This is a genomic window from Anabaena sp. UHCC 0451 (assembly GCF_034931405.1).
GTDB lineage: Bacteria > Cyanobacteriota > Cyanobacteriia > Cyanobacteriales > Nostocaceae > RDYJ01.
On the sequence record NZ_JAYGHA010000035.1, the window covers coordinates 1 to 57,671 of the forward strand.

The 57,671-nt window shown below is 38.3% G+C and carries 59 protein-coding genes and 2 pseudogenes; 34 read left to right on the plus strand and 27 right to left on the minus strand.

Annotation, left to right across the window (positions count from 1 at the left end; genetic code table 11):
- A partial coding sequence (locus VB694_RS21030; protein WP_323362285.1) for a hypothetical protein occupies window positions 1-194 on the plus strand: 194 nt, incomplete at its 5' end.
- A 28-nt stretch (window positions 195-222) separates the two neighbouring features.
- Here the strand turns inward: VB694_RS21030 and VB694_RS21035 are convergent.
- The 10 genes and pseudogenes from VB694_RS21035 to VB694_RS21080 all read right to left on the minus strand — a co-directional run bounded on the left by VB694_RS21035 (window position 223) and on the right by VB694_RS21080 (window position 9,545).
- Window positions 223-978: a glycosyltransferase family 2 protein gene (locus VB694_RS21035; RefSeq protein WP_323362286.1), complete on the minus strand. Its 756-nt coding sequence runs from the start codon at window positions 976-978 to the stop codon at window positions 223-225.
- A 54-nt stretch (window positions 979-1,032) separates the two neighbouring features.
- On the minus strand, window positions 1,033-1,734 hold the full coding sequence (locus tag VB694_RS21040) for an FkbM family methyltransferase (protein WP_323362287.1): 702 nt from the start codon (window positions 1,732-1,734) through the stop codon (window positions 1,033-1,035).
- 19 nt (window positions 1,735-1,753) lie between these two features.
- The gene (locus tag VB694_RS21045; RefSeq protein ID WP_323362288.1) at window positions 1,754-2,671 is read right to left on the minus strand and encodes an SMP-30/gluconolactonase/LRE family protein; all 918 of its coding nucleotides are present in this window, start codon (window positions 2,669-2,671) and stop codon (window positions 1,754-1,756) included.
- Between the two features lie 32 nt (window positions 2,672-2,703).
- A pseudogene (locus VB694_RS21050) lies at window positions 2,704-3,621 on the minus strand (SDR family NAD(P)-dependent oxidoreductase).
- A 74-nt stretch (window positions 3,622-3,695) separates the two neighbouring features.
- Window positions 3,696-4,541, minus strand: a complete 846-nt coding sequence (locus tag VB694_RS21055) for a sulfotransferase (RefSeq protein WP_323362289.1) — start codon at window positions 4,539-4,541, stop codon at window positions 3,696-3,698.
- A 34-nt stretch (window positions 4,542-4,575) separates the two neighbouring features.
- Window positions 4,576-5,700: a serine kinase gene (locus tag VB694_RS21060; protein ID WP_323362290.1), complete on the minus strand. Its 1,125-nt coding sequence runs from the start codon at window positions 5,698-5,700 to the stop codon at window positions 4,576-4,578.
- A gap of 83 nt (window positions 5,701-5,783) precedes the next feature.
- Entirely contained in the window at window positions 5,784-6,527 is a 744-nt protein-coding gene (locus tag VB694_RS21065) for an ABC transporter ATP-binding protein (protein WP_323362291.1), read from the minus strand.
- The gene (locus VB694_RS21070) at window positions 6,528-7,364 is read right to left on the minus strand and encodes an ABC transporter permease (protein WP_323362292.1); all 837 of its coding nucleotides are present in this window, start codon (window positions 7,362-7,364) and stop codon (window positions 6,528-6,530) included.
- Window positions 7,328-8,407: a nucleotidyltransferase family protein gene (locus tag VB694_RS21075; RefSeq protein WP_323362293.1), complete on the minus strand. Its 1,080-nt coding sequence runs from the start codon at window positions 8,405-8,407 to the stop codon at window positions 7,328-7,330. The genes VB694_RS21070 and VB694_RS21075 overlap by 37 nt, the downstream gene beginning before the upstream one ends.
- A gap of 7 nt (window positions 8,408-8,414) precedes the next feature.
- Window positions 8,415-9,545, minus strand: coding sequence for a nucleotidyltransferase family protein (locus VB694_RS21080; protein WP_323362294.1), 1,131 nt, complete (start codon window positions 9,543-9,545; stop codon window positions 8,415-8,417).
- Between the two features lie 64 nt (window positions 9,546-9,609).
- On the opposite strand from VB694_RS21080, the gene VB694_RS21085 reads away from it, so the two are divergent.
- A complete protein-coding gene (locus tag VB694_RS21085) occupies window positions 9,610-10,326 on the plus strand; it encodes a glycosyltransferase family A protein (protein ID WP_323362295.1) in 717 nt (238 codons plus the stop codon).
- Here VB694_RS21085 and VB694_RS21090 read toward each other — a convergent pair.
- Both VB694_RS21090 and VB694_RS21095 read right to left on the minus strand, forming a co-directional pair.
- Entirely contained in the window at window positions 10,301-11,806 is a 1,506-nt protein-coding gene (locus tag VB694_RS21090; protein WP_323362296.1) for a glycosyltransferase family 2 protein, read from the minus strand. The two genes, VB694_RS21085 and VB694_RS21090, sit on opposite strands and share 26 nt — an antisense overlap.
- A gap of 6 nt (window positions 11,807-11,812) precedes the next feature.
- Window positions 11,813-12,001: a hypothetical protein gene (locus tag VB694_RS21095; RefSeq protein WP_323362297.1), complete on the minus strand. Its 189-nt coding sequence runs from the start codon at window positions 11,999-12,001 to the stop codon at window positions 11,813-11,815.
- A 47-nt stretch (window positions 12,002-12,048) separates the two neighbouring features.
- Between VB694_RS21095 and VB694_RS21100 the strand changes: the two genes are divergently transcribed.
- Together VB694_RS21100 and cobA (VB694_RS21105) are read left to right on the plus strand one after the other, a co-directional pair.
- The gene (locus tag VB694_RS21100) at window positions 12,049-12,780 is read left to right on the plus strand and encodes a sirohydrochlorin chelatase (protein WP_323362344.1); all 732 of its coding nucleotides are present in this window, start codon (window positions 12,049-12,051) and stop codon (window positions 12,778-12,780) included.
- Window positions 12,773-13,519, plus strand: a complete 747-nt coding sequence (cobA, locus tag VB694_RS21105; RefSeq protein ID WP_323362298.1) for a uroporphyrinogen-III C-methyltransferase — start codon at window positions 12,773-12,775, stop codon at window positions 13,517-13,519. Before VB694_RS21100 ends, cobA (VB694_RS21105) begins: the two co-directional genes overlap by 8 nt.
- 30 nt (window positions 13,520-13,549) lie before the next feature.
- Here the strand turns inward: cobA (VB694_RS21105) and VB694_RS21110 are convergent, their stop codons facing one another.
- Window positions 13,550-14,629, minus strand: a complete 1,080-nt coding sequence (locus VB694_RS21110) for a response regulator (protein ID WP_323362299.1) — start codon at window positions 14,627-14,629, stop codon at window positions 13,550-13,552.
- Between the two features lie 884 nt (window positions 14,630-15,513).
- Here VB694_RS21110 and VB694_RS21115 point away from each other — a divergent pair.
- The 14 genes from VB694_RS21115 (at window position 15,514) to VB694_RS21180 (ending at window position 29,145) form a co-directional block, all read left to right on the plus strand.
- A complete protein-coding gene (locus tag VB694_RS21115) occupies window positions 15,514-16,434 on the plus strand; it encodes an RluA family pseudouridine synthase (protein ID WP_323362300.1) in 921 nt (306 codons plus the stop codon).
- A 619-nt stretch (window positions 16,435-17,053) separates the two neighbouring features.
- Complete coding sequence (locus VB694_RS21120) at window positions 17,054-17,575, plus strand: phycocyanin subunit beta (RefSeq protein ID WP_323362301.1); 522 nt, start codon at window positions 17,054-17,056, stop codon at window positions 17,573-17,575.
- 75 nt (window positions 17,576-17,650) lie between these two features.
- Window positions 17,651-18,142 carry a phycocyanin subunit alpha gene (gene cpcA, locus VB694_RS21125; RefSeq protein ID WP_323362345.1) on the plus strand — a complete coding sequence of 164 codons (492 nt, stop codon included), beginning with the start codon at window positions 17,651-17,653 and terminating at the stop codon, window positions 18,140-18,142.
- A 344-nt stretch (window positions 18,143-18,486) separates the two neighbouring features.
- Window positions 18,487-19,347 carry a phycobilisome linker polypeptide gene (locus VB694_RS21130; RefSeq protein ID WP_323362302.1) on the plus strand — a complete coding sequence of 287 codons (861 nt, stop codon included), beginning with the start codon at window positions 18,487-18,489 and terminating at the stop codon, window positions 19,345-19,347.
- A 52-nt stretch (window positions 19,348-19,399) separates the two neighbouring features.
- A complete protein-coding gene (locus VB694_RS21135; RefSeq protein ID WP_323362346.1) occupies window positions 19,400-19,645 on the plus strand; it encodes a phycobilisome linker polypeptide in 246 nt (81 codons plus the stop codon).
- Between the two features lie 13 nt (window positions 19,646-19,658).
- Window positions 19,659-20,489 (plus strand): HEAT repeat domain-containing protein, encoded by an 831-nt coding sequence (locus VB694_RS21140; RefSeq protein ID WP_323362347.1) that lies wholly within the window; start codon window positions 19,659-19,661, stop codon window positions 20,487-20,489.
- A 107-nt stretch (window positions 20,490-20,596) separates the two neighbouring features.
- On the plus strand, window positions 20,597-21,208 hold the full coding sequence (locus VB694_RS21145) for a HEAT repeat domain-containing protein (RefSeq protein WP_323362303.1): 612 nt from the start codon (window positions 20,597-20,599) through the stop codon (window positions 21,206-21,208).
- A 187-nt stretch (window positions 21,209-21,395) separates the two neighbouring features.
- The gene (locus tag VB694_RS21150; RefSeq protein WP_323362304.1) at window positions 21,396-22,235 is read left to right on the plus strand and encodes a phycobilisome rod-core linker polypeptide; all 840 of its coding nucleotides are present in this window, start codon (window positions 21,396-21,398) and stop codon (window positions 22,233-22,235) included.
- A 136-nt stretch (window positions 22,236-22,371) separates the two neighbouring features.
- Window positions 22,372-23,115 carry a phycobilisome rod-core linker polypeptide gene (locus VB694_RS21155; protein ID WP_323362305.1) on the plus strand — a complete coding sequence of 248 codons (744 nt, stop codon included), beginning with the start codon at window positions 22,372-22,374 and terminating at the stop codon, window positions 23,113-23,115.
- Between the two features lie 120 nt (window positions 23,116-23,235).
- Window positions 23,236-23,997, plus strand: a complete 762-nt coding sequence (locus VB694_RS21160) for a phycobilisome rod-core linker polypeptide (RefSeq protein ID WP_323362306.1) — start codon at window positions 23,236-23,238, stop codon at window positions 23,995-23,997.
- 187 nt (window positions 23,998-24,184) lie between these two features.
- Entirely contained in the window at window positions 24,185-24,802 is a 618-nt protein-coding gene (locus VB694_RS21165; RefSeq protein ID WP_323362307.1) for a DUF3859 domain-containing protein, read from the plus strand.
- 2 nt (window positions 24,803-24,804) lie between these two features.
- Entirely contained in the window at window positions 24,805-26,514 is a 1,710-nt protein-coding gene (locus VB694_RS21170) for an asparagine synthetase B family protein (RefSeq protein WP_323362308.1), read from the plus strand.
- The gene (locus VB694_RS21175; RefSeq protein WP_323362309.1) at window positions 26,481-27,683 is read left to right on the plus strand and encodes a decarboxylase; all 1,203 of its coding nucleotides are present in this window, start codon (window positions 26,481-26,483) and stop codon (window positions 27,681-27,683) included. Before VB694_RS21170 ends, VB694_RS21175 begins: the two co-directional genes overlap by 34 nt.
- A 40-nt stretch (window positions 27,684-27,723) precedes the next feature.
- A complete protein-coding gene (locus VB694_RS21180) occupies window positions 27,724-29,145 on the plus strand; it encodes a hypothetical protein (protein ID WP_323362310.1) in 1,422 nt (473 codons plus the stop codon).
- Window positions 29,146-29,158: 13 nt separating this feature from the next.
- Here VB694_RS21180 and VB694_RS21185 read toward each other — a convergent pair whose 3' ends face one another.
- Genes VB694_RS21185 through VB694_RS21195 form a run of 3 tightly spaced genes read right to left on the minus strand, consistent with a single transcriptional unit; the run spans window position 29,159 to window position 32,719 of the window.
- Window positions 29,159-29,734 carry a hypothetical protein gene (locus VB694_RS21185; protein ID WP_323362311.1) on the minus strand — a complete coding sequence of 192 codons (576 nt, stop codon included), beginning with the start codon at window positions 29,732-29,734 and terminating at the stop codon, window positions 29,159-29,161.
- A 5-nt stretch (window positions 29,735-29,739) separates the two neighbouring features.
- Complete coding sequence (locus VB694_RS21190) at window positions 29,740-30,984, minus strand: ATP-binding protein (protein ID WP_323362312.1); 1,245 nt, start codon at window positions 30,982-30,984, stop codon at window positions 29,740-29,742.
- Between the two features lie 4 nt (window positions 30,985-30,988).
- Window positions 30,989-32,719 (minus strand): asparagine synthetase B family protein, encoded by a 1,731-nt coding sequence (locus VB694_RS21195; RefSeq protein WP_323362313.1) that lies wholly within the window; start codon window positions 32,717-32,719, stop codon window positions 30,989-30,991.
- Between the two features lie 95 nt (window positions 32,720-32,814).
- On the opposite strand from VB694_RS21195, the gene VB694_RS21200 reads away from it, so the two are divergent.
- Window positions 32,815-33,522, plus strand: coding sequence for a phosphorylase (locus tag VB694_RS21200; protein ID WP_323362314.1), 708 nt, complete (start codon window positions 32,815-32,817; stop codon window positions 33,520-33,522).
- Between the two features lie 175 nt (window positions 33,523-33,697).
- Here VB694_RS21200 and VB694_RS21205 read toward each other — a convergent pair whose 3' ends face one another.
- The gene (locus VB694_RS21205; RefSeq protein ID WP_323362315.1) at window positions 33,698-33,934 is read right to left on the minus strand and encodes a hypothetical protein; all 237 of its coding nucleotides are present in this window, start codon (window positions 33,932-33,934) and stop codon (window positions 33,698-33,700) included.
- Between the two features lie 362 nt (window positions 33,935-34,296).
- Between VB694_RS21205 and VB694_RS21210 the strand changes: the two genes are divergently transcribed.
- On the plus strand, window positions 34,297-35,283 hold the full coding sequence (locus VB694_RS21210; RefSeq protein WP_323362316.1) for a cyanophycin synthetase: 987 nt from the start codon (window positions 34,297-34,299) through the stop codon (window positions 35,281-35,283).
- 216 nt (window positions 35,284-35,499) lie between these two features.
- On the opposite strand, the gene VB694_RS21215 is transcribed toward VB694_RS21210, so the two are convergent.
- The 3 genes from VB694_RS21215 to VB694_RS21225 form a co-directional block, all read right to left on the minus strand.
- Window positions 35,500-35,850, minus strand: a complete 351-nt coding sequence (locus tag VB694_RS21215) for a hypothetical protein (RefSeq protein WP_323362317.1) — start codon at window positions 35,848-35,850, stop codon at window positions 35,500-35,502.
- A 242-nt stretch (window positions 35,851-36,092) separates the two neighbouring features.
- Window positions 36,093-37,499 (minus strand): adenylate/guanylate cyclase domain-containing protein, encoded by a 1,407-nt coding sequence (locus VB694_RS21220; RefSeq protein WP_323362318.1) that lies wholly within the window; start codon window positions 37,497-37,499, stop codon window positions 36,093-36,095.
- A gap of 124 nt (window positions 37,500-37,623) precedes the next feature.
- Window positions 37,624-38,127 carry a pentapeptide repeat-containing protein gene (locus VB694_RS21225; protein ID WP_323362319.1) on the minus strand — a complete coding sequence of 168 codons (504 nt, stop codon included), beginning with the start codon at window positions 38,125-38,127 and terminating at the stop codon, window positions 37,624-37,626.
- A gap of 98 nt (window positions 38,128-38,225) precedes the next feature.
- Between VB694_RS21225 and VB694_RS21230 the strand changes: the two genes are divergently transcribed.
- On the plus strand, window positions 38,226-38,720 hold the full coding sequence (locus tag VB694_RS21230; protein ID WP_323362320.1) for a YraN family protein: 495 nt from the start codon (window positions 38,226-38,228) through the stop codon (window positions 38,718-38,720).
- 55 nt (window positions 38,721-38,775) lie between these two features.
- On the opposite strand, the gene VB694_RS21235 is transcribed toward VB694_RS21230, so the two are convergent.
- A complete protein-coding gene (locus VB694_RS21235; protein ID WP_323362321.1) occupies window positions 38,776-39,165 on the minus strand; it encodes a hypothetical protein in 390 nt (129 codons plus the stop codon).
- Window positions 39,166-39,591: 426 nt separating this feature from the next.
- On the opposite strand from VB694_RS21235, the gene VB694_RS21240 reads away from it, so the two are divergent.
- From VB694_RS21240 to VB694_RS21250, 3 genes are all read left to right on the plus strand, one after another.
- Window positions 39,592-40,110 (plus strand): hypothetical protein, encoded by a 519-nt coding sequence (locus VB694_RS21240; RefSeq protein ID WP_323362322.1) that lies wholly within the window; start codon window positions 39,592-39,594, stop codon window positions 40,108-40,110.
- A gap of 508 nt (window positions 40,111-40,618) precedes the next feature.
- A complete protein-coding gene (gene queA / locus VB694_RS21245; RefSeq protein ID WP_323362323.1) occupies window positions 40,619-41,767 on the plus strand; it encodes a tRNA preQ1(34) S-adenosylmethionine ribosyltransferase-isomerase QueA in 1,149 nt (382 codons plus the stop codon).
- Between the two features lie 91 nt (window positions 41,768-41,858).
- Window positions 41,859-42,962: a tetratricopeptide repeat protein gene (locus VB694_RS21250; RefSeq protein ID WP_323362324.1), complete on the plus strand. Its 1,104-nt coding sequence runs from the start codon at window positions 41,859-41,861 to the stop codon at window positions 42,960-42,962.
- A 152-nt stretch (window positions 42,963-43,114) separates the two neighbouring features.
- Here the strand turns inward: VB694_RS21250 and VB694_RS21255 are convergent, their stop codons facing one another.
- Both VB694_RS21255 and VB694_RS21260 read right to left on the minus strand, forming a co-directional pair.
- Window positions 43,115-43,810: a TrkA family potassium uptake protein gene (locus tag VB694_RS21255; protein WP_323362325.1), complete on the minus strand. Its 696-nt coding sequence runs from the start codon at window positions 43,808-43,810 to the stop codon at window positions 43,115-43,117.
- Window positions 43,811-43,946: 136 nt separating this feature from the next.
- Window positions 43,947-45,281 (minus strand): TrkH family potassium uptake protein, encoded by a 1,335-nt coding sequence (locus VB694_RS21260; RefSeq protein WP_323362326.1) that lies wholly within the window; start codon window positions 45,279-45,281, stop codon window positions 43,947-43,949.
- Between the two features lie 114 nt (window positions 45,282-45,395).
- Between VB694_RS21260 and VB694_RS21265 the strand changes: the two genes are divergently transcribed.
- The 5 genes and pseudogenes from VB694_RS21265 to coaE all read left to right on the plus strand — a co-directional run bounded on the left by VB694_RS21265 (window position 45,396) and on the right by coaE (window position 50,157).
- Window positions 45,396-46,238: a methyltransferase domain-containing protein gene (locus VB694_RS21265; protein ID WP_323362327.1), complete on the plus strand. Its 843-nt coding sequence runs from the start codon at window positions 45,396-45,398 to the stop codon at window positions 46,236-46,238.
- Window positions 46,239-46,330: 92 nt separating this feature from the next.
- Entirely contained in the window at window positions 46,331-47,272 is a 942-nt protein-coding gene (locus VB694_RS21270) for a homogentisate phytyltransferase (RefSeq protein ID WP_323362328.1), read from the plus strand.
- Window positions 47,273-47,276: 4 nt separating this feature from the next.
- On the plus strand, window positions 47,277-47,738 hold the full coding sequence (locus VB694_RS21275) for a tetratricopeptide repeat protein (protein WP_323362329.1): 462 nt from the start codon (window positions 47,277-47,279) through the stop codon (window positions 47,736-47,738).
- 99 nt (window positions 47,739-47,837) lie between these two features.
- A pseudogene (cobA, locus tag VB694_RS25355) lies at window positions 47,838-49,419 on the plus strand (uroporphyrinogen-III C-methyltransferase).
- Window positions 49,420-49,566: 147 nt separating this feature from the next.
- The gene (coaE, locus tag VB694_RS21290) at window positions 49,567-50,157 is read left to right on the plus strand and encodes a dephospho-CoA kinase (protein WP_323362332.1); all 591 of its coding nucleotides are present in this window, start codon (window positions 49,567-49,569) and stop codon (window positions 50,155-50,157) included.
- A 77-nt stretch (window positions 50,158-50,234) separates the two neighbouring features.
- On the opposite strand, the gene VB694_RS21295 is transcribed toward coaE, so the two are convergent.
- A complete protein-coding gene (locus tag VB694_RS21295; RefSeq protein ID WP_323362333.1) occupies window positions 50,235-51,629 on the minus strand; it encodes a TldD/PmbA family protein in 1,395 nt (464 codons plus the stop codon).
- A 385-nt stretch (window positions 51,630-52,014) separates the two neighbouring features.
- Between VB694_RS21295 and VB694_RS21300 the strand changes: the two genes are divergently transcribed.
- Entirely contained in the window at window positions 52,015-52,335 is a 321-nt protein-coding gene (locus VB694_RS21300; protein ID WP_323362334.1) for a hypothetical protein, read from the plus strand.
- 186 nt (window positions 52,336-52,521) lie between these two features.
- On the opposite strand, the gene VB694_RS21305 is transcribed toward VB694_RS21300, so the two are convergent.
- Both VB694_RS21305 and VB694_RS21310 read right to left on the minus strand, forming a co-directional pair.
- The gene (locus VB694_RS21305; RefSeq protein ID WP_323362335.1) at window positions 52,522-52,938 is read right to left on the minus strand and encodes a hypothetical protein; all 417 of its coding nucleotides are present in this window, start codon (window positions 52,936-52,938) and stop codon (window positions 52,522-52,524) included.
- A gap of 186 nt (window positions 52,939-53,124) precedes the next feature.
- A complete protein-coding gene (locus tag VB694_RS21310) occupies window positions 53,125-53,934 on the minus strand; it encodes a DUF1194 domain-containing protein (protein ID WP_323362336.1) in 810 nt (269 codons plus the stop codon).
- Window positions 53,935-54,561: 627 nt separating this feature from the next.
- Between VB694_RS21310 and VB694_RS21315 the strand changes: the two genes are divergently transcribed.
- Both VB694_RS21315 and VB694_RS21320 read left to right on the plus strand, forming a co-directional pair.
- On the plus strand, window positions 54,562-55,383 hold the full coding sequence (locus VB694_RS21315; protein ID WP_323362337.1) for a SirB1 family protein: 822 nt from the start codon (window positions 54,562-54,564) through the stop codon (window positions 55,381-55,383).
- Between the two features lie 119 nt (window positions 55,384-55,502).
- Window positions 55,503-55,796: a hypothetical protein gene (locus VB694_RS21320; protein WP_323362338.1), complete on the plus strand. Its 294-nt coding sequence runs from the start codon at window positions 55,503-55,505 to the stop codon at window positions 55,794-55,796.
- 80 nt (window positions 55,797-55,876) lie between these two features.
- On the opposite strand, the gene VB694_RS21325 is transcribed toward VB694_RS21320, so the two are convergent.
- Entirely contained in the window at window positions 55,877-56,464 is a 588-nt protein-coding gene (locus tag VB694_RS21325) for a cytochrome b (RefSeq protein WP_323362339.1), read from the minus strand.
- 137 nt (window positions 56,465-56,601) lie between these two features.
- Between VB694_RS21325 and VB694_RS21330 the strand changes: the two genes are divergently transcribed.
- Both VB694_RS21330 and VB694_RS21335 read left to right on the plus strand, forming a co-directional pair.
- Window positions 56,602-57,225 carry a hypothetical protein gene (locus VB694_RS21330; protein WP_323362340.1) on the plus strand — a complete coding sequence of 208 codons (624 nt, stop codon included), beginning with the start codon at window positions 56,602-56,604 and terminating at the stop codon, window positions 57,223-57,225.
- Window positions 57,203-57,613, plus strand: a complete 411-nt coding sequence (locus VB694_RS21335; RefSeq protein WP_323362341.1) for a type II toxin-antitoxin system death-on-curing family toxin — start codon at window positions 57,203-57,205, stop codon at window positions 57,611-57,613. The genes VB694_RS21330 and VB694_RS21335 overlap by 23 nt, the downstream gene beginning before the upstream one ends.
- Window positions 57,614-57,671 lie beyond the last annotated feature (58 nt).

Below are 57,671 nucleotides of genomic sequence, written 5' to 3' on the forward strand. Positions count from 1 at the left end.
ATCCAAATGTCGATCCGACAGCGACAGTTCAGGAGATTGTGGAAACAATTCAGGAATGGGCAATTAATACCGATTTGCGTCGGTTTGTCGGTCATAACTGCCAAGAACGAGCGATCGCAATGTTTCGAGAAGAACGGATGTTAGATAGTTATATCAAGTTGATTAAATCGGTTATTAGATCCCCGATTTCTTGAAAAAGTCGGGGATCTGGGTATTGGAAATTCACGCTGGTGGCTGACCGCAATAGCTAGTCCAGGAGACAGAAGGAGAATGTTTTTCATTCCCCTGCGATCGTAGGCGATCAATATGGCGCTTATAGATTTTGAGCATTCCAAAATGAACTAAATCTTTTTGTTGCAGGGTCATATTGCAATCATGTTTTCGGTAATACAACATGATTCTAGGAATAACGACTTTACAAATATTGTTTTCCCAAGCACGGATAAACCAATCCGTATCTTCGTTATCCTGTAGTTTGGGGTCAAATAAACCCACTTGATCAAACACCGAACGACGATAGAGGGCGCTTCCCAAATTAATAAACTGATAGGGTTGAAAAATGGGTTGGAACTGATAAAAATCATTATCCAGGGAAACGGTTTCCATTTGCATTTGCTGGATTAATCCTTGCACAATTCCTACTTGGGGATGAGCTACTAAATAATTGGCAAATTCGGTTAATACTCCCTCGTCCCATAAATCATCTACATCAAGAAAGGCGATCGCTTCTCCCCTTGCGTTTTTAATCCCATGATTGCGAGCGGCGGAAGGTCCTTGATTGGTTTGATAGATATAATGAATTTTGTCCTGAAATTTCTGGGCGATTTCGGCAGTGCGATCAGTAGAACCATCATCAACAACAATAATTTCCAAAGGTTGATATTTTTGCCCTTGAATATTCTCAATTGCCTGAGTTAAAAACCTCTCTCCGTTATAAACTGGAAGAATAACACTAATAGATAAATTCTCTCGTTCCATAGCATGATGACAAAATTTAGATTTAGATTTAAATTTAGGAAGTTTGTGAGAGTGTCAAGGCAAAGATTCATGCAACCAATATCGTTCCCAATTCTTATCGGTGTTAAAAGGATTTTTGACTTCCCGATAACCGTTTGCAGTCAATAAATCGGTAATCGCATCCCAAATATATCCATCGCATTCTAAGCTCAGTGTTGAGAATTGATACCTGTGAAAGGGAAAGTTTTTCAGAACTTCAAATTCGCTACCCTCAATATCAAATGCAGCGTAGTCGATGATTTTAGGAGCGTTGTGTTTTTTTAATAATTCCTCCAGGGCGATCGCTGCCTTAATTATCTCCCGTCCTTGTTGAATAATCTCCTCACTGTTATGTTTAAATTTTTCTAAGTTAGATTTTATGCCACTTAAGTAAGGGTTAGCATTGTTCCCGTATCCCTCCATAAAAATGACCTGTCCGCTTTGATCAGATAGACACACATTCTCGCAGATACTATTCGGACGATTCTTAACCAGTTGTTGAAAAAACTCATCATTCGGTTCTACACAAATTCCCGTCCAGCCTAAGCGAGATTCTAGGATATAACAACTACTAGCTAATTTACCATCTGCGGCACCAGCTTCTAGAAAATACCCGTCACGTTTGCCCGGATAGACACACTCAGAAATCCAGCGATCATTTTGAGTTTCATTGTAAGTTTTTTTATCCTCGGTCGCTTCTTGAAACAGTTTTAATGCTCGTTCTTTGTAGTTTGACATATTTATTATTTACCTGTAATTAAAACACTGAATTTCCAGAAATATTAACTCGAATTTTATAAATTGAGGTTCGCGCAGTAATATAGAGACTACGTTGATCGCTATCACCCCAAGCGCAATTAGCAGGTGGTTCTGGAGTGGCGATCGTTCCCAGATGTTCCCCCTCTGGACTAAATACCCAAACGCCACCTCCACCAGTACAGAAAATATTGCCCTGTGTATCAATTTTCATACCATCGGGCAAACCTGCTTTGTCAGTCTTCATATCATAGAAAATTCGACCATTATCTAGCGTTCCGTCCTTCAGTACATCGAAAAAACGAATATGACATTCTTGAGAATCATCAATATACAGCTTGGTTTCATCAGTTGAAAAAGCTAATCCGTTAGGTTTATTAAAATCACTCACTAATAAAACAATTTCTTCCCCATCTGGTGAAAGCCGATATACGCCTTGTGTGGGTTGTTCCTGTTGCTCTGGCTTGATTCCGTAGGGTGGGTCTGTAAAATAAATATAGCCGTTACTTTTAACAACGATATCATTAGGACTATTCAGTTTTTTATCTTGAAAAACACTCGCTAAAATTGTCACTGAGCCGTCTGTTTCTATACGAGTTACGCGCCGTTTGCCATGCTCGCACGCAAGCAAGCGACCTTGTATATCTCTAGTTAAACCATTAGAGTTATAGCTAGGCTCTTTAAACAGAGAAACTTGATTTTTATGGCTCAATTTGTAAATTTTATTGGCAGGAATATCACTAAATAATAAACATTTTTCCTGCTCAATCCAGACAGGTCCTTCGGTGAACTGAAATCCTGTAGCTACTTTTTCTAGTTTGGCGTTTTTGGGAAAAAGCTCTTTAAATTTTGGAGAATTTGCTTGCAAGACACTACACGAAAAGAAGCTTTCCAACCATGTTTGAATTCGTGACATCATTTTATATCCTGACAATGATAGTAGAAAAAAACTCAAATGGGCGGATTTTCAGCGACGCGTGAATTGTATAACAATACTCCACCGTCTATCGTCAGCGTCGTTCCCGTTGTATATTTCGAGAAGTAGTCCGACGCTAAATATACAGCGGCTCTCCCGATATAATAAGGTGGGATTGTACTATGATGTAATAGATAATATTTGTGATAGAAAGGATTTCCTTGTTCATCCACATTTACCGCAGCAGGGGCGATCGCATTTACTCTAATACCGTGGGGAGCCAAATCAACAGCTATCTCTTTAATCGTCATTGCTAGAGCGGCTTTGGAGGCACTATAGCTAGGCCAACGGCTGATTTCCTGTTGGTGTATGGAAGTTATAAATATTAGGGAACCTTGAATCTTTTCCTCGATCATCCTTTGCCAAATTAATCTCGTGAGATACAGTGGTCCGAAAACATTTGTAGTAAATATTGTTTGCCATTCTTGCAAATTCAAATTGTCAATTCCCATTGTTTCAAATTGAATCCCGACATTATTGACAAGAACATCAATTGTAATGTTTTGAGCGAGTAAATCTTAACATAGAGCCTCACTATCTTCCATTTTGGATATATCTGATATATATCCTTTGTATTTAACAGCATAGGTACTTAGTTCTTGTTCAAGTGAAGTTATTCGCTCAGGAATAATATCGGTGAAGTAAATATTCGCTCCTTGTTTCGCCATTTCCAAAGCGATATTTTTACCGATATTCTGTCCCGCTCCAGTAATTAAAACGTTTTTCTGGGATAAAAGCTTATTATCAAACGCGAACTTTATTTCTTGCTCTACTATTTGTCGGACATATAAGGAAGGTGTCGGTGGTATTTGCTGTTGATTCGATTCGCGAATAATGTCGGGATTGAGAAAAGACTTTAAAGAAGCTTTTAATCTTTGTTTAAAACCTACCATGTTATTAATATCCTGTAAGATGAACCCTACAACTATGCTGACTCGTAGACATCAAGAATTTTTCAGTTGATATTTCAATCTTCAAAAAAACCCTCCCAAGGGGTATTTTGGAATTTTTCTTTTAATTCAAAATAGTTAGATATGGATTGGGAGAGAGGAAGGGAAGATTGTTTTAATGTATAAGATTTTAAAGGTTTATAATCCAATTCGAGAAAATCTTGAATTCGTCTTATTTCATACTCTGTATTTATAGACAGTTCTTCATAAAAAACATCTATTTTTTGGTGTTGAGCGAAAAATATATCGTGTTCACTCATATAGTCCTGCATCCGATTAAAATACTGGAGACACTCTTCATAAGTTAACGAAATCTTGACATCTTGCGGTTTATAGTTTGTAACCTTTGGTGCAATAATTATCCATTCCTTAGTAGTGAGAGCCTTCTTAAGAGATAAGAATGTTCTCAGCATATTTTTTCTTTTGAGATGAATAACTTTTATATCTTTCTGGCTTTGTAGAAAATCCCAAACGGCTTTCCTAGAGTCTTCTCTTGCTTGATCGTAAAAAATTTTGAATCCAACAGCCGATACTTGCGAAGCATACTTTCTAAACACTTTTTGTTCTAAAAATTTTTTCGGATCTTTTCTCATTAACAATATTAAAGATTTTGTTTGTAGATACCGATCATATTTTGGTCTATGCCATCCAATAAAATCAGGATTGACAAATAATTCACCATAAGTAATTACTTGACTGTGTGAATCCAATAAGCCCCTGAGAAAATTGGAGCCAGACCTCGCTTGTCCAAGTACAATAAACTTACAGTAATCTGAAGAGCTATTAAATAGACCTAAATTAGCTGCCACAATATCCGCGTAAAAGTTTAAGGCATTCTGTAATTTTTTAATTTCTTTTATCATTTTTGTCACCAAATCTAGATAATAAGTTTACTGTTTAAAATGTACGAGTAGCATTAATTTGTTCACTAGAATTCAAAAACTCTAAAATTACTCGCGGGATTTGAGTAATATCAGTGCCTAATTCCAAAGTGTAACAGGGAATTTGCTTCACTAAGCTAGACATCATTTCTAACGCACTTTGTCCCGTGCCAGAAAGCTGGAATAGGGTACTAGGAGCGAGAGATTTCAGGGCGAGAATCGGTGTAGATTTACGTAATCTTGTATCTAGTTCTCCCGTGATTTTCGGAACTAGAATTGCTTTGAGGGGAAAACCGGTCACTATCTTATCGGGAAAGTGTTCTTTGAGGAAAATGAGAGCTTTTTCTTCGTCGAGGCGATCGCTATTACTCACCAAAGGTGCTAATTCGGGAAACCGCTCTAAATCCTTAACTCCTTTAAGTTTGGCTGTACTATACAGGCTGTAAACATAGGGAACGGGATCGGTCGCTACCAGACAGTAATCATCGCTGGCATAAGTTAGATCGGATTTTAGGCAGGCCAGAGCCGAGGTAGATTTCCCCGATCCACCTTTTGCCGTTAGTAAAACGCCTCCATTGCTCGTTCCCACGGCGGCTGCGTGAATGTACTGGCGGTTTTGGCTGCTTGTCCACCAATTCAGGAGGGTTTGTAAAGGAGAACCCCGCTCCCAATAGGGCAGTCCATCTGCGTCTGCCAACCAGTACAAACCGATATTCCGCTTGCTGTCTAGGGCGCTGAAAATATTTGGACCGATATTGTAGCGGGCTTGGAAGCGATCGCTACACAACAGCTTGACATTCTGGCGGGAATCTAAATACTCGTGCCAGTACCAGTGGAAGACATTGAGGAAAGCCGGCATTAATCCGGGTAATCGAGTTTTGGTCGAGACATTATCCCAAACGCAGATTGTCAGAGAGGGCTGTTCTGTGGGTAGGACTTCCAGATGGGAAATGGCACGGGTGAGTGCGTCAGCCATATTCTGGGTCGCAAAGCTTAAGCAGATGGTATAGCCGCCGATACTGAAGAAACGATCAATCGTTCCCGTTGCTTCCGTAACCCGATGAAACCAATTGTGCAGGGTATCGAAAAAGGACAGGCGATCGCTTTCCGTGAAGTGCTGTAAAACTTTCTGCTGCTCCAAGTGCCACGCGAATGGCTCAGTATCAACATAGCGGAACATCCAGTCTAAAGTATCCCAATTCATAAGCATCCTCTTTTTTAAGTTTAAGTTTTTTTAACTAACGCTAAATACTGTTCAACAACGGTCGTAGGTTCGCCCTCAGACTGAATCCGTCCCCGATTTAGCCAGATTGTGCGATCGCACAGTTCTGCGATCTGATCGGTATTGTGAGAAATAAACACCACCGCGCAACCGTCGGTTTTCATTTGGGCAATGCGATCAATACATTTCAATTGAAAAGCCTTGTCTCCGACTGACAGATATTCATCCACCAGCAGGATCTCCGGGTGCGTGTGAACAGCAATAGAAAAAGCCAAACGCATCCTCATCCCCGAACTGTAGGTACGAACTGGCTGATCAATAAATTCTGATAGTTCGGCAAATGCGATGATCGCATCAAATTGTTGCCGCACTTCACGTTCTAACAATCCCGCCACGACCGCATTGACAAAAGTGTTATCCCGTCCGGTTAGATCGGGATGAAACCCGGCTCCCAGATCCAGGAGAGCGCCCACCCGCCCATGAAGTGTGATCCTGCCTTCATCTGGTCGTCCCACCCGTCCCAGCAAACGTAAAAGTGTGGATTTACCCGCGCCATTCCGGCCGATCACCCCTAGCATTTCGCCGCGTTCTACTTGGAAATTAATATCTCGCAACGCCCAGAAGTAATCGCGGGCTTTCATTCCCCGTCCGCCAGTAAGTACCGCTTCCATGATGGTGCGGGGTTTTCCTGGAGTGTAGCACTGAAATCGCTTGCCTAAATTCCTGACAGTAATGGCTGTTTCCATCTATATCTTCTCCACAAAGCGATCGCTCTGGGCAATAAAGTAGCCCCGTCCGATCACAAATAGCCCTAGCGCCCCGATTCCAATACCCAGGAGCGGCAACCAATTAGGTTGAGCATCTTGCAGCAGGACAGCACGATAGGCGGATACGAGATGGGACATGGGATTGAGCCAGTACCAAAATTGATAGCGATCAGGAATCACACTGATATCGTAAAAGACCGGGGTCGCATAAAACAGAAGTTGCAACAGTACGCCGACAGTGTATTTTGTGTCGTAGAAGGAGACGCTAGTTGCTGCCAGAATATAGGACAGTCCGGCGGTGAATCCCAATTGCAGGAGCATTAAAACAGGTAACTGCCAAATATCTGATTGAAATGTTACCCCATCTATGAGTAGGAAGAGCAGCAAAACGGGCAAGGCCAATACAAAATGAATCATGTGAACGAGGATCGTCACGATTGGTAGGATGATATTAGGAAACCCCGGCTGACGGATTAATGTTGCATTGGCGTTAATTACTCCCGTTGCTTCGGTTAACGAAGCCTGAAACCAAGTCCAAACCATCAACCCACAGAACACCGACGAAGCGTAGTGGGGAATACTCAGTTTTAGCACCGAGCGAAAAACCGTGGCGAACACTAGTAGTTGTGATAAGGGGTTCAACAGCGTCCAAGCGATACCGAGAACTGATCGCTTGTATCGAACTTTCAGTTCCCGTCCGACCAACTGATAGATAAGATCGCGCAGATGTAAAACCTCTCGCCGGGAAAGTTGAGGAAATAAACCTCTATGGACTACCTTCATCGCTGGAAATCCCCCACCAATAGCTGTTTCCATCGCTGGCGTAGTCGTAATAATTGAGCTTTGAGGAGGAGTAATTTGCGATCGCTCGCTAGGTTATATGCCAATAGTTCGTAGTAGGAAATTGCCATCTGGTTCAAACTCGGTAACACCCAAGTCGGTGGGGATAGATTCAGAACTTCTCCCAGTTCGCTCAATAAATACCGCAGAGGTAAAACAATTTCATAGCGTTGTGCTTGAGTCACCAATCTTACCCAGTCTGATTCTTCAGATAGAGCCTTCAGGAGCAGAGCAGCATCAGCAAGCCAATAAATTGGGCGTTGCTTTTGTTCTCGATTATTCTTGAGACAAAGATGTAATAACTGATCAACTGGGCTGAGGACGAATGTAGAGAAGTTACCGATTTGGATAGAAACTGCATTTGTCCATAGCTGTTCATCTATATAGGTTTGGGGTTCGCCTCGAAATAGATGATTATGTAAATTAATAGAAACGGAAAGAGCATTGTCAGGTGATTTTGGCTGGCAAAAGTATAGGGGTTTTTTCCACAGGCGTTCTCCTGATTGCGGTCTGTAGGATGATGGAATAGTCCAACCGAGGTTTTGCAAGGTATCTATCGCTGTTAGAGTCTGGGGACAGGGTACAAGTAGGTCGAAACCATAAAGAGGACGATACCCATAATCTGAATAACAGGTTGAAACCAGCGCCATTTCCCCGATTACTAAAGGGCGTATTCCTGCGGTCTGTAATCCTTGGAGGATAGAACCGAAGGACTTAACCAATAGCTGGTTAGCGTACCAAGTACGACGATAAACACCTTTTAGCCTACTCAGATGGCTATCTTCAATGCCGTGTCGGATCAGGTTGGGATAGAGCAAACTTAACAGATGGTGAGATCCAGAATCTAGTTTTTCAATATCCACTCTATTTCGCCACTGTTGCCATGCTTCTAAGGCCGATTGTTTTTCCAGGATAGCGGCTTGCAGAAGGACTCGTTGCATATTTAATGAAGAAGATGGAGAAAAAATGTTTAATGTTGGGATAGTTCCTATGGTAAATTTGCTAATCGAGTTGACCATAAACTTTTTATTCAGAATGATTTTTTGATGATTTTAAGGACTGAAATAGGTTTTGAAAAATTACTAAAAAATGCTCCACCCAGTCTTGAGGACGTTCTCTCATCTTCAAATAAAATACCAATTGTTTGAGTCGAAATTTTAGATCGAAAATAGAATTATCATTAGGGTTAGTAAAGGTATTATCAATTTCCCCAAATAATTGAGAGCAAACTTGATAAGCTAAAGAAATAGCATATTTATCCCCTTGAACTTTAGTCCAAATAATCTCAGGAATATCAGCTTCTACAAGGCTTTTGGCAAGATATAAACCAAAGTGTAATATTCTTTCTAAACCTAGCCCACGAGCCTCAGTTATGACATCTGACCAGTTTAATTCTCGGCAATTTCTTAACAACTCTGCAATATCGCAAACTTTAGCTAACTGTTCCAGATGTTGCCGTCTTTCCCAACAGTCCTTAGCTAATTGAAGACAGAGGATAATCAATAAATCTTCTGGGCAGAAACTTTTTACCTCAACACCTGAAAGTGGATAGTATTTTGTTTTTGACCATAGTTTTTTAAAATCTAGGTTGACTGGGAAATAGTAGGGAGTCAAACCCCAGTGTAAATCTACTTCTACTTTTTTCTGAGGATGGTAAAAAGTCTGTTCTCGATCATAACCAGTTTTAATTATATATTCTTCAGATAGTAATAACTCTCTACTTTTGGAAACATCCGTTTCATCGACGAGAATATCAATATCCCATACCTGTCTGAAGGATGTTTTACCATAAAAACAAGCAGATAAAATTGTTCCTTTGTAGGGAATAACATTAATATTATTTGTGGCAAAAATCTCCAACAAACGCAGCATTTCATTGGTCAATATTAAATTCGTTCGCGTATTTCTCAAAAAGCGCATTCTTAAATTTGTGCTGATTTCTGAGGGAATTTCTTGGGGGTTGACTACCTTAAGACTGTGGTATAGCAAAGGTATAACGCGATGCTTTTCTGCCGTTGATAACAAATAAGTCCAGTCTATCTTTTGTTGTATTTGATACTGGATGCGCTCTGCTAAACCATCTGAGATGTGAGTGCGAGCGCAAGATAAAATCAATTCTGTTTCAGGATAGAGATTTTTAACAATATGACTAGACACTATTAACCTGAATTTTTAACTTGTATGATCCTAAATATACCACCTAAGAGGTATTGACAAAAAAATGAATAATGTGAATCCTACAATTAGTGTGATTGTTCCGATTTTTAACCGCGAAGCCTATTTATCCGAGACGCTGGAAAGTATTTTCACTCAATCCGTTCCCCTGGATGAAGTGATTGTTGTTGATGACGGTTCTACAGATGGTGGGGGAGCAATCGCCCGCAGTTTTCCCTTGGTTCGCTATCACTATCAAACAAATCAAGGCGCAGCGGCGGCTCGAAATCAGGGAATTAAATTAGCAACAGGGGATTTCTTAGCCTTCCTGGATTCGGATGATCGTTGGATGGGGGATAAACTAGCGCGTCAAGTGGCTGCTTTGGCCGCAAATCCGAAGTTAGATATGGTTTTAGGACAGGTTCGCCAATTCTATAGCCCGGACTTGGATGAAACAGCTAGAAGGAAAATTCAGATTCCCAGAGAGATCATGCCTGGTTATCATATCGGGACGATGCTGATCCGTCGGGAGGCTTTTTTCCGAGTTGGTTGGTTGGAAACGAATCTCAAGCAAGGGGAGTTCATCAGCTGGTATCTGCGAGCGATTGACGCAGGTTTGCAGATGGCCATGTTACCGGAAGTAGTCATGGAAAGACGCATCCATCAAACCAATCTTGGCAGAAACCCAGACTTAGATCGCAGCGATTACGCACGGATATTGAAAGCTTCCCTTGATCGCCGTCGAGCGAACGGTAAAATTAGCTCTCCGATTCAACCTTTATAATTCCCAGTTGTACCAGTTGTTGGGAACTTGCCAACCTGAGCGACTGTTTTTCATCGTACAGGGTGAGAGCGGAATTTGCTGAGAGGGTACGAAAGTATTCTGCGTATTGATGACCGCCGCCGTAATGTTCCTGACGCTTGACCTCTTGCGCCACATATTTGGTAAATAGTGAAAAATATTTGAAATGCAACAGACAACCGCTTTCTTTGGCGATTTTGGATTCTGGCAAATTGGTGAGATGTTGTCCACCGATCATCACCGTTTCTAGTCCGTATTTCAGTAGAGGAACTTTACTCAAAAGGTATTCTCCGGTTCTGCCGAAAACACGCTCTCTGACTCCACCGAAATAAAGGGTTTGATTGCGGTAGGGGCTGGCTTGGGGATATTTGCGATGATAGTATTGGCGATCAAAATAGGGGCAAACCTCCAGAAAATCTTCCCCCGATTTGTAGTGCGTGTTTTGCACTGTTTGATCAGAATACATATCCAACAGCATGGCGGTATAAGCTCTGTACTGTCCCTTATCTAATCTTTGACATAGCTGGTGAATAGTTTCATGCTCACAATTGGGATAATACAGTAACTCATCGGCATCCACTGTCAGACACCAGCGATCAATCCCGTATTTTCTCAGCAGCAGATCAAACCACACTGAACCGAAATTCACCTGATTAAAGGATTTGGCTGATGACCAGACATAAACATCGTTCTGTTGCAGTAAATATTCTAGTGTTGCATCGGTGGATTGATTATCAACAATGAGAAACCTATCTACTCCTTTTTGTCGGTAGTAATTGAGGAAATAGGGTAGTCTGGGCAACTCGTTTCTGACAACTACGCAACAGAGGAGAGCGGTAGGGGATATCTCGATCGCTTTCTTGTCTGCTCTGGTGAGTTCATAGTATGCAAATGCCGCGTCTATTCCTGCTTCCACTACAATTAAATTGATATGACGCTTGTGAAATTCGGCATTATTGGGATCGCGTTCGATGGCTGATCGGTAGGCTGCGATCGCTGATGTGAGATCCCCTTGTTTAGTTAGTGCCGATTCTAGTAGTTGCAGTACCTCGCTATGGGTCGGGTTGACCTCTAAAACTTTCCGCCATTCCTCTATCGCCTTTTCGATTTGACCGTTGCGTTGATAGATGGTGGACTGTTGTGTCCATTCGATGAGTGCAAGGTTTTTAATGGCTTGACGATATAGGGCGATCGCTGTTTGATTGTCTCCTTTGGTAGTTAACAATTCATCCAAAGCCAGCAAGGATGACCAGTGCATGGGATTGACTGCTAACACCTTGCGATAGCCAGCGATCGCCCGCTCAATTTTGCCTTTCTGATGCCATAGTTTTGCCATTTGAAACTCGACATTAATGTTGAATTTCGGCGTTGTATTTTCGGGTGATTGAGTTTCTAAACTAGCATCAAAGGAGGTCGTGTCTTTTGATTGAATAATCGAGTCAATATGCAATTGATTTTGCACCACTACTTAGATATCGACGTTGATATTTTCGATCTGTTTAGCTGCTTTATCCCACAATTTGGCGTTTTCTTCATCATTCCAATGAGTTCTGAGATTTTCTGCCTTTTTATGGCAGATTCGTTCTAACATCTCTAGAATCGCACCCAGTGTTAGTTGATCCACCAACCCTTCTAAAACATTCATGAATTCTTTCATATCAATACCCCTTAACCTAAACTTTTAGTAAATCACATTTTATGCCCATGCCATCTGCCTATCTTTTAGTATCTCATGGTAGTCGTGATCCGCGTCCAGATGTTGCCATGCAGCAACTAGCAAAGCTGGTAAGTCTGAAATTACCAAATAGTGAAAATTTAGTAGGTACAGCTACTTTAGAGGTAAATACTCAACCTTTACATCAGCAAATTCAAGATTTTGCTCAAAAAGCCTTGGCTTTTGGTTGTAAAAGCCTGAAAATTGTACCTTTGTTTCTTGTACCGGGAGTTCATGTGATGACGGATATTCCCGCAGAAGTGGAACTCGCACAAACCGCACTGGGTGAAAATATCAAGATTGAGATTAAACCTTATGTAGGCAGCCATGGAAATTTAGCAAAGTTGCTGACTCCAACAATGGCTAAAATACAAGCAGAAGTATCAATTGTCTTAGCTCATGGTAGCCGTCGTTCTGGTTCGCAACAGCCAGTTGAAACTATGGCCAGGAATTTGGAAGCAGTAACGGCTTATTGGTCTGTATCTCCCAGTTTAGAAGCAAGAGTGAAAGAGTTGGTGGTTGCGGGTTATCGGCAAATTGCGATTTTGCCATATTTTTTATTCACTGGTGGCATTACAGATGCGATCGCAAAATCTGTAGAACAGCTAAAATTACAATTTCCTGGGGTGACGTTTAAATTAGCACCACCTCTAGGAGCAAGTGCTGAAATGGCTGATTTAATTTGGGATTTAGCAACAGAAGGGGAAAAGGTTTTTGGGTAAAGTTTATTTAATCGGTGCAGGTCCTGGAGATCCTGGACTCATGACTATCAAGGGGAAAGGTTTGCTCGAATGTGCAGATGTCGTTATCTATGATGCCTTGGTGAGTCCAGCAATTTTGGAGATGATCAATCCCCAAGCTGAGAAAATCAACGTTGGTAAGCGCATGGGTAGACATTCGCTCCCACAGGAAGAAACTACCGATCTGCTAATTGAAAAAGCCCAGGATCATGCTGTAGTGGTGCGGCTAAAGGGTGGTGATCCTTTTATTTTTGGGCGTGGTGGGGAAGAAATGGCCGAATTGGTAGAAGCTGGAATTCTTGTAGAAGTTGTGCCGGGGATCACAGCCGGAATTGCGGCGGCGGCTTATGCTGGTATTCCCTTAACCCACCGTCTGTATAGTTCATCGGTGACATTTGTAACGGGTCACGAATCGGCGGGTAAGTATAGACCGGCGGTAAATTGGCAAGCGATCGCCCAGGGTTCAGAAACTATAGTGATTTATATGGGTATCCACAATCTACCTTATATCGTGGAACAATTGAGTTTAGCCCTTTTGAGTCCAGAGACTCCCATTGGTTTGGTGAGGTGGGGAACCCGGCCAGAACAAGAAGAATTAATTGGTAAGTTAGGAACAATAGTTGAGCAAGTTGAAGAGACGGGATTTAGTGCGCCAGCGATCGCAGTCATTGGCTCTGTAGTGAAAATGCACAGTATTCTATCTGGTTGTCGTCCGTTATAGTCTCGATCTAGAAAAATTTAACTCATGTATTTAACTCATGTTCTGAAAAATTACTCTGAGTAAATCTCCTTGATCTAAGGGTTTGTTTAAGCAAGCTGATGCTCTAACTAATTTGGCTTTAGCTCTATCTATCAAACTAGCTTTTTCAGTCACCATAATTACAGGTGTATTTTTAAAAGATGCCTGTTTTCGTAATAAAGAACAAAGTTCATACCCATCTAAATTCGGCATGGTGACATCTAAAAAAATCATATCTGGTTTAACACGGAAAATTTCCATTAAGGCTTTTAAAGAGTCTGTAACTCCAATTACAGAAAATATTTGCTCATCTAAAAAACCTTTAATGGCATTTAATACCATCGGACTATCATCTACACAAAAGATGGTGTAGTTTTTCTTGTCATGAGGTTGTGAATAATTCCGCTGATATTTGTCCCCAGTTATGGGTCGATTTTGAATTGGAGGTAATTGCACCTCAATCTTGGGGCGCGTTTTTGACTGATTTTGTTGCCAAAACTGTTCTGGAGAAACTGTAATCCCCACCTGAGACTCTTGATTATACTGCCAAAACTGCTCTGGCGAAACCTTGATACCCGCTTGGCTCTTTTCAACTAATAAGCGGAGATTTAAATGACAAAACTTGGGTAAATCATCTAGAAAGCTTTCAGGGATAAATTCATAACTCCCTTCTTCTATTTTCAAAAATGAATCTAGAAACTCTAAAGATAATTGCTCAATTAGCATTGCAGCTTGGACAGGACTAATATATTGCTCATTCACTAGCCAACAAATAGCTAAATAATCTGGATTTGGTATAGCCTGATTCTCAATACCTCTTTCAAATATGCTATGCAACTGCTCGTTAATACCTCTGGGAAGAGTAGAATTTTGTTGGCTCAACCGCTGTAAGTTGCGATAAAGCGGTTCAAACATTTGCTCGGAGTAACAAGCGTAAATCAGCTTTCCTTCTTGTACATATATTGACCAAGCCCCGGAAGTGCTAAATACTTCTAAACAACCAGTCACAGATTTACTGGTGATTTTTTTCAACAGGGATAGAGGTTGTAGCTTTTGGAAAAATCTGTATCTACTGATCGGAAGCGTTTTCATTAGCACGGCTCTAAATACAAATAAAAATTTGACATTGCAATTTGTGAACCACCCGTAGGGGATTCACACCGGTCTTTTTGGAATTACTGCCAAATAAAGATAGCGGTTTATATTGGGGTGAGTATAGCAAGTCTCTCCTCTAATCACACAATACCCAACACCCCACACCCCACTCACCCCTCATCACTTCAGCAAAAAGGCTGAAATTATCCCAAAAAAAAGTATTCCAAACATCAGATCGACGTTTTGTATTTTTCGCTAATCTGGCTCATCTTGTGCATTTAAAATGCTTACTTCCTGGAAATAGAAGAGGGTTAAGCAGGAAGCCTAGAACACTGATTCATTAATCGTAAGGGATACACCCCTACAGGGAAAAAACAGCTACCTGCATAAACTAATTTTTGAAGGCTTGTAGATGATAGCTTTTTGGCAAATACCCAAAAAATAGCCATTCTTAGTTAAATGTGTAGATGCTCAAGAATTACTTACTAAATTCAGATTACTATAGATTTAACAGGGAAATAAAAAACTATTTTAAAACTATTATAAAAACTTCAAGTTAATACTAAATTAAGTAATCAGGATAACTGTTTTAGATTATTAGATATCATCTAATTTTCTTGATCAAAAAATATTTAAATGATGAAAATAAATAGTTACCTTACATAATGGTAGCTAATTATTACAAGACAACTGTACTGTAAATGACTGCCTGGATTATTTTGTATCTAGCATATTTCTATTCCTCAAGTGCTTAATTTATTCTTTACAACTTTCCTAATTCACTATCAGGATAATTATGGTTTGGTAATTATACCCAGCAGTAAATAGGCATAAGAAGCCTTATGATTTAGGATCGCTATAACTGTTTAACCTGAACAACTGTGACTGCAATTAATCTCCTAGTCCAAGAAAAAACTGAACGCTTAGATCGCTACTTGTCTGAAGAAATACCAGATTTATCTCGATCCCGTGTGCAGCAGTTAATTGAACAGGGTCATGTCCAACTCAATGATCAAGTTTGTACATCTAAGAAAATAACTCTGAAGGTAGGCGATCGCATTAGTTTGCAAATACCCGCAGTTAAACCATTGCAATTGGTAGCAGAAGATATTGCTTTAGATATTCTCTACGAGGATGAGCAATTACTGATTCTCAATAAACCCGCAGGTTTGGTAGTTCATCCTGCACCCGGACACGCAGATGGAACTTTAGTTAATGCTTTATTGGCACATTGCCCAAATTTACCGGGAATTGGCGGTGTCCAACGTCCGGGCATTGTTCACCGATTAGATAAAGATACAACTGGTGCGATCGCTATTGCTAAAACAGATATCGCCTATCAACACTTACAAGCACAACTCCAAGCCAAAACAGCACGCCGAGAATATTTAGGGGTGGTTTATGGTGCGCCAAAGACTGAAAGTGGAACAGTAGATTTACCTATTGGTCGTCATCCCCAAGACCGCAAGAAAATGGCAATAATTCCCGTGGAACAAGGGGGAAGAACGGCGATAACTCATTGGCAAATTAAAGAAAGGCTTAGTAACTACACCTTGATCCATTTCCAGCTAGAAACAGGACGAACCCATCAAATTCGTGTCCACAGTGCCAAAATTGGCCATCCCATTGTTGGCGACCCTGTTTATGGTTCTGGTCGTTCAGTCGGGGTAAATTTGCCTGGTCAAGCATTACACGCTTGGCAACTCAAGTTACAGCATCCCATTTCTGGAGATTGGGTAGAAGTAACTGCCCCTCTTCCTCAAACCTTGACAAAGCTGTTAGAAGTTCTCCGTCGTCGGTAAGCAAGGTAGGAGTTAAAAGTTCTCTAATTTTGACTTTTGACTTGATTTATCCCCCCTGGGAGGTTAATTTTATAGATTTTCTCAAATATTTAGAAATGTAGAATTTACATTCTTTAATAAAAGCTACTGAGTTTAACTATACACTCAAGACCTCGGTAAGTTAGGATTGGTAAATATTTGCGAGATTATTAAATCAATATAAAATCTAGAAAACTTACTAAGAGATCCTCTTTCTATAAAGTTTTGTAACGAAAATAAGTGACATTTCTCGGACAGACCCCTTGTATGTAAAGGATTTGGGGCTTTTCTTATTGCCCGATCTTATTTATTCATAAATTGTAACAAATAAAGTATCTATGGCATTGTATAAACATAATCTGGAGGGGTTAAACAACTGAGCAAAGTTAAACGAAGCAACCAATCCAATCATGTTTGTTTGTTTCTCATAAAATTACCTCTGATTCTCATATTTCTACCTTCAGTATGATTGACAAGAAAGTGAGAAAAGAAGTAAGGAGATCGTTAGCTTGCAATTTGTGATCACCTATTCCTGATTGATAAAACATTCACAGTTTTCATCAAAACATCTCTCAACTAAGTAATTAGGAGATTAGAGTCCATGACATTAGATGTATTTTCCAAGAAGGTTGCTCAAGCTGACGCTAAAGGTGAATTCCTCAGCACCGCTGACTTAGATGCTTTAAGCGCAGTTGTTAGAGACGGCAGCAAGCGTTTAGATACTGTTAACCGCATCACCAGCAACGCTTCCGCTATCGTTACCAACGCTGCTCGTGCTTTGTTTGAAGAAGAACCTAACTTAATCGCTCCTGGTGGTAACGCTTACACCAACCGTCGTAATGCTGCTTGTTTGCGCGACATGGAAATCATCTTACGCTATGTTACCTACGCTACAATCGCTGGTGATGCTAGTGTTCTTGATGATCGTTGCTTAAACGGCTTGCGTGAAACTTACCAAGCTTTGGGTACTCCTGGTGCTTCCGTAGCTAAGGGTGTTCTCAAAATGAAAGAAGCTGCTATCAGCATCGTTAACGATCCCAACGGTATCACCGCAGGTGATTGCAGTTCTTTAGTTTCTGAATTGGCTAGTTACTTTGATAAAGCTGCTGCTGCTGTTGCTTAATCAAGTACAAGTAGTCAAGAGCTAAAAATTTAGCTCATCCAACAAGCATAAGAAACAAATCAAGGAGAAATTTAGATCATGAAAACACCAATTACCGAAGCTATCGCATCTGCTGATACCCAAGGACGTTTCCTCAGCAACACCGAATTACAAGCAGTTAACGGTCGTTTAGTACGTGCTGCTGCCAGCATGGAAGCTGCTAAAGGTTTGACAGCTAACGCTCAAAAACTGATTGATGGTGCTACCAACGCTGTATACCAAAAATTCCCTTACACCACCAATACACCTGGTAATCAGTATGCTGCTGATAGTCGTGGTAAAGCTAAGTGCGCTCGTGACGTTGGTCACTACCTACGCATCATCACTTATAGCTTGGTTGCTGGTGGTACAGGTCCTTTGGATGAGTTCCTAATTGCTGGCTTGGCTGAAGTCAATACTGCATTTGATTTGTCTCCTAGCTGGTATGTAGAAGCTTTGAAATCCATCAAAGCTAATCATGGTTTAAGTGGTCAAGCTGCTAACGAAGCTAATACCTACATCGACTACGCAATTAATGCTCTTAGCTAGATAGCTTCATGCCCGGATAGGGGTACAAGTGCTGGATGGAATTATCCCTAAAGGGATTAAATCAGTTATTCGTGGGAAATAAACACTCACTCGACTGGACTGACTCACCTAGCAGTTGGATCTCGCTCCGGGCATAGTTTTAGGTATAGCAGGAGTCAGGAGTCAGGAGTCAGTAAGAAGGCAACAGGCAAGAGGCAAGAGTGATTAACTTTGACTGTTGACTGAATTTCTCAGCACTTGATGTTCCAACTACCTTATCTGTGGCTATAGCTAACAAACAACCAGCTTGATTTAATAAGCAATCGGTAAAAACAGCCGTATTGCTAATCAAAGGGGAAAAAATAATGGCAATTACAACAGCAGCATCTAGGCTAGGGACAGAGCCTTTTAGCGAAACACGTCGAGTTGAACTGCGCCCCAACGCCAGCCGAGAAGAAGTCGAATTGGTGATCAAAGCCGTTTACCGGCAAGTTTTAGGAAACGACTATATATTGGCATCAGATCGCCTGATTGGTGTAGAGTCACTTCTGCGCGATGGCAATTTGACAGTGCGTGAATTTGTCCGCAGTGTAGCTAAATCAGAACTCTACAAAGTAAAATTTTTCTATAACAGTTTCCAAACTCGGTTGATTGAACTCAACTATAAACATTTGTTGGGTCGCGCTCCTTATGATGAGTCTGAGGTGACTTACCACTTAGACTTATACATTAACAAAGGCTACGATGCTGAAATTGATGCCTACATTGATTCTGTAGAGTATCAAAACAGCTTTGGGGATAATGTTGTTCCCTATTATCGTGGGTTTGATTTTCAAGCCGGACAAAGTGCTGCCGGGTTTACCCGGATGTTTCGTTTGTACCGTGGTTACGCCAACAGTGATACTGCTCAAGTTGAAGGTTCTAGATCTCGGTTAGCTAGGGAATTGGCTAGTAACAAGTCTTCCTCAGTTGTCGGACCATCTGGTAGTAACAATAATTGGGCATTCCGTGCATCTGCTGATAACGCTCCTAAGCAAAACTTAGGTAATGCTGTAGGGCAATCGGATCGCGCTTACCGAATTGAAGTTGCAGGCATTCGCAATCCAGGATACCCCAGCGTGCGCCGAAGCAGCACGACATTCATTGTACCTTATGAACGTCTGTTAGACAAAATGCAGCAGATTCATCGAGTAGGCGGCAAAATTGTCAGCGTTACATCTACGTAAGGTAGAGAGTGCTGTTTTTCGGCATAATTCATCAAGAGGAGATTTAGAAGTAATGTTCGGTCAAACCACACTTGGCGCTAGTAGCGTTTCTTCATCTGCAAGCCGTGTATTTCGTTATGAAGTAGTTGGCTTGCGTCAAAATCAAGAAACCGACAAGAATAAATTCAGCATTCGTCGTAGCGGTAGCGTATTTATTACCGTCCCCTACAATCGTATGACTGAAGAAATGCAGAGGATTAGCCGTCTAGGTGGCAGAATCGTCAAAATTGAACCATTGACTGTAGCAGAATCAAACTAAAGTCCTGGCAATGATAGTAGAACCCAGTGCAGAAGACCATTCTGCCGAGAACGGGGTGCAACTGACACCAGAGCAAGCTATTGCTAATCTGCAATCATCAGATTTAAGTCTCCGCTATTATGCCGCTTGGTGGTTGGGTAAGTTCCGAGTCAGTCAGACAGAAGCTGTAGATGGTTTGATCGCCGCCTTAGAGGATGAAGCGGACATAACAGAACTGGGAGGTTATCCCTTACGACGGAATGCGGCCAGGGCGCTCGGTAAATTGGGCAATGCCAAAGCTGTACCAGGCTTGATTCAATGTTTGGAATGTTCTGATTATTATGTCCGTGAAGCCGCAGCCCAATCTTTAGCGATGCTTGGCGCTCAAACAGCATTACCAGCACTAATTAAACTATTAGATGGGGGAGTTGCCCAGGCCGTGCAGGCATCAAACCTGCCCCATCTTACACAGCCCTATACAGCTGTATTAGAGGCCTTAGGAGCTATTGGTGCAACTGAGGCTATTTCCCTAATTCAACCTTTCCTTGGGCATTCAGTTCCACGGGTACAATGCTCTGCTGCTAGAGCTATGTACCAACTCACACAAGATTCGACTTATGGTGAGCTATTGGTGAAGATGTTGCAAGAAAGTGATCTCAAATTGCGGCGGTCAATTTTGGGGGATTTGGGAGCAATTGGGTATATGGCAGCGGCTGATGCGATCGCCCAAGCTCAAACAGAAAATAGCTTCAAACTTATTGCTCTGAAAGGATTGCTAGAGAATCAACTTGCTGATGAGCTAGATTCTCTCTCTATTTCTCATCAAGCAGTCCAGGTCATGAACTTGATGGATTCACTTTTATAGTCAGTTGATAATTGGTGATTGGTAATTGGTAATTGGTAATTGGTGGCTAGTCTGTCACCTATCAGCCGTCAACTATCACCTTTTTCCCAACTACTGACAGATGACAAATGGATGAACTAATTAATGCTGTTGCTCTGGCAGAAACACCAGAGCAAATGGTAACATCAGTGCAGAATCTGGCAGAAGCCAAAGATCCAGCCGCTATTCCCACCTTAATCGCTGTTTTTGGTTATAACAACCCAGCAGCGGCTGTAGTGGCAGTAGCCGCACTCACAGAATTGGGAGAAATAGCAGTACCTCAATTGCTAGAACAACTTGATGATTATAACTATGGCGCACGGGCTTATTCGATTCGCACTTTAGCAGCGATCGCCGATCCCCGTGCTTTAGATGTATTAATCACTACTGCTGCTACAGACTTTGCTCCTAGTGTTCGCCGTGCTGCGGCTAAAGGACTGGGAAACTTAAATTGGTCTAAATTAGGTTTTCCTGAAAGTCAAACAGCCATCAACCGCGCCTTAGATACACTGCTGTTGATATGCCAAGATACTGACTGGTCAATTCGTTATGCAGCCATTGTTGGTTTACAGGCTTTGGCAAAAATAGCGGAGGTTCGAGAAACCATCTTGACTCTCTTTCAAGAAATGCTGGCTAATGATGCCCAAAAGGCAGTCAGAGCAAGGATTATATTGGCTTCTACCAATTTGGGATTAAAGTAAAGGCAACATTGGGATTAAATCTCGATGGAGTCTATAAGGGCGCTTTGACTACGCCTTTAAGAGTCCGTTTTTGGGCTGCTTCAGAATCCCCGTGTCTTTAGACCGGGGAGTGTCAACCTCACTATCCCAACTGGATATCACAATCAATAGACCGCTTTATATACCATAAAACAAGGTAAAAGTAAAGATGTCAATACCACTGTTAGAATATTCTCCTTCTTCGCAAAATCAGCGTGTCGAAGGTTACGAAGTTCCCAACGAAGACACCCCAACCCTTTATAAACTGACCTCTGCTACCTCAGCTACAGATATTGATGCCATCATCTGGGCAGCATATCGGCAGATTTTCAGCGAACATCTGATTTTAACCAGCTATCGTCAAAACTTTTTAGAATCACAACTGCGGAACCGGGCAATTACTGTCCGTGATTTTATCCGTGGTTTAGGTAAATCAGAAGTTTTCCGTAGCCAAGTAGTAGATGTTAATTCCAATTACCGCTTAGTTGATATCATCCTCCAACGGTGTTTAGGAAGGGCAGCTTACAACAAAGACGAAGAAATTGCTTGGTCAATTGTCATTGCTACTAAAGGCGTACATGGCTTTATTGATGCCTTATTAGACTCTGACGAGTACCTAGAAAACTTTGGTGATGACATCGTACCTTACCAACGTCGCCGCTTTGGAAAACGTCCATTTAACTTAGTTAATCCCCGCTATAATTCCTACTGGCGCGATATCCAATCCGTGCGTTACATGGCTGGTCGCTCCTTCTACAGCATCCGCACTTCAGGAACTCTCACTACCGAAGATATCCGTCGGGCTATTCCGGCAAACTTCTTTACCATGGCAGGGAAAATTATCACCGAAGAACGCAACTACCAGCGGACAATTGCTTCTGTTACTTCTCAAGTAACAACTCTGGAGATTCCCGACACTTCCCGCGAAGTATCCGTAGAGGAAGTAACTATCAAACCCGTAGCAGTTTCCCTACCTTATAGTTACATACCGGGAATCGCCAAAAATTAGTCATTTGGAATAGGTGACAGGTGACAGGTGACAGGTGACAGTAAGAAGGCAAGAGTTTATTTTTACCAATTACCAATTACCAATTACCAATTACCCATTACCAATTACAACTTACAACTTACAAACATCCTGAAATATGGCAATACCTTTACTAGAGTACAAACCAAGTTCCCAAAATCAAAGGGTTTCTGGTTACGAAGTACCCAACGAAGACACCCCTAGAATTTACCGCATCGAAGACTATGGCTTTAGCGGTGAAATTGAAGAGTTAATTTGGGCGGCTTATCGTCAACTTTTTAGCGAACACGTGATCTTGAAATTCTACCGTCAAGGTAATCTAGAATCTCAAGTAAAAAACAAAGCCATCACTGTCCGCGACTTCATCCGGGGTTTAGCTAAATCTGAAGCTTTCCAAAGTTTGGTAATTAAAACTAATTCCAATTATCGCTTGGTAGAAATTGGACTCAAGCGGTTGTTAGGTCGTGCGCCTTACAACAAAGATGAAGAAATCGCTTGGTCAATCAAAATTGCTACCGCTGGCTGGGATGGCTTTGTTGATGCTTTGGTAGATTCCGAAGAATATCAAAGTAGCTTTGGTGAAAATATAGTTCCCTACCAACGCCGTCGTTACAAAGACAGACCCTTTAACTTGGTAACACCTCGTTATGCTGGCTACTGGCGCGACAAGCTAGAAGATGCACGCTACAAGCCCGGCAGTATCAGTGACTTCATGAAAATGGCTGCTTCTGTTAGTATCAGGACTGTTACTTACACACCAGTTAACACAGCTAACATTAGCATTCCCGATACTACTAGGGAAACTATAACCCCAGGTGTTCCTGTTTCTATCAGTCCTAGCGCCGGTTTTCCGGTACGCTAAATCTCTTAATTAGGTGTGTTACCTAATGCGGGAAAATAGTTAAAGTGCGAATTGGGAATTTGATTCATCAAACCTAATTCTGTTTTTAAACGAATTTATTCACAAGAGGAAAGACGCAGCATGGCACTGCCATTACTTCAATACAAACCAACCACTCAAAATAACCGTGTTAGCACCTTTGGAGTTGCTGACAAAAATGAAGATACACCTTATATCTATCGTACAGAAGATGTTAGTTCTTACACTGACATCCAAAGCATTATATGGGCATCTTATCGCCAAGTTTTCAGCGAACATGAAATTCTCAAGTTTAACCGTCAAGGTACTTTAGAATCTCAACTGAAAAATGGTTCTTTGTCTGTTAAAGACTTCATCCGTGGTTTAGCTAAGTCTGAGGCTTTCTATCGTTTAGTTGTTTCTGTTAACAACAACTACCGTTTGGTAGATATCACCCTCAAGCGCCTTTTGGGTCGTGCTGCTTACAACAAAGAAGAAGAAATCGCTTGGTCTATTGTTATTTGTAACAAAGGTTTTAGCGGTTTTGTTGATGCTTTGTTAGACGGCGAAGAATACAATCAAAGCTTTGGTGACAACACTGTACCCTACCAACGCAACCGCTTAGAAGGTCGTCCTCATAACTTGGTGACACCTCGTTATGGTGCAGACTTCCAAGAAACCGCAGGTACAGTCAGAACCGACTGGCGCTTTACTTTGGAAAACTTCTATACTGCTAAGGCTAAAACAAAGCGTTTAAAAGAAGGTGATCCTGGCAAGTATGCGGATATGGCTGAATCCCTATCTGGTAAGGGTAATTATGCCCAAAAGCTATCTGCATTAGATATTGATTACTTGAATGCAGTTCCTTATCGTAGTAGACGCTAAGATTGGTAATTCTTTGATTACTTAAATTTCCTACTGGGTCTGGTTTTTACTTTGATATGATAACGGGTTGGCGGTTTCTCTGTTAGCTAGTTATGATGTTAAGTGAAAACCAGACCCTTAGTGTAAGAAGGGAGGGAACAGGGAATAGGGAACAGTAAGAAAATGTTAAATTTTTACTTTTATAAGTATGAACCAAAGATTAACTCAAGAACAGTTAAATCAAATAATTGCGGAAGTTCAAGGTTTACAATTGCGTCAAGAATCGGAATTTGATAAACCACAGATTCAGCAAATTTTACAAGAATTAAATTTACCGCCAGAGTTATTAGATGAAGCTTTGATTCAATTACGTCGTCGTCAGGCTTTGGAAGTTCAACAACGTCGTAATAAATTGATTGCTTTTGGTGTGGGTGGGGCTATTATTATAGCTATTGTTGGAACTATACTTTTTAATCAACAACAAAGTTCTTTACTAGCTAATGTTTCTGCACAACAAGATAAAATTACTCTAGCTGATAATCGTCATCTGCAAACTATTTCTCGTCAATCTAATTCTGAACTTTTTTATCGTGTGACTTTAAAAGATGCACCGATAGGTAAAAAGTTATCTCTTGCTTGTAATTGGATTGACCCCAGTGGCCAAATTGTTAAGCAAAATAAGTATCAAACTCGTGAGGTGACAACTTCTATTTGGGATACTTTTTGCCGTTATCCTATTAATCCTACTGCACCTGTGGGTAATTGGAAGGTGGAAATGTTGCTGGAAGGTCGCAAAATTAGTGAGGAAACTTTTATAGTTCAGTAGTTATGTTTCCCTATGATTTTATCGGTTATTGGGGTGAGAAGAAGGAAGATTTTTTCACGCAGAGACGCAGAGGCGCAGAGAGAGGAGGTGAGGGGGAGAAGTTTGTTTGGAATGTTGTTTATTTGGGGTGTGAGTCTTTACCTGAAATAGCGGAAAATACGATTGTGACTATTTCTGCGTCAGGGTTTTCTGAACCTGATGTGTGGGTAAGGTTGGAAGATGATAAGTTGATTTTGGGTAGGGAAGCTTTTGGGAGAGTTCCTTTATTTTGGACTCAACAAAATCATGTAATTTGGTTTGCTTCTCGGTTACAATTACTTTTAGAAATGATTGAAAAACCGGAAGTTAGTATTTCTGGTTTATATGGTTATTCTTGTTTTTCTTATGTTCCTAATCCTTTAAATCCTGTTAATGAGGTGTTTTCTGTAGCTGCAGGAACTGAGGTTATTTTTAATTTGGATAATATTGGTTTTCCTGAAGTTAGAAAATTTTATCAATGGACTGAATCTCAGGAACAAATTAAAGATGAAAATATTGCAGTTTCTCAATTACAATCTTTACTAAAGAATGCGGTAGAAAAGCAAGTTGCTGATTTAAAAGATGAACCTGTGGGAGTTTTCCTTTCTGGGGGTTTAGATTCTTCCATTGTCGCTGCTTTGTTGGTACAGTCTGGGGTGAAGGTTCGCGCTTATTCTTTAGATTTTGGTCAGTTTGGTATTTCTGAATATCCTTATGCGGAACAAGTCGCGCAGTTTCTGAATATTCCTTTGGTCAAAGTTGATGCTAGTCCTAAGAATATTAAAAATGCAATTATTCCTACTGTTAAGGCTTTAGATTTACCTTTTGGTGATGGTGTAACTGTTCCTTTATATCTTTTAAATCAAGTTGCTTCTCAAGAAACAAAAGTTATTTTTAATGGTGAAGGTGGTGATCAATTATTTGCAGGTTGGACTAATAAACCTTTAATTGCTGCTGGTATTTATCAAAGTGAACATCCGAATAAAAAGGAAGATTTTATCTCACAATATCTGCGAACTTTTCACCGTCTTTGGGGTTATGAAAAACAGGTTTATCAGCCGGAAATTTATGCTCAAATTCGGGGTTTAAATGCCCAGGAATGGCTGTTGGATGCGTTAGATACTCGTTTTTGTCCTTCGTTGTTACATCGTCTGCGTCGTGCTAGTTTGATGTTAAAGGGAGCGCAAAATATTCATCCCCGTGCGACTGCTTTAAGTTTTGTGCATGGGTTAAATGTGCGATCGCCTTTTTGTGATTTAAACTTAGCAGAATGGACTTTTCAGCTATCTGGTGAACTCTGTTTACAGGGTGCTTGTGAAAAATATATACTGAAACGTGCTGTAGAAAATTGGCTACCATCAGAAATAGTTTGGAGACAAAAGCGAGGTATGGGTGTTCCCTTAACCTCTTGGTGTGTAAATGATTTTTGGCATGATATCGGTAATTGGTTAAATCCAGGTATACTAAAGGCAGAAAATATTTTTTACCCTGATATAGCATCACAAATTGTTACAGGTCAATTAGGAGGAAATATTCAAGGACGACGGATAGGTGAGATTCTTTGGTTACTTATTATGTGGGAACTGTGGTATTCTCACGTTTTTGGTGTCAAACTAGGTTCAAAGTCTTGGAATCATCCATTTTTATTACCTAATTGGTTATGGAAACATTACAAGAAACTCCAAAATTATTAACTCCATTTTCTCAGGAACTCGCTCAAGAATTATTACAAATTTACGGTTCTCCTTTATATGTTTATGATGGCGAAATTTTAAATCAAACTATTTCCCATATTACTAACTCTTTCCATTATCCTCTAACTCGGTTTTATTTTGCAAGTGTAACTAATGGTAATATTGCGTTATTGAAGATATTTAAAAATGCTGGTTGGGGACTTCATGCTAATACTCCAGGGGATATTTATTTGGGTTTAAATGCAGATTTTGAACCTGCGGAAATTGTGCATAGCGGTAGTAATTTAAGTCGGGAGGAGATGGAACTGGTTTTAAATTGGGGTGTGAAGACGCTGAATTTGGATAGTATTTCTCAGTTACGTTTATTGTGTGAAGTTTTATCATCTCATCCACAGGAAAAATTAAAGATTGGTTTAAGGTTGAATGTTTCTGAAGATAGTCGTATTGGTGTTAGTATAGCAGATTTTGATGAGGCGATCGCTATTGCTAAGGATGCAGATTTAAAGATTTCGGGTTTGCATTTTTATCGGGGTACGGGAACTAATGCGACTTCTGCTTTTACTGATGCTATTGATTGGGTTTTAGACATAGGACAAAATTTACCAGATTGGCAATATTTAGATTTTGGTGGTGGTTTTGGTTATCCATATCATCATCAAGGTGCTGCTTTTGATTGGGAATTGTTTGGAAATGAATTAAGTAATAGAATTAGCAATTTAGGGAAAAATATTAATTTGATTATTGAACCAGGACGCGCTGCTGTTGCTGGTTGTGGGACTTTGTTAGCTAAGGTTGTATCTGTAAAATGGCAAGGTGAAAAACAAGTTATTGGTGTAGATTCCACTGTTGCTAATATTTCTGTTCCTGCTGTACATGGAGGTTATCGAGAAATCGTAAGTTGGAAAAATTCAATTTCGGAAAATTACCTCAGTGATGTTTGTGGAAATACCACTTATTCACGGGATTATTTAGGTAAAAATTGCCAATTTCCAGCTTTAGAAATTGGTGATATTATCGCTATTTTAGATGTTGGTGCTTATGGTTATGCTATGTCTTCTCACTTTTTACATCGTCCTAAACCGGCAGAGGTTTTCTTGGAAAATGGTACACATCATTTAATTAGAAAACGAGAAGATTACAGCATTTTACTTAATAATCAAATAGTCTAAAAGCATAGATCCCCGACTTCTAAGATTAGTTATTCATTTAATGACAAGATTTAAACAAGAAGTCGGGGATCTTCAACACATTACCAATGACCAATTACCAATTACCAAAAAACTTATGAAATGTATCAACTGCGGAACTGATAACACCTTAAAAGACAGAACAGCAAATCAAGGAAGATGTAAACAATGTAATCATCCTTTTGCTTTTGAACCCACAACAATGGGAAAATTCCAGAAGATTACTGATTCTATGTTTGCTAAAATCATATCTGACCTTTCTGCTAATAACACTTTATTTTTCACTCCCAAACAACTACTTTATTTTTTAGATAATCGGTTAAAAAAGAAAGTTTCATCATCAATTTCTGTTTTCATTGGACTTTATATTTTCTTCAATATCTGGGTTACAGGATTTTTTGGAGGATTTTCAATACCAATATTATTAGTATTAAATGCTGTCCTTCCAATCAAATTACCAGAATATACGAGTTTTATTGTTGTTAATTTAATATTTCAATTAGTCACAATCTTCTATTTATTTAGAGAAACTAATTCTCCAACAATAAATCACAAAACTCGTCAAGCACTTGCGAGATTTTTACAACTTATCGGACTCTTTGTTATTATCGCTGGAATTATTATCAGTGTATCTATAGTTAATTCATTCACTCTGTTTGCTATTGCTGTTATCATAGGAATGATGTCAATATATTTAGGAACTAAACAAGTAGGGAAAGTTGGATTAGTTCAAGAATTTTTATTCTCTCAATCAGAGTTTCAACAATGGTTAACTCGATGGGAACAAATCAACGGTTCACTACAAAAAATTCTCCCCTCACCACGACAAGAACAAATTGCACCTGCATCTATTAACCCTGATGTGACAGCTTACAGTTTTGATAGGTTAGTTGTTTGTGATAGTCCTAACATTGCACAATTATTAATTTCTAACAACTTCCATTTTGAAAATAATTGTGCAGTTCTCAGTATTAATGGTTATCCTCAAAGCATTTTTGAGACAACAATGGAAATGCTGAGACGTAACCCCAATTTACAAGTTTTTGCTATTCATGATTGTAGTCCTAAAGGTGTGAGTTTAGTACATCGTCTCCGCACCAGTGAAAATTGGTTTATTAATAGTGATGTGACAATTATTGATGTGGGTTTATTACCTCGTCAAATTCTTGCTAATAAGCGAGGAATGTTTATACAAAATGCAGCTTCTTTAACTAAAAAATCGACAGAGTTACCTTTAGAAGTTCGTCAAACTCTATCTAATGAAGAATTAGCTTGGTTAGATGCTGGTAATTTTGTGGAGTTGGAATCTTTCACACCGCAAATGTTGATTAAAGTTCTCAGAAGTGGTATTTCTGGAAGTTTGAATTTAGAAAGTGATGATAGTAGTATGATTTTAATAGGTGATTCAGGAAATGATATTTATATGGTGGAAAGTTTTGGTTAACGGAAAATATTGACTAAGAATTTGCTTGTTGTTTTTTAATTGCGCGAGCAATTAATGGAGCTTTCTTTTCTAATCCTGTTAAAGTAATCTCACCATTAAGATACATCTGATACCATGCTTGACGCTGACGAAGCACTCGTTCATCGTCCTGTAAATGCAATCTTTGTAAAGTAAATTCAGCTTTTTCCAGTTTCTCTAGTGGTACTTTATCACTAACAACTAACTGGAGTGAAGGTAACAAAATTTCAAACCAGTCATCCTCAACTTCAAACGGATCAAGAACTTGGTTATCAAGAGTACCTTTACTACTATTAATCCAACCAGAAGCAAAACGGTAATTACTCCATTCATAAGCTAAATGACGATGATTTTCACAAGAGAGGAAATGTTCTACAGTTCCCACAGGTTCATACATGACACTATAACCACAAAGATTACCAAAACCATCAGCTAAATTACTTTTGAATTTTGACCAATAATCTATAGGTCTTTTTTTGGTATCTGTATTTTTTGCTAACCAATTATTACCTGGTTGTCGTGCTTTGATATCAAAATCTGCTGGTTCTGCTGGAGGATTAAACTTTAACATATTGACTATGAAGTTGATAACCTTGAATTTCTTTTTTCTGCTGTGACTATCCAGCGTGGCCAAAATGGGTCATGTCCTGGTAAAAGTCTTTGGAGTTCTTGATGTATTTGTGATTGTGTTCTTAAATGTTCAGGAAAAGTATAAGAGTCATCATCACGCATCCACGCTTCTGCTGCTTCAATAGCTGTTTCTGATTCTTGAGAACGCGCTTGTTTTAGTCCAAATATTTCTGAGGTTAACCATCCTACAGTATCTCCTTGTTTAGTCCAAAAAACTTCATTTAGTTCAACATCGTTTCCTTGCAGTTCAAATAGAAATAATTTATCTTGTTCTTCATCAAAAATAGGTTCTAATGAAGCCAAAACAAGGGGAGAATGAGTAGTAACTAAAGCTTGTATCGTGATATTCGGTTTTAACTGATTTACCACAGATAAAATAGATGGTAAAATGACTCTTTGCCAGCGAGGATGCAAATGAGACTCAATTTCATCAATTAATAAAACTATTTGATTCATTGGTTCTTGCTGCGTTAGTTCAGCAGCTTTTAGGTGTTCATACCAAGTCCATACTAATAAATAAGCAAGTCCCAAAATTCTCTTCATTCCTGCTGATGCTTGGGTAATGGGAATATTACCGTAAGGAAGATTAATAGTAGGAATATCTCTCACATCGTCTATAGATACTCGCGTTGGTTCTCCTATTTCTATCCATTCATCTGGATGTGGAGCAAGTTTTTTGATCACATTAGATAAAATTTGAAATGGTGATTTTTGTGGTTGATTTTGCCATGTCACCCAATCTTGAATTAGACCGTTACAAATAACTTTTCTTTTTAATTTTAAGCCATTCCAAAGAGTATCTGTAGTAAAATTATAAGCACTCTCACGACTACGAAGAGGGTCAAAAACTGAGAAAGTACCATCAACTCTAACAAAAATAACTACCTCGTTAAACTCAGTAGGTGATGGAACATTTGTCCATTGTTGTTCAGAAAAATTAAATCTACTTTCATAGTCTTGTACACCATCTTTAGCACTAATTTGGGATATAATTTCTGGAGGTTTTTCTGTATTTCTTTGTGGATATGCAGGTTGTTCTACCCAATTTCCGGTAATTACCCACCAAGCAACATCTAGTAAAAAACTTTTACCTAGTCCATTATCACCGGTAAAGATATTAAGTCTATCAGCAAATTCAACATCAAATTGAGAAGATGGTCCTACAGACCTTAAATGAAGTTCTTTTAGCATTTGACTACTTCTTTAATACGGATTTATTTACCTGCAACCAAATTTCTAAACTTACCAATAACCATAGTTTAACACCATATCTTCCCCAAATATCACCTTTAAATTCTAACCAGTTCCGCAATATATCCTGATTAATATAAGCTGAAATCTCACTATTTCTATTTAACAACAATTTCCGCGCTTCTTTTTGCCAATATTTCCTAAATCCTAATTGTACAGGAACCATCATTCCACTTTTAGGACGATGAATAATGGTATCTGGTAAAATATCACTCACTGCTTTTTTTAAAACTGCTTTTTCTTCCACTCCTGAAAGTTTATATTCTGGAGGAATTTGCATACTAAAATCAACTACTCGCTGATCAAATAAGGGTGATAAACCCTGTAAACCTGCTGCTTGGGTTAAGTTATTGACCTTTGTTAAAATCTGATCTGCACCTTTATATTTAATATTCAATGTCATTAATCTATTTAAATAATTAACGTCTGCATTTAAATCATCGTAAAATACAGAAGTTTCGTTTTTCAAACTTTGGTAAATTTCTGGTTTTAAAAGTTGTGGTAAATCTAATGCACACTTTTGAAAAGAAATTAAATAAGCTTGCAGAGAATCTTGATTATTGATAGAACCATATAAACTATTAATCAACATCGGTTGATTTTTGGGACCACCAAAACAAGGATCTCCACCTTCTCCATTTAAGGTAATTTCTACATTTTCTCGTGCTATTTTCCCTACTAATAAATTTGGTACTGTTAAAGGATCACCGATAGGATCATCTAAATATAACATCGTTTCTGGGAGACGTTCCCACATATCCCGAAATGTGATTTCTAAAATGTGGTGTTGAGTTTGACAATGTTGTGCAACCAAACTAGAAAACTCTAATTCATTGGGTGTTTCTGTACCAAAATGAATAGAATAAGTATGAACTGGTGCAGTATGCAATTTTGCTGCTAATGCTGTAATACTGCTAGAGTCTAAACCACCAGAAAGGAATACTCCCACAGGTTGATTTTTGGGTAAATATTCTTTGACAACTTGCTCAAGTAAACAGCGTAATTTTTGACTATACCATTCTAAAGGTTGATTTTTATCTGTAACTTGTTCTTTTAGTTGCCAATAATGATAAACTTTGTTTGATGGCATTTCTAGAAATGTGCCGGGACGCATTTCTCGGATATCTTGCCAAAGTGTTCTTTCCCCAGGAACAAATGCACAACAAAGATAATCTCGTAATGCTATTACATCTAAATCATGTGAGCGATAAGGTGCAAGGGTGGTTAATTTTGGAGCAATCCAGCGAGTTAAACCAGTGGTAGTGTAATATAAAGTCCGGCTACCTATAGCATCTCTGACTAAATATAATATTTGCTGTTCTCTATCCCAAACTACTAACCCAAACATTCCCACTAATAAGTTTAAAGATTCAGAGTTATATTTTTCCCAAAGTTGTGCAATTATTTGTTGATTACTAATATTATCATTAATATCAATTGCCAATTTTTGTAAGAGTTCTAAACGATTACTTAACCATATATCACCAACTACCACAAATCTTTTTGAAGGACTAAAGGCAAAATTTTCTGGTGCAGAAATAACTGCAAATTGCTCATCTTTCCAAATTAAATCTTCTGTTAAATTAGCTATTTTCCCACAAGCTACACACCAACTGGGAATCACTTTAACAGTTGAAATAGTAGATTGAGGATTTTTGAAAAGATTAAATAACATGGAAAAATAAAATATATTGAGATAAATTTGCAGTATTTTTCATGTATTGAGAACACAGTCCAATTACCAATCAGCAATTACCAGAAATGACAGATATGATAAGTGTTAAAACGGATATGATTAACACAATTTTAGTACCCCAAGGAGCAGAATACCAAGCCGTCTGTCGCGGTTTAAGTCGTGTTACTGGTTTTCAGTTACAGGTGATAGCTGTTCCTCTGGGTATGAAACCACTGTACCAATTCTTAGAAAAAAATTGCCAACATTTAAATCAACCAAATCAACGAGTGTTACTAATGGGTTTATGTGGCAGTTTAAATCAGCATTATAACGTTGGTGATATTGTCATCTATGAAGATTGTGTTTATCAAGGAAATTTACTTGAGTGCGATCGCAACCTGACAGAAAGTATACATCAACAGCTTGGGGATAAGGTATCTTTTGTCAAGGGATTAACGAGCGATCGCGTAATTTCTCTAGCCGCAGAAAAACGTAATTTACATCAACAATTTAGTGCTGATGTTGTCGATATGGAAGGATTCGCTACCCTAGAATTTTTCCAGCAACAAGGGGTATCAGTCGTCATGTTACGAGTCGTCAGTGATGATTCTCTCCATGATATACCTGACCTGACATCAGTCATCACTGCCGATGGTTCACTCCAACCTTTACCCCTAGTCTGGAAATTAATCAGTCAACCCCTCGCTGCTACTCGCTTGATTCGCGGTTCTTTACAGGGACTCAAAGTTTTAGAAAGGGTAGCTTATTGCTTAAAAACTACGAGCTATAGGACTCATATTTGAATTTTGAAAAAATCTAAGTATTTGTAGGGTGCGTCAGATATAACAAATCTGTTTATTGATAGAATTTATGCAGTCTGACGCACCCTACCTATCGTTTCATAAATCAAATATTATCCCTATAGATCCCCAACTTCTCAAGGAAGTTAGGGATTCTGATGATCACATCACTGAAAACTTAAATAGCTGCTTCTTTCCGTTGAGAATCAAAGAACATCTCGAAAGAACTATCAGGTACGATTTGACGCAAGTGCTGAATATAACCATCTGCATCTGAACGCTTACGGAATCTAGCAACAATCACACGCTGCTGATCTGCAACCACACGAGCTATAGCCCAACCATTCAGGCGATTTTTATAAGAAATTGCCTGATTTTCTGATTTGGTATCTTTGTAATCTGTGTTTTGTGGCATGATTATATTAACCGTATGAATTTGATTGGCGTTGGTGCTTCTCTTAGGGGGGATAGCACTAACGCCTTTTATTGATGATGCCACCTTGTTATTACATAATTCTTGGATTGTCAATACTTAGTGCAACAACTTTGTTTTTACTAGGCAATAAAACTTAGACTAATAGATTTTATAGAATAGTCACGATACACAAACCAAGTTCACCAAAACAGTGCTGAATGCTTTGTAAATAAAACAACAATTCCCGTTGTAAAATAGTTACATTGTACTTAAATAATAACTAGTCAACACATATAGCAATCCTCAATAATATGTGAGAAAATATGTTGCGTATTATCCCTTAACTCTCCCCAGAATACTATATGAAATTAATTACATCAATTTTAACAAACCTAGCCACAGAAATGGGTGCTACTATTTTAATAGAACCTGAATATGAATCAATTGGTCACATTACTTTTAAAACCGGAAAAATAACAGTTTTTGATAATAATAAACTCGATATTAATGGTTTTGGATCTGCATATTTAGCTAAGGATAAAGGCTTTGCTAATTATTTTTTGCAGCAACTGGGTTATAAAGCTACGGAAGGTAAAACATTTTTTAGTGAAAAAATTTGTGCAAAAATAGCCAACCCTAGAAATATCCATGATGGTTGGAATTATGCCCAGGAATTAGGATTACCTGTGATTGTGAAACCATTAAATCTAAGTTTAGGCATCTTGGTTACTAAAGTATTTGATAAATCTGCATACTATCAAGTAGCAGAAAAAATTCTTAATATTCATTCTGGATTAATAGTAGAAAGATTTTATAGCGGTAATGATTTTAGAATTTTAGCTTTAGATCATGAAATAATTGCTGCTTATCAAAGAATTCCATTATCTGTAACTGGTAATGGTAATTCTACGATTTTACAACTACTCCAAATCAAACGAGAACAATTAATAAAAACGCGGGGAAAAATATTAATTGACTTAGACGATTTTCGCATCACCCAAAAATTACACCAACAAAATCTGACTTGGGAAAGTGTAGTTGCTCAAGACACTTTAGTTTATCTTTTAGATAATGCGAATCTTTCTGCTGGAGGAGATTCAGTAGATTTTACTGCTACTATTCATCCTGATTTCCAGAAACTAGCAATTAATATTACTAAAGATATGGGTTTGAGATTAGCTGGTATAGATATCCTTACCACTGATATTACTCAACCACTGGTAGATTATACTCTCCTGGAAATTAATGCTTCTCCTGGTTTAGTTCATTATGCTTCCCTTGGTGACATCCAAACTCAGAAAGTAGAAAATTTATATCGCAAAATTTTGCAAACCTTAGAACAAGCATAAATTGTAGCTAAGAAGTCAGGAGTCAGTGCTTAGAGCGTCGATTCAGTAAGGCTAGATAATCTGTTTTTCCCTTGTAGGGGTGAAGCATTTGGGTGATAACCTATCGCTGAAACCATTGATATTCTGTCCGAATGCTGATGCTTCCAGTCCCGTCAGGGATACACCCTTACGATTAATGAATTGGTGTTTTAGGAATTATGACTCCTGACATTTAATTTACCAATTTTTACCTAACAGAGATTCAAATTCCGCCTGTAAAGCTTTGATATCTGCCACTCTAGCTACTAATAAATTATCTCTTCCGGCATCTTTTAACCTGGTTTTCCAATATTGAATACCCTCTGCATTATTCAACCAAAACTCAACTACAGTCTCTATCACTTGATCTAAATTCCAACCTCCATTTGCTGGAAATGCTTCCACAGATTCCAGAAACGCATCTAGTGTACAAGTATCAGTTCCCAAATATTCAATTTGTTGCGGTTGTGATTGTTCTAAACTGTGCTGTTGGTGATTGAAAAAATACAAAACTGGAGATACTCCTACAATATCAAAAGTATATTTCATTCCAGTCCTCCAAATCAGTTGTTAGTAGAAAAATGCAGGAAGAACAAGGCTTGACGAGTTTTTAAGCGCCAGCCCTGGCTATGGCTAACAGAAATCAAATGGCAGCAATACAGTATTTCTATATATTCCAATATAACTGCAAAAATTGAGAATTACTACCTCAATCACAGGTTTTTTAAATTATGCAAAATTTCTTCAAGATTTAGCACTTGTTGACTGAGAGTGCTAATTTGGTCAACCTTCTACAAATTACGAATTAAAAAATAAGTTGTCACCGTACCTCTACCCTTAACTTGAATTTCGCCCCGTTTTTCTAATTCATAATCATTTTTGATGTGCAAATAAGTTGTTTCGGAAACTTGAATTTTACCGACAATCCCGTGAGATTCCATCCGACTAGCTAGATTAACCGCATCACCCCACAAATCATAACTAAATTTTTTCAAACCAATTACCCCAGCAACTACAGAACCAGTATTAATACCAATTCTGAGTTGAAAAGATTGGCCTGTTGCTGTTTTAAATTGAGAAATATTTTTTTGCATATCCAGCGCCATTTGTGCAACTGCGATCGCATGATCTGATCGCGGAGTAGGTAAACCTCCCACTACCATATAAGCATCACCAATAGTCTTGATTTTTTCTAAACCATAAAATTCTGCTAACCTATCAAAACTAGAAAAAATCTGATTAAGTGAATTAACTAATTCTATGGGGGATATTTGAGCAGCTAAACTAGTAAAATTAACAAGATCAGCAAACAAAATTGTGACTTCATCAAATCGGTTAGCAATCGGACTTTGTTCCTGTTTCAATTGTTGGGCTATCTCTGCGGGTAAAATATTCAGCAGCAAGCGTTCAGACTTTTCTTGTTCATCTCTTAAACAAGCTTCGATTTTTTGGCGATCGCTAATCTCTTTTCGCACCCTTTGAAACATTTGTTTAAAAGCCTCAATCACCTCACCCATCTCATCCTCACGTTTGATAGATAAAGTAGAAAAAGGTGGATCATCCCGATCCTCACTAATAGCTTCACCCGCAGCTACCAAATCATCTCGCAACAATAAAATCGGCCTAATTACTGTTATTCCCAAAGTTAACATCGTAGTCAGAGTCACAAAAACTGATATGACTAAAACTAGTCCAGCAATCCTAACTGAAAAAGCATATAATTCCCCTGGTACAGAAGAAGAGTCATGACGTACAATCAGAATATACGTTCTCTGCTGTTTGGGAATAAACCAAGCAACATCGTAGCGGTTTCTATCCTGACTTCTAAACCGAAAAATATCAGCTTTCCCCAAATTAGTATAGGAAATATCTGGTTGCTCACCAAATTTTTCCACCAATTTTCCATTAGCTTGGTAAAGCACTCCTCCCAGAATCACAGACTCAGGTTTGAGTTTTTTAGTAATCATGCTCAACATTACTCCAGGATCTTCTCCTTGCTCAATTTTGTAAACGAGCGAAGAAAAAACTTCATTAGAAACATTTTCCAGCTTTGATAACAGTTCATCTTCCCGTCGAAAGTAAGACGGTATTAAAATTGCTATTTCGACAACGACAATGCTGCTAAATACCCAAGTGACAATATACCTAGATAACTTGGCTTGAAACAGCTGTATCCATATTTGGAAATGGTTTAACATCCAGCTTCATGCTCCATAAAAATTATACCATTCTTTGTAAGTATAATCTTAGCTCTAATGTTCAGTAGAGACGTTTCGCCAGAACGTCTCTCTCGTAGTCAAAATGTTCCTAAAATATTACCAACTACGGGCAATACAAAGTATCCCGTGTATCCCTACCAGTAACAGGATTAGTACCTTTGGCCAACTTGCACAGTTTAACTTGCTCATCCCGACGCAGCAGCGCATCAGTAAAATCTGCGCCGTCAATTATAGCACCATCAAATCTAGCACTAGCAGCAAACGCACCTTCTAAAACTGCATTCGTTAAATTTGCTTTAATCAGACGCGCAGAATCCAAGGTAGCATTAGTAAGATCAGCCCCTGTCAAGTTTGCTGACTCTAGGTTAGCAGCAAAAAAGCTCACACCACGCAAGTTAGCACCACTGAAATTACTCTGACGCAGATTAGCCTTAGTAAAACTGGAGTCTGTTAAATCACGTCCAGAAAAATCAGCTTCAATCAAAATTTCTTTGTTGTATTCTAGCGCCAAAGCCGTTGATGCTAGACCGACTAATGCTGTCATGGGGATGATAGCCCAAAGTAGTAAACTGAGTATGAGCGAGAAAAATCGACATTTAATATTCATGATATTTTTTGAGTATTTTAACTTACCTTTGGGGGTAAAATCCCCGTTGCAAAACGTAATTCTAAATTCTAAATTCTAAATTCTGCATTCTGTTAATCATGCCTAAACCTCCTGCATCTAATTATGCTGATATTGGGAACTTAGGAGAAGACCTAGTATCCCAATGGTTAGAATATACGGGTTGGGAAATTCTGCACCGTCGCTTTTCTTGTCGCTGGGGAGAAATTGATATTATTGCCCAGTATCACGACAAAAAAGACGCAGCAACCGAAAAAACCGCCAATTATCAAAACTCAATACTGGCATTTGTAGAGGTAAAAACCCGCAGTGCTGGTAGTTGGGATGCAGGGGGAAGATATGCCATCACCCCACAAAAACAAGCTAAACTCTATAGCACGGCTGAATTTTTTTTAGCACAGTATCCTGAAAAAGCCGATTATCCTTGTCGCTTTGATGTGGCTATTGTCTTCTCTCAACGTTTGTCAAAACAGTTTGAGAGGTCGATATTTACCCCAAAATCACCACCTAGTTTATCAATAGCTGGTTATAATTTGAAGCTGCTTGAATACATTCCAGCAGCTTTTGATAATTGATAATTGATAATTGGTAATTGAGTTATAGCGTTTCCCAGTTCCCAGTCCCTTGTTTTCAAGCTAAAGTTTCTGGACAATAGCCCAAACCTCGAACAAATTGTTGCCGGAATGCTTCGATTTCTTCTTTTTCAGAACTACCATGAGATACAATAGCTACTTGGTAGCGGCGCATCACATCCACGGGATATTGTCCAGCCTCCAAGCTCCAAAGTGCCATTTGTACTCTCATAGGTGGCTCGTAACTAATTCCTAATTCATTGAAGAAAGCACGCAAATCACCATCTTCTTGGGCGGAAATCGGCTCTCTAAGCTTAATTCTCACTACCCAACCATCAATTTGATGAATTACGGTGATGAAGGAAACAGGAGTTTGGGGTCTGTTGTGCAAGTGTTGAACAATTCTCAGTGTCAGGCTGGCATTTGCCAGATAATATAAATATTCCATGATGGTGTTTGGGAGCAAATCCAATCCTACTTCTATATTTTCGTGAATAAAGTACAGTTCCCGGTAGGGTAAAAGCACCCGTCTTTATATGGGGAGATTTACCCAATTTTGGGGATTGGGGATTGGGGATTGGGGATTGGCAACAGTAGGATTATATTAGAACTCACTCCATAACTCATCCAGGACTTACGCAGAACATAACGAAAGTAGGGGTAATTCATGAATTACCCCTACCCAAGAATCATGGTTTTAGTCCCATCTTGCATAAGTCCAATCATCAACCGCTTACCATACAGTAGGCGGTTTTGTTTTTTTGTATAAATAAATCAGATATGTAAAGCTTTTGTAAAAAAAAAGCACAAATATAATCTTGGGGATACACTGATACATGGTTGAATTTAGAATACAAAAATTAGGACTTAGACAATGAAAATATCTCAGATTCTGCCCTTAGTTGTTGGTAGTGCTGCTGCTGGTATCCTGGCTAGTATTTCTCCAGCACAAGCTTTGGTGTTTAATATCGGTGGAACTAACTATGATGTGACAACAGTCACAGGGAGTTCGCTGAGTTTAAGTCCTCTGTTAACATCTCAGGTGTGGTGGGGAAATTCTAGTTTAGCTTCGTCATTTGCTGGAACGGTCGGTAGTGCGTTGGGTTCTCCTAATATTAGTGGCGCTGGGGGACCTTTTTTCTTCTATGACGTTTCGGTATTGCCATTTTCGGCATGGTTTGATACTACCACAAGCAGTGTGCAAAATGGTATCCAAGGAGCAGGATCGACCTATGCAATTGCTACCCAATCCACCCCTGTCCCCTTCGATATACCCGGAGGCGCAACTATCCCCACAGTCGGCTCTTTACTAGCCTTGGGTGCAATGAGAAAAGTTAAAAAACGTCTAGCAGCAAAAACCCTCGTTGTTAACCCTGTAGAAACGGTAGTTTAATAACTGTCAGAATCAGGATGTCCAGGATTAGAGGATTTACAGGATTGTTTATGAGGATGCGTTAAATAGTAAACATCTGTTGATATGTTGATGTAGTCTGACATAGCTTACAACTAAAATCCTGACACCTACAAAAAACCCATCCTGTAAATCCTTAAATCCTTAAATCCTGATTCAGACAAAGAAAATCACCAACTCCCCACTTTAAACACTTATTCCAATTTTTGACTTTTGACTTTTGACTTCCCAAAGGGTGTCCTGGATATCCTGATTCTGATAAAAGCGCGAAAAGAGAGTATTGGGGGGTTGACAACGGATTTTAGATTTGTTATCATAAGTTTGATAAGGAAGAATTATCTTAAAATAAGCATAAATAATCAGGTAGGGGTTTAGCATTGCTAAACCCTTATTTATGGTATTTAAGAAACATGGAAAATTAACGATTTCCAACCCATATAGGTGTTTTTTTTGCTTTGTATATGCGGTTTCTAACCAACCTTTTAAGGAAATGTCCAACTTAGAGATACAAAATATTGATTTAGACCGTTCATTATCTGGGTATGATTATGAACTTCCACCAGAATTAATTGCCCAAAATCCGGCTGTTCCTAGAGATAGTTCACGTTTATTAGTGGTCAATTTTCCCCATACAGGTCAGGAAACACCAGCCCTAGACCACATTTTTCGGGATTTGTGTGACATCCTCAAACCTGGGGATTTATTGGTGATGAATAACACAAAAGTCATTCCAGCTAGGTTGTATGGTCGCAAGTCAACAGGTGCTGAAGTGGAAGTGTTGCTGTTGGAAGAAAGACAGCATAATTGTTGGTTGGCTTTGGTGAAGCCTGGAAAGCACTTTAAGATAGGAACTCAGATTATTTTTGATAATGAAAAATTAGCACCTGGTAATAAATTGATGGCTACAGTTGTGGATAGGGATGAAGCAACTGGAGGGAGGTTGTTAAAGTTTGATATACCAGAACATAAGTCTTTAGTGCAGGTGTTGGAGAAGTTTGGAGAAATACCTTTACCTCCTTATATTAATGCTTCAACTGCGGCTGATGAACAATATCAAACTGTATATGCTCAACAAACTGGAGCGATCGCCGCACCAACAGCCGGGTTACACTTTACACCAGAACTTTTACAAAAATTGTGCGATCGCGGTATTAATCAAGCTTTTTTGACACTGCACGTCGGTGTTGGTACTTTTCGCCCGGTGGAAGTAGAAGATGTCACCATTCACCAAATGCACGCAGAATGGATTGAGGTAAGTGAAGCTACAGTAGAACAAATTCGTGCTACCAAAGCCGATGGAGGGCGGATTATTGCCGTTGGGACTACAGTAGTCCGGGCTTTGGAAGGTGCGGCGCAATCTGGGGATTTACAACCTTATGTGGGTAAGGTAAATTTATTTATTTATCCTGGTTATCAATGGCAGGTAGTAGAGGGTTTAATTACTAATTTTCACCTACCCAGGTCTAGTTTGATGATGCTGGTAAGCGCATTGATTGGTAGACAACGTTTATTAAAGATTTACCAACAAGCGATCGCATCTCAATATCGGTTCTATTCCTTTGGTGATGCCATGCTCATTTTACCCGAAGCAACTATCAGGGAGCAGGGAGTGGGGGTTAGTAACGGAAAATTGAACTAATTACAAATTAAATTTAAATTGTGAATTTTTGATGTAGTTATGGGTACTCTGGTGTTGTGAGGATATGAACGATAAATACAGGGCTGCTCTTATGTCTAATAAACGGCAATCTAACCAGTGTTTACACAGTCAATTTAAAGCATTAAAAGTAGTATTTGGCAAAAGTTCTATACAGAGATTAGGACTTATATTTGCGTCTTCAACATTTTTATTGTTGGCTTTACCGACACTTATTGATTTACCTGATAGTAAGCTGTTGGCGCAAAATGTGGTTTCTCAAGATTTGGATGCAGCTATGTTGTACCAAATGGGAGTTACACGCTATAACCGCAAAGACTTACAAGGTGCAGAATTAGCCTTTCGTCAAGCTTTGCAGCGAGATCCTAATATTGGGTTAGCACGGAATTATTTAGGTAATATTTTGATGGAGCAAAATCGCCTAGATTTAGCTGTACAAGAATATGGAGAAGCGGTAAGACTGATTCCCAATTTTGGCGAAGCTTATTACAATTTGGGGTTAGCTTTGCAAAAACAGGGACAAAAAGAAGCGGCAATTACTGCTTATCGCCAAGCGTTGGTAGTCAATCCGACAATGGCGGCTGCTCACTATAATTTAGGTTTGTTACTGTATGAGCAAGAACAGCGCCCGGAAGCGATCGCTGCTTATCAACAAGCCATTAATTTAGATAGTAGTAATGTTAATGCTTTCTTGAATTTAGCGATCGCTCTTCAACAAGAAGGTCAAACAGAACAAGCAATTTCTAACTATCGTCAGGTCTTAAAACTTGATCCTCAAAATACTGTAGCCTACAATAATTTAGGCACTTTATTAGTTATTCAAGGTCAAACATCAGAAGCTATTACAGTTTACCAACAAGCTATTCGCCAGAATCCTAAAAATGCTTTAGCTTACTATAACTTAGGAGTGACTTTATATAATCAAGGCAATCTCAAAGAAGCTAATCAAGCATTGAAACGCGCTCGTAAAGAGTACGGTGAACAAGGAAATACTGAGAAATCTGCAAAAATTGATGAGATGACACAGAAAATTACTCAGTCTTTAGAACCCAAAAAACCTGAAGTTAATCAAACAACAACTCCCACTACTAACGGTGATGTAATATTACCACCACCTGAGCAAGCAGCACCAGTTAATCCTACTGATGCACCTGACACTTTTAAGCTGGAACTATAACAAGTTGCTCAGTTATCAATTATCAATTATCAGCGGTAATTGGTAATTCAATTTTGGATTTTGGATTTTGGATTTTGTTAACTCCAATCTAAAATCTAAAATCTAAAATTTTTCTTCCCAGTCCCCAGTCCCCAGTCCCCAGTCCCCAGTCTTCAAATTGGTAAACGATTAATATCTTTATTACAGCCAATAACTACCATTGCTGAACCACGTTCTAAACGCTTACTGGGATCAGGATTAATCTTAAATTTGCCATCCTGACTAACTGCTAACAAATTTAAACCATAACGATTCCGCAGTTGAATTTCCGCAACAGTTTTACCGTGAAATTCATCCGGGACAATTACCTCAACAATACTGTTATCTGGATCGAGGTCAAATCGATCTAAAATTGATGGTTTAGTCAGTGTCCTTGCTAAAGCACAACCAGCTTCATATTCTGGAAAAACTACATGATCTGCTCCCACTCTTTTTAACAACTTGCGGTGAACTTCACTAGAAGCTTTAGCAACTACATGAGGTACACCAGCTTCTTTGACATTGAGAGTGGTAATAATACTTTCTTGAATGTAATTACCAATCGCTACAATTACTGTATCAAATTCAAAAATTCCGGCTTCTTTGAGTGCAGCAGGTTCAGTGGAATCTAGTTGTACTGCATGACTCACAATTTCATCAGTTAATGCTTCAGAAACTAGCTTTTCATCAACATCTGTAGCTAGAACTTGATAACCCAAATTATGCAGTGTGGAACAAACAGAACGACCAAAACGACCTAAGCCTATTACAGCAAATTGATGGTTATCATGGCGTAAACTACGAAAAAACTTTAATGATGAAAGATTCATAATTTGTCATTAGTTATTAGTTATTAGTTATTAGTCATTAGTTATTAGTCGTTAGTCGTTAGCCGTTAGCCGTTGGGTTATGAACCTCCCTATCTTCCCAGTCCCCAGTCCCCAGTCCCCAGTCCCTAGTCCCTAGTTAACCAACAAGTAAATTTTCTTCAGGATAGTGAACTCTGCTAGGACGAGGATCGCCTAACATAGCTGACATTAATAATAAAACACCGACCCTACCAATGTACATTGTGACAATTAAAATTAGTTTTGCAGATGTGGAAACAGTACCAGTAATACCTGTCGATAAACCAACTGTAGCAAAAGCTGATACTACCTCAAACAGAATTTGAATAAACTCTAATTTAGGGTCTGTGAGACTAATTAAAATTGTCGCTCCAATCACTGTGGCCAAAGAACCAAAAACTACACCTACAGCCTTTAAAATCAGTGATATTGCTATCTTACGATCATACAATAAAACTTCCTCTTTCCCTTGGAGTATTGCTCTTGTACAACTAGTAAGGACTCTTAAAGTTGTAGTTTTTATACCTCCCCCTGTACCACCTGGACTGGCACCAATAAACATTAAGGCAATGGTGATAAATAAACCAGCATCAGTCATTTGCCCAATATCAATGGTATTAAATCCAGCAGTTCTAGGAGTTACTGATTGAAACCAAGCTGATAGTAATTGGTTGGTAAAACTCAAATCACCAAATGTCTGAGGATTTCTGATTTCTATACATAAAAAGGCAATTGTTCCCAATACTAAAAGTATTAAAGTTGTACTGGTTGCCACTTTAAAATCAAGAGAAAATACTATGGCATTGGGTTTTTTCAAAAATCTATCGCGCAACCAAAGGTATATATCTAAAATTACCTGATAACCAATGCCTCCAAAAATAATCAAGCCTGTGATGGTAAAAACTACTAAGCCAGAAGTTTGATAGCCTATTAAATTATCTTTAAAAAGACTAAAACCTGCATTATTCCAAGCATTAACACTATGAAATATTGCTAACCAAAGTCCTTGAGACCAACCATAATCAGGAACAAAAGCTGGCAATAATAAAAATATTCCCGTGATTTCAAAAATCAAAGTTGTGGCAATAATTGAACTAATAATTTGGGTACTACCACTCATTCCTGGTCGGTCTAAAGCTTGTTGAATTGCTATTTTTTGCCGCAAATCAAATCTCCGTCCAATTAACAAAATCAAAAAAGTGGTAGTTGTCATATAACCTAAACCACCAATTTGAGCTAATAATGTGATAAATAATTGACCCCAAAAGGAGAAAAAAGTACCAGGATCAACTACTGATAACCCTGTCACACAAACTGCGGAAGTTGACGTAAAAAATGCTACAATTGGGTCATTCCACATACCATTGCTAGTTGAGAAAGGCATCATTAACAGGATTGTTCCTACCAGGATAACAGCCATAAATCCCAAGCAGATTGTTCGAGCAACAGTCATAAGTAATTCAGAATTTTCCTATAAAAGCAAAATCGCCTTATCTAATTAAATACACAGATGGTAGCCTAGCAATATGTTTTTTTTAATTTGGCTTTGTCTTCATCTGGTGGATTCATGAGTACAACACTTTATCAGCAAATTCAAGAATTTTACGATGCTTCCTCTGGTTTGTGGGAAGAAATTTGGGGAGAACACATGCACCACGGCTATTATGGTGCAGATGGTAAGCAGCAAAAAGACCGTCGTCAAGCACAAATTGATTTAATTGAAGAATTGCTGAAATGGTCAAAAGTCAAGGATGCAGAGAATATCCTCGATGTCGGTTGTGGGATTGGTGGCAGTTCTTTATACTTAGCCCAAAAGTTTAATGCTAAATCAACGGGGATTACACTCAGTCCTGTACAAGCCACTAGAGCTACGCAAAGAGCCTTGGAGGCTAATTTGAGTACCAGAAGTCAGTTTCTGGTAGCAAATGCTCAAGAAATGCCTTTTGCTGATAATTCTTTTGACTTGGTGTGGTCGCTAGAAAGTGGTGAACATATGCCAGATAAAACTAAGTTTCTGCAAGAGTGTTACCGGGTGTTAAAGCCTGGTGGTACTTTGATTATGGTAACTTGGTGTCATCGACCTACGGATAAGTCACCATTGACAGCGGATGAACAAAAGCATTTACAGGATATCTATCGGGTCTATTGTTTACCTTATGTGATTTCCTTACCGGAGTATGAAGCGATCGCTCATCAATTACCATTAAACAATATTCGCACCGCTGATTGGTCAACTGCTGTCGCGCCTTTCTGGAATATTGTCATTGACTCGGCTTTCACTCCCCAAGCATTTTTGGGGTTACTGTTTTCGGGCTGGAGTACAATTCAAGGGGCGCTTTCTTTGGGGCTGATGCGTCGCGGTTATGAACGGGGCTTAATTCGCTTTGGTTTGTTGTGTGGACAGAAATAATTGATAATTGATAATTGATAATTTGTCAAAAGCCTATGGATTTATCCGTAGGTTCAATCCAAAATCTAAAATCTAAAATCTAAAATCGAGTCATGAATCAATTCTCTCAACACAATTCGCCTATTTTTCCAGGAAGTTGGCTTTATGCTTTTTGGAAGTTTTCCCGACCACATACAATTATTGGCACGACTTTAAGTGTATTAGGTTTATATTTGCTTACCCTTGGGGTAACTTCCACAAGTTTCTCCATAACTCATCTTAGTCAAATTTTAGGAACTTGGTTAGCTTGCATATCTGGCAATATTTATATTGTTGGTTTAAATCAGTTGGAAGATGTGGAAATTGATAAAATCAATAAACCTCATTTACCAATAGCTTCTGGAGAATTTACGCAGGAACAAGGCAAATTAATTGTTATTATTGCTGGTGTTTTAGCGTTAGTTACAGCTTGGCTAAATGGACCATTTTTGTTAGGGATGGTAGGGATAAGTTTAACTATTGGTACTGCTTATTCTTTACCACCCATTCGCTTGAAACAATTTCCCTTTTGGGCGGCTTTGTGTATTTTTTCGGTGCGGGGAACTATTGTAAATTTGGGGCTGTTTTTACATTTTAGTTGGTTGTTGCAAAGAAGCCAAGGTATACCTGCTGCTGTATGGGTTTTGACGGGGTTTATTTTGGTGTTTACATTTGCGATCGCTATTTTTAAAGATATCCCCGATCTGGAGGGAGATAAGCTTTATAATATTACCACTTTTACTTTACAACTAGGACAACAAGCAGTATTTAATCTTGCTCTTTGGGTATTAACTGTTTGCTACATGGGGATGATTTTTATCGGAGTTTTACGCATAGCTGAAGTAAATCCTATCTTTTTGTTTATTACCCATATTATACCTTTGATTTTAATGTGGCGAGAAAGTAGAAAAGTAGACTTACAAGATCAAAGCGCAATTTCACAATTTTATCAGTTTATTTGGAAACTGTTTTTTATCGAATATATCATTTTTCCTATCGCTTGTATTTTAGCTTAAACTCATGTTAGAAACTTCACCAACAGCTAATATTTTCGCCATTTTGTTAGTAATAACTGGGATCGGATTCCTCATTTATTTTGCTGTCAAAACATTGATCACCTCAAATCTATTTCAAAAAGGAATTACCCTATTTCAAGCTAAGGAATATGCAGGTGCAGAAGCGGCTTTTCGTCAAGTAATTGCCATTAATTCTACTAATGATGTAGTACGGTTATTATTAGGCGATCTTTTAAACCAGCAAGGTAAAACAGAGGAAGCAAAAGAGCTATTTAACTATGTTATTACTCGCAGTTCCAAAAATGCAGATGCTTATGTAAGATTAGCAAATATTTTACTCCTACAAAACAATCAACAAGAAGCAGTAAAAAATCTACAAACAGCAAAAGATTTATTTCAAAAACAACGCCAACCTCAAAAAGCAGAAACAATAACTAAGATTCTCAAAGATATAGGGAACAGGTGACTGGGGACTGGGGACTGGGGACTGGGGAAGCAGGGGAGGTTAATAACCCAAAGACTAATGACTAATGACTAATGACTAATGACTAATGACTAATGACTAATGACTAATAAGAAAGTTTACCTTGTTGGTGCAGGACCTGGAGACGTAGGATATTTAACAGTTAAAGCCTATCGTCTTTTAGCATCTGCTCAAGTTTTAGTTTACGATGCTTTAGTAGATAATGAATTGTTAGATTGTGTTCCAGTAGACTGTTTAAAATTAGATGTTGGTAAACGTGGTGGTAAACCCAGCACTCCCCAAGTGGAAATTAACAATTTATTGGTGAAGTATTGCCAGGAAGGTAAGCAAGTTGTTAGACTAAAATCAGGTGATCCCTTTATTTTTGGACGTTGTATTTCTGAAATTGCAGCTTTAAAAACGGCGGGTTGTGAATTTGAAGTCATACCAGGAATATCTTCAGCTTTAGCAGCACCTTTATTAGCAGGAATACCTCTGACAGATGTTGTTCTCAGTCGGTGTTTTGCAGTGTTGACAGCACACGAACCAGATGTTTTAGACTGGGAAGCATTATCAAGATTAGAAACTTTAGTAATTTTGATGGGGGGTAAAAATCTAGCAGAGATTGTCCATCAAATGCTAAGATATGGAAAATCTCAGTCTACACCCATAGCTATCATCCGTTGGGCTGGAACTCCCAGTCAAGAAGTATGGACAGGTGAACTAGATAATATTTTAGAAAAAATAATGGGTTTATCTCTTTCACCTGCTGTAATTGTTATTGGCGAAGTTGTAAAATTAAGGAATTTCTTATAAAAATATGATCCCCATACTCATATTTCAACTTCTTAAAAATTAGCGTTTATTATTTTATTATTATATGACTATCTCCCCATCCACCTATCCCCTCTCAGGTAAAACCATTTTAGTTACCCGTTCAGTTGGACAGTCCAGCCAATTTAGCGATCGCCTGACCGCAGAAGGTGCTACAGTAATTGAACTACCAGCTTTAGAAATTTGTCCTCCTTCCAGTTGGAGAGCTTTAGACCAGGAAATATCTAAGTTATCTACTTTCGACTGGTTAATTTTCACTTCCACTAACGCCGTAGAATATTTTTTTAACAGACTCCAGACCAAAGGAAAAGATAAAAGTGTCTTAGCTAAGGTAAAAATTGCCGTTGTTGGCAAAAAAACAGCCGAAAGTCTGAAAAAACAGAATATCCAACCTGATTTTATTCCTCCCCACTTTATTGCTGACTCTTTAGTTATCAACTTTCCTGAAAACTTAGCCGATAAAAAAATTTTATTTCCCAGAGTTGAAAGCGGAGGAAGACAGCTTTTAGTCAAAGAATTAACTTCCCAAGGTGCTGAAGTCATCGAAGTTGCTGCTTATGAATCTCGTTGTCCTCAAAGTATCCCCCCAGCGGCAGAAATAGCTCTGCAAAATCACACTTTAGATTTAATTACCTTTGCAAGTTCTAAAACAGTACAATTTTTCTGTCTATTAACAGCAAATAAATTTCCAGAAGGAATCACACATTACTTAGATAAAACTTACATTGCTTCCATTGGTCCCCAAACTTCTAAAACTTGTTTTGATTTATTTGGTCGTGTCGATTTAGAAGCAGAAGAATACACTGCGGAAGGCTTACTAAAAGCAATTCTTCAATGGGCAAATAGGTGATTGGTGATTGGGGACTGGGGACTGGGGACTGGGGACTGGGAAGAAAATTTTTCCTAATAACTCATAACTCATAACTCATGACTAATAACAAATAACAAATGACTAATGACTAATGACTAATGACTAATGACTAATAACAAATAACAAATGACCAAACGTTTAATCGGTTTAACTGGGGGTATAGCTACAGGTAAAAGTACAGTTGCTAATTATTTAGCGAGTGCTTACAATTTACCGATTTTAGATGCAGATATTTATGCTAGAGATGCGGTATCTATCAACTCACCAATTCTCGCACAAATTGCCGAACGTTATGGTAAAGAAGAAATTTTACTACCAGATAGAAATTTAAATCGTGCTAAGTTGGGAGAAATTATTTTTAATCAACATGAAGAACGTCAATGGGTAGAAAATGTAATTCATCCTTATGTAAGAAATTGTTTTTTAAAAACTATTAATGAATCATCTGTAAATACTTTAGTTTTAGTTATTCCTTTATTATTTGAAGCTGGTTTAGAAAATTTAGTGAGTGAAATTTGGGTTGTATCTTGTTCCGCAGAACAACAAAAACAAAGATTAATCCAGCGGAATAATTTAACTCATGAACAAGCTGCAAATAGAATTAATAGTCAATTACCAATATCAGAAAAAATTGCCCGTGCGGATGTGATTTTAGATAATTCCTCAACCTTAGAATCACTTTTACAACAGGTAGATGAGGTGATAAAAAGAATTTAGAATTTAGAATTTAGAATTTAGAATTAAGTTTTGCAACGGGGGATTTTACCCCGACGCAAAACCCGATTACCAATTATTCAACTTTCTCCCCCCACAACTACATCCCGAATTCGCAAACTCGGTCCACCACAACCCACAGGTAAACCATTTTGTCCACCTTTACCACAACCACCAGATTCATCCCAGTAAAAATCATCACCTATGGCTTCAATATCTGTTAGAGTTTGGAACACGTTGCCAGAAAGTGTAACATCTTTTACAGGTTCAGCTATTTTGCCATTTCTAATCATCCAAGCTTCACCGGCGCTAAAGGTGAACATTTCCCCGTTTGTCATCCCACCTAACCAGTTACGTGCATATACACCTTCTTTAATACCTGTGAATAAATCTGCTACTGGTGTTTTACCACGTTCAATCCAGGTATTTGTCATCCGTACAATGGGCGAAAAGTGGTAATCGAGACAACGGGCATTTCCTGTAGGTACTTCTCCTAATTTCCCCGCAGTTTCACGAGAATGTAAACGTCCAACTAAAACACCATCTTTAATTAATTGCGTAGTTGTACCAGGTGTGCCTTCATCATCGTAAAAATAACTACCACGATGACCTTGAGGCGCAGCACCATCAAAAATTTGCAGTTCTTGGGGACCAAAACGCCTTCCCAGGGTCATAACTTCCAGCAAATCAGGGTTTTCATAGGCCATATCTGCTTCGGAAAGATGCCCAAAAGCCTCATGAACGAATAAACCGCTAAGTATTGGATCAATGACTACGGTATAAGTGTTACCTTTAACTGGTGGTAAAGATAAGGCTGTGACGGCTCTTTCAGCAGCACTTTTAACTTGAGTATCTAAATTTACTAAATCTTCGTAAGCTTTGCGTGAACCTATGGTTTCTCTCCCAGTTTGTACGGTGTCGCCATTTCTTGCTGTGGCTGCAAAACGCATTTCCATATCTACCCAAGATTGTTCAATTAGCGTTCCTTCTGAGGTAGCAATAATTACTCTTTGATTGCTATCACCATAGCGAACTGAGGTAGTAGTGATGCGGGAATCAACGCTTTTTAATAATTCAGTATAGCGATCGCACAATTCTTTTTTCTGCTTTAGGGAAACAGTACGCGGATCAATGCCTGTCAGGGGTAAATTACATATCGCTTGAACAGACTCAATGGGTGCGAGGATGGTTTCTTCATCTCCAACTATCCTTGCAGCTATAATTGCTTCTTCTATTCGTTCTTTAATAGTAGCTAACTGGTTAAAACTACTTAAACCCCAGCCACCTTTATAACAAGCACGAACATGACCGCCAATAGAGATACCTTCGCTGAGGGTTTCTACCTTGTCACCACGTAACAATATATCTGTTTCCTCCGCTTCTTCTAAGCGAATCATCAAATAATCCACGCGGGAGGAATAGCGGGATATCAATTCAGAGAGTAAATTTTGTACGTCAGCAAGTAAGTTTGGCATTCTTGATTAGTGATCATGACGAACTGTATTTATTGTGCAACTATTTAGGTCTATTTTGCTATCCATTCAAAAACATATAGGAATTCTATTTGATTTTAACTAAAGGTATTGACAAATATATAAGTTTTTGATATCCATAATGTAATTTTAAAAATACGTCTGTACATATACAGGAAACTTTAAATTTTTATAACTGGGATTTACAGAACTGAAAATTTTTATAGACGTTGACAAGAAACCCGAACAGCATATTTATAGAATTCCTTTATTTTGGTTAATAATTATCACCTTTGTTTTTCTGAATCATAAACCTATTTGGTATCACTATATAATTTTAATTTCCCTACCTCTAATATGGTTAAGTGCTTATGGAATTAGAGAAATTTTGCTAAAAATTCGTCAAAATAATCATACTAATAATATTTTCAAACTTCAACAAATTCAAATTTCTAAATTTGCTATTTTTACCATCTTTTTTACCTTATTAGTAATTCCTATTAAACTAGGTGTAGTTCAATGGGAAAATTATAATTTTGTCCAAAAATCTCAAATTAAATTTGCCAACTTAGAAAGAATTCTCATCTATAAAAACCAAAGCAAATGGTTATTTACAGATATAGGAATGTATGGTTTTTATAGTCAAATTAATATTCCTCCAGAAATAATCGTTATCTCTAGAAAAAGATTAAGTTCTGGAACTTATTGATTCAGAATTTTTATTCAAGGTTTTAGAAAAATATCAACCAGAGCAAATTTTGATTAATAGATTTACCCATATTTTTGATTTAATCAAACCTTATGTAGACAAGAACTATCAAGAAATTTATGTAGATGAATCTACAAAACATTACCTTCGGAATAATATCAAAAAAATCAATTAACTGTTTATAATCTATTCAAAAACATATTTCTCAGCTACTTTCCAATAACGGGAAAATCGCTTTAAATCAATAAAGCCATCATATTTGAAAAACGGTTCTGTGACAAATATTTCCAACTCTAAAGATTCTTCAATTTGATGACAAATCTCTTCAAAGCGCGGACTGGGACTATCTGTGGTGACAACTAAATTAGCATCATGTTCTTTGGCAAACTTGATAATTTCTTCTGCCACATTTCCCCGCCGAATTTCTACAGGTAATTCTAGTAAACATTCATAAATAAAAGTTAGGCGTTTTAAACTAATTTGCCATTCTGCTATTAAAGCATCATCCCAAACCCAGATAGCTGGACTGTGAGGATATTCTTGTAAACTTGAGTTTTGGGGATTTAAAGAATCTCCAGTTATCCAAATAATTGATTTATTCATATTGGTAATTTAATTTTTTGGCGTTTGTAATTTTGCTATAAGATCCCCGACTTCTAAGATCAATTTATCATTTATGGACACAATAAACAAAAGAAGTCGGGGATCTGGGTAGTAACGCCAAAAATGCCATGTCTGGTGTTGACATGGCAAGGGTCTAATTATATTTGTGCTTAATAAATATATGCGTTAGATTGCGGTTTGCTTGCGTTTGCGGAGTGAGGTAACACCAAAAGCACCTAAGCCTAAGATACCGATGAGAGAAGCTGGTTCGGGAACAGCAGTAGGTGTGATTTCCGCCTTCAGTTTTTCGTCAATGGCTTTACCAAAGGTAGTAAAGTCACTAGCAGTTTTGAGGAATGCTGGTGTTCCATCTGCATTAACACCACCAATAACGTTATTTTGATAGAAGTTTGCCAGTCCAGACTCACCAAGAATGACGATACCGTTAATAGCATCAACACCAGCAGCTAAAGCATTATTTCTGGCAGTAGCTGTGTTAGCACCATCATTTCGAGCGCCATCACCGGATACGTCGATGACTAGATAAGTACCATCAAAGTCATTAGTGAAGAACTTAGGATAGGCGAAATTGATTGCTGAACCAGGAGCAGTTAGATTACCAAAAGGACGCGCTGCTGTATTAATACTGTTAGCAAAAGCTTGGGAACTAGCTGCGCTATCAATCAAAGTCCAACCAACAGTTTCTTGTTGCTGATTGCTACTAGACCAGTAGATGTAATTAACCGCAATTTTGCCGTATTTTCCTTTAGAAATGAAGTCGTCAAAAAGGGTAGAACTTGCGAAAGCATCGACATAGCCCTGCTTTTGCAGGTTAAATTCGTTAGTATCTATACTTCCAGATACGTCAACGAGCAAGGAAAGTTCCAAATCAACAGGAGTCAGGGAAGCCGCATTGGCAGTTGTGGAAATAGCTACAACTGACAAACCACAAGTTAATGCTGCAAGTGTTCCACGGAACAGGTTAGAAATTTTCATGTTGGCTCTCATTTTCAGATTTAAATTGTAAGGTTTGATTAAAGTAGTTCTTATGGATACGTAAATTTCACCAGAACAAAATTCCTCAGTGTGTGTAAGTAAGGTTGCTAATTAAGCATAAATTAAGTTCAGGTAGTACCACATAAGAAAATAATTGCTCTAGTGAGTTTAATGAGGCTTTTTGTCACCTTTAGTCATACCCGAATACTAATATAGCTTTGTAATGCCTGTAAACCCTCTTTGAGCAACTTCACAGAAAGTTTACTATTAAAACAAGCTAATCATACTGACAGCAACCGCCAAAACACTTACGTACTCAAGTGTACAACCTATTATTTACCTACAGATCAAAGAGATTGATATTTAAAGAAATGATGAAGTTAATGTAAATTAAATTTTAAGTAAGTCGGCTCAAAAAAACCAAGGTATGTAACAAAATGTAAAATCCCTGAAAGTCTCTTCCCTCTTGCCTCTTGCCTCTTGCCTTGCCATAACGACAATTTTCAACGCCTACCTACTTAAAGGATTAAAGGAGAGTCATTCAAAAGTTGTTGATTTTTGTGGTTTTCTAGTCAAAATCCGCTCTATCACCTAAAATAAGAGTATGTAGCTTCATTTTTACTGCTTATGAACTTCTCGTCAGCACGACAGTATTTTTACCAAGAGATTCAACAACCTGACGAGTCTATAAACTTGGCCAGGGCAGCTTTATATATTGCCCAGGAAGAATATCCCGACCTTGACCCGGAAGAATACCTAAACGCCCTGGATACAATGGCAGTAGAGTTAGAGGAACGCTTACCAGTTTCCCGCTATCCGCTACGGATTATTCAAAATATTAACCAGTATTTATACGAAGAATTAGGATTTAGTGGTAATAAAATAGATTATTATGATCCATGTAATAGCTTTTTCAATGATGTCATAGAACGCAGAACGGGGATTCCCATTACTTTGGCTTTAGTTTATATGGAGGTAGCAAAACGTATTGATTTCCCGATGGTAGGGGTGGGAATGCCTGGACATTTCCTTATTCGTCCAGATATTGCAGATATAGAGATTTTTGTGGATGCTTTCAATGGTGGTGAGGTGATGTTTCCTCAAGACTGCCAGGAACGGCTATCACAAATTTATCAGCAGTCGGTAATTTTACAACCAGAATATTTAGCAGTTGTCAGCAAGCGGCAGTTTTTGGCGCGGATGTTGACAAATTTAAAGTATATTTACTTACAACGACAGGAATTAGAAAAAACTCTATCTGTGGTAGAACGAATTTTGCTATTGTTTCCAGGTGTCAGTTTAGAACTTAGAGACAGAGGTTTGCTTTATTATCAACTTGGTTATTTTAGCCAAGCTGTAGAGGACTTACAAATTTATCTGGTTCAGGTTCCCGACGCTGAAGATGCAGATGTAATTCGGCAATTATTGGGTAAGTTAGATAATTCATAATGTTTTTCTGTATAAGAGTATTAATGTTACTATTTTAGATTTAAGTAAATTTACGCTTGTTATATTTTCTCTATCAAAAGTAGGATGTGGCGTTATAACTTTTTGTTATCTAAGCCATTATGAAATCTATTCTGCAAACCTACGTAGAGAAAGAAATATGGTTACTAATACGAGACAAATGGTATTTTGCGACAATTATCGGGGTTGTAGATGATTTGTTGTGGTTTAAACACAGAACTCACAATAAAGAGACAGAAGAAGATACTTTGTGGGAAATGGTTGTTAAAATCAGTGAAGTCATTGCCATTGATAAAGTTGTATCTGTGATGAGTAGAAAACCAGATGTATTTATGTCAAGGTTATTGGAAGCAGATAACACCATACATAATAATCAACAGGAACATGAAAAATAGTTAGCTAATTATGCAAGGAGTTAGGAGTCAGGAGTCAGTGAACAATAAACAGTGATAACTGATAACTGATACAACCTGGTTTATTGGTTACTGGATAAATCATTGCGAGGTGTGATAGTTTTGGTGAATTTTTTCCAAAGCGATCGCACCACTTTTTTTTGTTGGATTGTGTGTAAAATAATAAAAGCCAAAAATGTATATGCTAACCAAAAATGTAGACTTCTGCCTATTTCCACCATTGCCGAATTTTGGGGAAACATATCAGGTAAAAGAATGCCAAAGAATTTAACATTATTACTTTTATAAGAGTTGGAAAGCAAGAAACCGGCGATAGGAACAGCCCACATAAAGATATATAAACTGGTATGTAGGGCGACGGTTTTTATCCATTCAGAAGTAAATTTAGGAAATTTTTTTGTATATTTACGCCACCAAACACGTAACAATACGAAAATTCGCCAAGTAAGTACAGCCATCACTAAAATAGCCATTGATTTATGAAAATCATACAGGTAAGGACGAATAAAAACTTCATCCTGTAACCTGGACATCAATGTTCCAGTCACAAATAGGATTAAATAACCAATTGACATCCACCAATGGATAGACATTAGGTGCTTAAATGCAGAATTTTGTCTAGGTTTAGAGGGTGTATTGACTAAAGACATATCTTATGATTGGTTTTTATCTATGATTGTGAGCAATTGTAAATTTAGTTTAGCAACGATTTAAGTTATACGCTTGTATTTTTGGGTTAAGGTAGATTTAAGGAAGTGGATAATCTCACCAGCTAGATACATAAAATATGCTACACAGTTTTATACTCCAAGAAAATACAATTCACAGCTTTCAGGAAAGGATAGAATTTCTGGAAAGATGCCTGAATAATGCTAACCCGCAAGATGAAATATTTGCAGAAATAATTGAGTTAGAGAATAGTGGGCTTATATCTCTTAATAAACTTATAGAGGAAGTGAAAAAGCTACAGTACAAAATTAATAAAGTTCTTCAATTTATTAAGGTGTTAAAAGAAAAAGTACAACTGGATCAATTATCAGTTTTACTTGTTGTTAGATACAATTTTCTGCTTAAAGAAATTTTAGAACAATGCTGTGAGTTTAGTTTTATCGAACATAGTAAAGGAGTTTTTATGGACATGATTGTGTCTACTCTAGAGGTATATCAGGAAATTAAGAAGAAAGCTTCTTATGTAACCTATTCGCAGCATGAAATATACATTCTTACAGAAACAAGAAAACACGTAATACAATCAATCATTAAGGCTAGTGTACAATTTAAAGTATGTACTGAAGATTTTTTTAAATCACTAGAATTGGAAGATGATATCACACCTAAAGAATCAGAAGCTATGCTGATTTCTTTAGCATCTACCAAAAAATGGGATTATGTGTATAGAAAACTGGCATAATCCGAAATTCATTAATAAAGAAGATGTATTAAGTATACATAAAAAACAGATTAACTTATATGGTGGATCAGAAGGTATCCGCGATGAAGGTTTATTAGACTCTGCGATTTATCAACCTCAAGCAAGTTTTGGAGGTGAATTATTACATCCAACAATTTATGAACAAGCAGCAACGTATTTATTTCACATTTGTAAAAATCATGCTTTTATAGATGGTAATAAACGCACTGCTTTTGATGTGATGGTGACGTTTTTGAATTTGAATGATTATGAATTGAATTTGACACCAGAGGAAGCATATCAATTAACAATGCAAGTTGCTGATAATAAAGTGAGTAAGGAAGATTTAATAGAAATATTGAGAGATTGTATTATAGAATTATTTTAAAAGATAATTTTTGATAAGATTGTAATACCCATAAACCTTGAAAATTAGAACGTAAAAA

Excerpts from the sequence above, each read along its gene's own strand:
- VB694_RS21335 (WP_323362341.1), top strand. The coding sequence starts at position 57,203 with ATGTGTATAGAAAACTGGCATAATCCGAAATTCATTAATAAAGAAGAT.
- VB694_RS21265 (WP_323362327.1), top strand. The coding sequence starts at position 45,396 with ATGAGTACAACACTTTATCAGCAAATTCAAGAATTTTACGATGCTTCC.
- VB694_RS21295 (WP_323362333.1), bottom strand. The coding sequence starts at position 51,629 with ATGCCAAACTTACTTGCTGACGTACAAAATTTACTCTCTGAATTGATA.
- VB694_RS21170 (WP_323362308.1), top strand. The coding sequence starts at position 24,805 with ATGTTTCCCTATGATTTTATCGGTTATTGGGGTGAGAAGAAGGAAGAT.
- VB694_RS21095 (WP_323362297.1), bottom strand. The coding sequence starts at position 12,001 with ATGAAAGAATTCATGAATGTTTTAGAAGGGTTGGTGGATCAACTAACA.
- VB694_RS21180 (WP_323362310.1), top strand. The coding sequence starts at position 27,724 with ATGACAAGATTTAAACAAGAAGTCGGGGATCTTCAACACATTACCAAT.
- VB694_RS21185 (WP_323362311.1), bottom strand. The coding sequence starts at position 29,734 with ATGTTAAAGTTTAATCCTCCAGCAGAACCAGCAGATTTTGATATCAAA.
- VB694_RS21130 (WP_323362302.1), top strand. The coding sequence starts at position 18,487 with ATGGCAATTACAACAGCAGCATCTAGGCTAGGGACAGAGCCTTTTAGC.
- VB694_RS21250 (WP_323362324.1), top strand. The coding sequence starts at position 41,859 with ATGTCTAATAAACGGCAATCTAACCAGTGTTTACACAGTCAATTTAAA.
- coaE (WP_323362332.1), top strand. The coding sequence starts at position 49,567 with ATGACCAAACGTTTAATCGGTTTAACTGGGGGTATAGCTACAGGTAAA.
- VB694_RS21035 (WP_323362286.1), bottom strand. The coding sequence starts at position 978 with ATGGAACGAGAGAATTTATCTATTAGTGTTATTCTTCCAGTTTATAAC.
- VB694_RS21045 (WP_323362288.1), bottom strand. The coding sequence starts at position 2,671 with ATGATGTCACGAATTCAAACATGGTTGGAAAGCTTCTTTTCGTGTAGT.
- VB694_RS21275 (WP_323362329.1), top strand. The coding sequence starts at position 47,277 with ATGTTAGAAACTTCACCAACAGCTAATATTTTCGCCATTTTGTTAGTA.
- VB694_RS21175 (WP_323362309.1), top strand. The coding sequence starts at position 26,481 with ATGGAAACATTACAAGAAACTCCAAAATTATTAACTCCATTTTCTCAG.
- VB694_RS21085 (WP_323362295.1), top strand. The coding sequence starts at position 9,610 with ATGAATAATGTGAATCCTACAATTAGTGTGATTGTTCCGATTTTTAAC.
- VB694_RS21215 (WP_323362317.1), bottom strand. The coding sequence starts at position 35,850 with ATGAAATATACTTTTGATATTGTAGGAGTATCTCCAGTTTTGTATTTT.
- VB694_RS21150 (WP_323362304.1), top strand. The coding sequence starts at position 21,396 with ATGTCAATACCACTGTTAGAATATTCTCCTTCTTCGCAAAATCAGCGT.
- VB694_RS21305 (WP_323362335.1), bottom strand. The coding sequence starts at position 52,938 with ATGAATAAATCAATTATTTGGATAACTGGAGATTCTTTAAATCCCCAA.
- VB694_RS21055 (WP_323362289.1), bottom strand. The coding sequence starts at position 4,541 with ATGATAAAAGAAATTAAAAAATTACAGAATGCCTTAAACTTTTACGCG.
- VB694_RS21110 (WP_323362299.1), bottom strand. The coding sequence starts at position 14,629 with ATGAAAACGCTTCCGATCAGTAGATACAGATTTTTCCAAAAGCTACAA.
- VB694_RS21325 (WP_323362339.1), bottom strand. The coding sequence starts at position 56,464 with ATGTCTTTAGTCAATACACCCTCTAAACCTAGACAAAATTCTGCATTT.
- VB694_RS21120 (WP_323362301.1), top strand. The coding sequence starts at position 17,054 with ATGACATTAGATGTATTTTCCAAGAAGGTTGCTCAAGCTGACGCTAAA.
- VB694_RS21310 (WP_323362336.1), bottom strand. The coding sequence starts at position 53,934 with ATGAAAATTTCTAACCTGTTCCGTGGAACACTTGCAGCATTAACTTGT.
- VB694_RS21100 (WP_323362344.1), top strand. The coding sequence starts at position 12,049 with ATGCCATCTGCCTATCTTTTAGTATCTCATGGTAGTCGTGATCCGCGT.
- VB694_RS21320 (WP_323362338.1), top strand. The coding sequence starts at position 55,503 with ATGAAATCTATTCTGCAAACCTACGTAGAGAAAGAAATATGGTTACTA.
- VB694_RS21220 (WP_323362318.1), bottom strand. The coding sequence starts at position 37,499 with ATGTTAAACCATTTCCAAATATGGATACAGCTGTTTCAAGCCAAGTTA.
- VB694_RS21230 (WP_323362320.1), top strand. The coding sequence starts at position 38,226 with ATGCCTAAACCTCCTGCATCTAATTATGCTGATATTGGGAACTTAGGA.
- VB694_RS21195 (WP_323362313.1), bottom strand. The coding sequence starts at position 32,719 with ATGTTATTTAATCTTTTCAAAAATCCTCAATCTACTATTTCAACTGTT.
- VB694_RS21315 (WP_323362337.1), top strand. The coding sequence starts at position 54,562 with ATGAACTTCTCGTCAGCACGACAGTATTTTTACCAAGAGATTCAACAA.
- VB694_RS21065 (WP_323362291.1), bottom strand. The coding sequence starts at position 6,527 with ATGGAAACAGCCATTACTGTCAGGAATTTAGGCAAGCGATTTCAGTGC.
- VB694_RS21260 (WP_323362326.1), bottom strand. The coding sequence starts at position 45,281 with ATGACTGTTGCTCGAACAATCTGCTTGGGATTTATGGCTGTTATCCTG.
- VB694_RS21235 (WP_323362321.1), bottom strand. The coding sequence starts at position 39,165 with ATGGAATATTTATATTATCTGGCAAATGCCAGCCTGACACTGAGAATT.
- VB694_RS21190 (WP_323362312.1), bottom strand. The coding sequence starts at position 30,984 with ATGCTAAAAGAACTTCATTTAAGGTCTGTAGGACCATCTTCTCAATTT.
- VB694_RS21210 (WP_323362316.1), top strand. The coding sequence starts at position 34,297 with ATGAAATTAATTACATCAATTTTAACAAACCTAGCCACAGAAATGGGT.
- VB694_RS21225 (WP_323362319.1), bottom strand. The coding sequence starts at position 38,127 with ATGAATATTAAATGTCGATTTTTCTCGCTCATACTCAGTTTACTACTT.
- VB694_RS21075 (WP_323362293.1), bottom strand. The coding sequence starts at position 8,407 with ATGGTCAACTCGATTAGCAAATTTACCATAGGAACTATCCCAACATTA.
- VB694_RS21160 (WP_323362306.1), top strand. The coding sequence starts at position 23,236 with ATGGCACTGCCATTACTTCAATACAAACCAACCACTCAAAATAACCGT.
- VB694_RS21155 (WP_323362305.1), top strand. The coding sequence starts at position 22,372 with ATGGCAATACCTTTACTAGAGTACAAACCAAGTTCCCAAAATCAAAGG.
- VB694_RS21145 (WP_323362303.1), top strand. The coding sequence starts at position 20,597 with ATGGATGAACTAATTAATGCTGTTGCTCTGGCAGAAACACCAGAGCAA.
- queA (WP_323362323.1), top strand. The coding sequence starts at position 40,619 with ATGTCCAACTTAGAGATACAAAATATTGATTTAGACCGTTCATTATCT.
- VB694_RS21270 (WP_323362328.1), top strand. The coding sequence starts at position 46,331 with ATGAATCAATTCTCTCAACACAATTCGCCTATTTTTCCAGGAAGTTGG.
- VB694_RS21135 (WP_323362346.1), top strand. The coding sequence starts at position 19,400 with ATGTTCGGTCAAACCACACTTGGCGCTAGTAGCGTTTCTTCATCTGCA.
- VB694_RS21255 (WP_323362325.1), bottom strand. The coding sequence starts at position 43,810 with ATGAATCTTTCATCATTAAAGTTTTTTCGTAGTTTACGCCATGATAAC.
- VB694_RS21240 (WP_323362322.1), top strand. The coding sequence starts at position 39,592 with ATGAAAATATCTCAGATTCTGCCCTTAGTTGTTGGTAGTGCTGCTGCT.
- VB694_RS21070 (WP_323362292.1), bottom strand. The coding sequence starts at position 7,364 with ATGGAAACAGCTATTGGTGGGGGATTTCCAGCGATGAAGGTAGTCCAT.
- VB694_RS21040 (WP_323362287.1), bottom strand. The coding sequence starts at position 1,734 with ATGTCAAACTACAAAGAACGAGCATTAAAACTGTTTCAAGAAGCGACC.
- VB694_RS21330 (WP_323362340.1), top strand. The coding sequence starts at position 56,602 with ATGCTACACAGTTTTATACTCCAAGAAAATACAATTCACAGCTTTCAG.
- VB694_RS21200 (WP_323362314.1), top strand. The coding sequence starts at position 32,815 with ATGATAAGTGTTAAAACGGATATGATTAACACAATTTTAGTACCCCAA.
- VB694_RS21205 (WP_323362315.1), bottom strand. The coding sequence starts at position 33,934 with ATGCCACAAAACACAGATTACAAAGATACCAAATCAGAAAATCAGGCA.
- VB694_RS21165 (WP_323362307.1), top strand. The coding sequence starts at position 24,185 with ATGAACCAAAGATTAACTCAAGAACAGTTAAATCAAATAATTGCGGAA.